At 69.2% G+C, this 55,255-nt stretch carries 55 protein-coding genes and 2 tRNA genes (2 of these 57 only partly in view); 35 read left to right on the plus strand and 22 right to left on the minus strand.

Features of this window, described 5'->3' with window-relative positions:
* Positions 1-189: the beginning of a M20 aminoacylase family protein gene (locus OTERR_RS00995; protein ID WP_149424582.1), read on the minus strand. It extends 993 nt beyond the left edge of the window; 189 of the gene's 1,182 nt are visible here — the first part of the coding sequence; its start codon is at positions 187-189; its stop codon lies beyond the left edge, outside the window.
* A gap of 115 nt (positions 190-304) precedes the next feature.
* On the opposite strand from OTERR_RS00995, the gene rapZ reads away from it, so the two are divergent.
* Genes rapZ through OTERR_RS01025 form a run of 6 tightly spaced genes read left to right on the plus strand, consistent with a single transcriptional unit; the run spans position 305 to position 4,808 of the window.
* On the plus strand, positions 305-1,231 hold the full coding sequence (gene rapZ, locus OTERR_RS01000) for an RNase adapter RapZ (RefSeq protein WP_149424583.1): 927 nt from the start codon (positions 305-307) through the stop codon (positions 1,229-1,231).
* A 12-nt stretch (positions 1,232-1,243) separates the two neighbouring features.
* Entirely contained in the window at positions 1,244-1,654 is a 411-nt protein-coding gene (locus tag OTERR_RS01005; RefSeq protein ID WP_246154243.1) for a NusG domain II-containing protein, read from the plus strand.
* A gap of 13 nt (positions 1,655-1,667) precedes the next feature.
* The gene (locus tag OTERR_RS01010) at positions 1,668-2,270 is read left to right on the plus strand and encodes a Gx transporter family protein (protein ID WP_054619707.1); all 603 of its coding nucleotides are present in this window, start codon (positions 1,668-1,670) and stop codon (positions 2,268-2,270) included.
* A complete protein-coding gene (locus OTERR_RS01015; RefSeq protein WP_054619706.1) occupies positions 2,267-2,881 on the plus strand; it encodes a flavin prenyltransferase UbiX in 615 nt (204 codons plus the stop codon). Before OTERR_RS01010 ends, OTERR_RS01015 begins: the two co-directional genes overlap by 4 nt.
* Positions 2,881-3,561, plus strand: a complete 681-nt coding sequence (locus OTERR_RS01020) for an LON peptidase substrate-binding domain-containing protein (RefSeq protein WP_149424584.1) — start codon at positions 2,881-2,883, stop codon at positions 3,559-3,561. The genes OTERR_RS01015 and OTERR_RS01020 overlap by 1 nt, the downstream gene beginning before the upstream one ends.
* Positions 3,558-4,808: an MFS transporter gene (locus tag OTERR_RS01025; protein WP_246154244.1), complete on the plus strand. Its 1,251-nt coding sequence runs from the start codon at positions 3,558-3,560 to the stop codon at positions 4,806-4,808. The genes OTERR_RS01020 and OTERR_RS01025 overlap by 4 nt, the downstream gene beginning before the upstream one ends.
* 219 nt (positions 4,809-5,027) lie before the next feature.
* On the opposite strand, the gene mutY is transcribed toward OTERR_RS01025, so the two are convergent.
* Positions 5,028-6,104, minus strand: a complete 1,077-nt coding sequence (gene mutY / locus OTERR_RS01030; protein WP_149424585.1) for an A/G-specific adenine glycosylase — start codon at positions 6,102-6,104, stop codon at positions 5,028-5,030.
* A 196-nt stretch (positions 6,105-6,300) separates the two neighbouring features.
* Between mutY and OTERR_RS01035 the strand changes: the two genes are divergently transcribed.
* The 3 genes from OTERR_RS01035 to OTERR_RS01045 are packed head-to-tail and all read left to right on the plus strand — an operon-like array spanning position 6,301 to position 9,874.
* Complete coding sequence (locus OTERR_RS01035) at positions 6,301-7,224, plus strand: AAA family ATPase (RefSeq protein ID WP_054619704.1); 924 nt, start codon at positions 6,301-6,303, stop codon at positions 7,222-7,224.
* Positions 7,221-8,498 (plus strand): DUF58 domain-containing protein, encoded by a 1,278-nt coding sequence (locus OTERR_RS01040; protein ID WP_149424586.1) that lies wholly within the window; start codon positions 7,221-7,223, stop codon positions 8,496-8,498. The genes OTERR_RS01035 and OTERR_RS01040 overlap by 4 nt, the downstream gene beginning before the upstream one ends.
* Positions 8,495-9,874: a DUF4129 domain-containing protein gene (locus OTERR_RS01045; RefSeq protein WP_149424587.1), complete on the plus strand. Its 1,380-nt coding sequence runs from the start codon at positions 8,495-8,497 to the stop codon at positions 9,872-9,874. The genes OTERR_RS01040 and OTERR_RS01045 overlap by 4 nt, the downstream gene beginning before the upstream one ends.
* A gap of 47 nt (positions 9,875-9,921) precedes the next feature.
* Here the strand turns inward: OTERR_RS01045 and purT are convergent, their stop codons facing one another.
* Positions 9,922-11,154: a formate-dependent phosphoribosylglycinamide formyltransferase gene (gene purT, locus OTERR_RS01050; protein WP_223115974.1), complete on the minus strand. Its 1,233-nt coding sequence runs from the start codon at positions 11,152-11,154 to the stop codon at positions 9,922-9,924.
* A 152-nt stretch (positions 11,155-11,306) separates the two neighbouring features.
* On the opposite strand from purT, the gene OTERR_RS01055 reads away from it, so the two are divergent.
* The 3 genes from OTERR_RS01055 to OTERR_RS01065 all read left to right on the plus strand — a co-directional run bounded on the left by OTERR_RS01055 (position 11,307) and on the right by OTERR_RS01065 (position 12,111).
* Complete coding sequence (locus OTERR_RS01055; protein ID WP_149424588.1) at positions 11,307-11,834, plus strand: flavin reductase family protein; 528 nt, start codon at positions 11,307-11,309, stop codon at positions 11,832-11,834.
* Between the two features lie 67 nt (positions 11,835-11,901).
* Positions 11,902-11,977: transfer RNA gene (locus tag OTERR_RS01060), tRNA-Lys, on the plus strand.
* 58 nt (positions 11,978-12,035) lie between these two features.
* Positions 12,036-12,111 (plus strand) — tRNA-Lys (locus OTERR_RS01065).
* Between the two features lie 136 nt (positions 12,112-12,247).
* Here the strand turns inward: OTERR_RS01065 and OTERR_RS01070 are convergent.
* From OTERR_RS01070 to OTERR_RS01095, 6 genes are all read right to left on the minus strand, one after another.
* Positions 12,248-13,906, minus strand: a complete 1,659-nt coding sequence (locus OTERR_RS01070) for an L-lactate permease (RefSeq protein ID WP_054619700.1) — start codon at positions 13,904-13,906, stop codon at positions 12,248-12,250.
* Between the two features lie 291 nt (positions 13,907-14,197).
* On the minus strand, positions 14,198-14,803 hold the full coding sequence (locus OTERR_RS01075; protein WP_149424589.1) for a PqiC family protein: 606 nt from the start codon (positions 14,801-14,803) through the stop codon (positions 14,198-14,200).
* The gene (locus OTERR_RS01080) at positions 14,800-15,798 is read right to left on the minus strand and encodes an MlaD family protein (RefSeq protein ID WP_149424590.1); all 999 of its coding nucleotides are present in this window, start codon (positions 15,796-15,798) and stop codon (positions 14,800-14,802) included. The genes OTERR_RS01075 and OTERR_RS01080 overlap by 4 nt, the downstream gene beginning before the upstream one ends.
* Positions 15,795-16,553, minus strand: coding sequence for an ABC transporter ATP-binding protein (locus tag OTERR_RS01085; protein ID WP_223115975.1), 759 nt, complete (start codon positions 16,551-16,553; stop codon positions 15,795-15,797). Before OTERR_RS01085 ends, OTERR_RS01080 begins: the two co-directional genes overlap by 4 nt.
* Before the next feature lie 10 nt (positions 16,554-16,563).
* Positions 16,564-17,703, minus strand: coding sequence for an ABC transporter permease (locus OTERR_RS01090; RefSeq protein WP_149424591.1), 1,140 nt, complete (start codon positions 17,701-17,703; stop codon positions 16,564-16,566).
* 318 nt (positions 17,704-18,021) lie between these two features.
* Positions 18,022-20,295 carry an NADP-dependent malic enzyme gene (locus OTERR_RS01095; protein WP_054619696.1) on the minus strand — a complete coding sequence of 758 codons (2,274 nt, stop codon included), beginning with the start codon at positions 20,293-20,295 and terminating at the stop codon, positions 18,022-18,024.
* 315 nt (positions 20,296-20,610) lie between these two features.
* On the opposite strand from OTERR_RS01095, the gene ccmA reads away from it, so the two are divergent.
* The 16 genes from ccmA (at position 20,611) to OTERR_RS01175 (ending at position 34,184) form a co-directional block, all read left to right on the plus strand.
* A complete protein-coding gene (gene ccmA, locus OTERR_RS01100) occupies positions 20,611-21,240 on the plus strand; it encodes a cytochrome c biogenesis heme-transporting ATPase CcmA (protein WP_149424592.1) in 630 nt (209 codons plus the stop codon).
* On the plus strand, positions 21,233-21,901 hold the full coding sequence (gene ccmB / locus OTERR_RS01105) for a heme exporter protein CcmB (RefSeq protein ID WP_149424593.1): 669 nt from the start codon (positions 21,233-21,235) through the stop codon (positions 21,899-21,901). The genes ccmA and ccmB overlap by 8 nt, the downstream gene beginning before the upstream one ends.
* Before the next feature lie 63 nt (positions 21,902-21,964).
* Complete coding sequence (locus OTERR_RS01110) at positions 21,965-22,705, plus strand: heme ABC transporter permease (protein ID WP_054619693.1); 741 nt, start codon at positions 21,965-21,967, stop codon at positions 22,703-22,705.
* Positions 22,706-22,731: 26 nt separating this feature from the next.
* On the plus strand, positions 22,732-22,932 hold the full coding sequence (gene ccmD, locus OTERR_RS01115) for a heme exporter protein CcmD (RefSeq protein ID WP_054619692.1): 201 nt from the start codon (positions 22,732-22,734) through the stop codon (positions 22,930-22,932).
* Positions 22,929-23,429, plus strand: coding sequence for a cytochrome c maturation protein CcmE (ccmE, locus tag OTERR_RS01120; protein WP_054619691.1), 501 nt, complete (start codon positions 22,929-22,931; stop codon positions 23,427-23,429). Before ccmD ends, ccmE begins: the two co-directional genes overlap by 4 nt.
* 86 nt (positions 23,430-23,515) lie before the next feature.
* On the plus strand, positions 23,516-25,510 hold the full coding sequence (locus OTERR_RS01125) for a heme lyase CcmF/NrfE family subunit (RefSeq protein WP_149424594.1): 1,995 nt from the start codon (positions 23,516-23,518) through the stop codon (positions 25,508-25,510).
* Between the two features lie 52 nt (positions 25,511-25,562).
* Complete coding sequence (locus OTERR_RS01130; protein WP_054619689.1) at positions 25,563-26,132, plus strand: DsbE family thiol:disulfide interchange protein; 570 nt, start codon at positions 25,563-25,565, stop codon at positions 26,130-26,132.
* Entirely contained in the window at positions 26,129-26,653 is a 525-nt protein-coding gene (locus tag OTERR_RS01135) for a cytochrome c-type biogenesis protein (RefSeq protein WP_246154246.1), read from the plus strand. Before OTERR_RS01130 ends, OTERR_RS01135 begins: the two co-directional genes overlap by 4 nt.
* The gene (ccmI, locus tag OTERR_RS01140) at positions 26,650-27,504 is read left to right on the plus strand and encodes a c-type cytochrome biogenesis protein CcmI (protein WP_149424595.1); all 855 of its coding nucleotides are present in this window, start codon (positions 26,650-26,652) and stop codon (positions 27,502-27,504) included. Before OTERR_RS01135 ends, ccmI begins: the two co-directional genes overlap by 4 nt.
* A gap of 218 nt (positions 27,505-27,722) precedes the next feature.
* Entirely contained in the window at positions 27,723-28,304 is a 582-nt protein-coding gene (gene napF / locus OTERR_RS01145) for a ferredoxin-type protein NapF (protein ID WP_149424596.1), read from the plus strand.
* Entirely contained in the window at positions 28,301-28,621 is a 321-nt protein-coding gene (locus OTERR_RS01150) for a chaperone NapD (RefSeq protein WP_054619686.1), read from the plus strand. Before napF ends, OTERR_RS01150 begins: the two co-directional genes overlap by 4 nt.
* Before the next feature lie 2 nt (positions 28,622-28,623).
* Entirely contained in the window at positions 28,624-31,188 is a 2,565-nt protein-coding gene (napA, locus tag OTERR_RS01155) for a nitrate reductase catalytic subunit NapA (protein WP_149424598.1), read from the plus strand.
* 35 nt (positions 31,189-31,223) lie between these two features.
* A complete protein-coding gene (gene napG / locus OTERR_RS01160; RefSeq protein ID WP_246154248.1) occupies positions 31,224-32,162 on the plus strand; it encodes a ferredoxin-type protein NapG in 939 nt (312 codons plus the stop codon).
* A 1-nt stretch (position 32,163) separates the two neighbouring features.
* Positions 32,164-33,039, plus strand: coding sequence for a quinol dehydrogenase ferredoxin subunit NapH (gene napH / locus OTERR_RS01165; protein WP_054619684.1), 876 nt, complete (start codon positions 32,164-32,166; stop codon positions 33,037-33,039).
* Positions 33,036-33,497 (plus strand): nitrate reductase cytochrome c-type subunit, encoded by a 462-nt coding sequence (locus OTERR_RS01170; protein ID WP_054619683.1) that lies wholly within the window; start codon positions 33,036-33,038, stop codon positions 33,495-33,497. The genes napH and OTERR_RS01170 overlap by 4 nt, the downstream gene beginning before the upstream one ends.
* A gap of 12 nt (positions 33,498-33,509) precedes the next feature.
* On the plus strand, positions 33,510-34,184 hold the full coding sequence (locus OTERR_RS01175; RefSeq protein ID WP_054619682.1) for a NapC/NirT family cytochrome c: 675 nt from the start codon (positions 33,510-33,512) through the stop codon (positions 34,182-34,184).
* A gap of 407 nt (positions 34,185-34,591) precedes the next feature.
* Here OTERR_RS01175 and OTERR_RS01180 read toward each other — a convergent pair whose 3' ends face one another.
* From OTERR_RS01180 to OTERR_RS01245, 13 genes are all read right to left on the minus strand, one after another.
* The gene (locus OTERR_RS01180; protein WP_187775277.1) at positions 34,592-35,557 is read right to left on the minus strand and encodes a lysylphosphatidylglycerol synthase transmembrane domain-containing protein; all 966 of its coding nucleotides are present in this window, start codon (positions 35,555-35,557) and stop codon (positions 34,592-34,594) included.
* A gap of 43 nt (positions 35,558-35,600) precedes the next feature.
* Positions 35,601-36,590, minus strand: coding sequence for a glycosyltransferase family 2 protein (locus OTERR_RS01185; RefSeq protein ID WP_223115976.1), 990 nt, complete (start codon positions 36,588-36,590; stop codon positions 35,601-35,603).
* A gap of 4 nt (positions 36,591-36,594) precedes the next feature.
* On the minus strand, positions 36,595-37,227 hold the full coding sequence (locus OTERR_RS01190) for a hypothetical protein (protein ID WP_149424600.1): 633 nt from the start codon (positions 37,225-37,227) through the stop codon (positions 36,595-36,597).
* The gene (locus OTERR_RS01195; protein ID WP_149424601.1) at positions 37,224-38,405 is read right to left on the minus strand and encodes a sialidase family protein; all 1,182 of its coding nucleotides are present in this window, start codon (positions 38,403-38,405) and stop codon (positions 37,224-37,226) included. The genes OTERR_RS01190 and OTERR_RS01195 overlap by 4 nt, the downstream gene beginning before the upstream one ends.
* Positions 38,402-40,099: a phospholipid carrier-dependent glycosyltransferase gene (locus OTERR_RS01200; RefSeq protein WP_187775278.1), complete on the minus strand. Its 1,698-nt coding sequence runs from the start codon at positions 40,097-40,099 to the stop codon at positions 38,402-38,404. Before OTERR_RS01200 ends, OTERR_RS01195 begins: the two co-directional genes overlap by 4 nt.
* Before the next feature lie 308 nt (positions 40,100-40,407).
* Positions 40,408-41,421, minus strand: coding sequence for a TatD family hydrolase (locus OTERR_RS01205; protein WP_246154251.1), 1,014 nt, complete (start codon positions 41,419-41,421; stop codon positions 40,408-40,410).
* Positions 41,422-41,658: 237 nt separating this feature from the next.
* Positions 41,659-42,468, minus strand: a complete 810-nt coding sequence (locus OTERR_RS01215; RefSeq protein ID WP_054619676.1) for an enoyl-CoA hydratase/isomerase family protein — start codon at positions 42,466-42,468, stop codon at positions 41,659-41,661.
* An 80-nt stretch (positions 42,469-42,548) separates the two neighbouring features.
* Positions 42,549-43,826: a D-amino acid dehydrogenase gene (locus tag OTERR_RS01220; RefSeq protein WP_149424603.1), complete on the minus strand. Its 1,278-nt coding sequence runs from the start codon at positions 43,824-43,826 to the stop codon at positions 42,549-42,551.
* Positions 43,827-43,919: 93 nt separating this feature from the next.
* The gene (locus OTERR_RS01225) at positions 43,920-46,253 is read right to left on the minus strand and encodes a RelA/SpoT family protein (protein ID WP_149424604.1); all 2,334 of its coding nucleotides are present in this window, start codon (positions 46,251-46,253) and stop codon (positions 43,920-43,922) included.
* 41 nt (positions 46,254-46,294) lie between these two features.
* The gene (rpoZ, locus tag OTERR_RS01230; RefSeq protein ID WP_054619674.1) at positions 46,295-46,501 is read right to left on the minus strand and encodes a DNA-directed RNA polymerase subunit omega; all 207 of its coding nucleotides are present in this window, start codon (positions 46,499-46,501) and stop codon (positions 46,295-46,297) included.
* 68 nt (positions 46,502-46,569) lie between these two features.
* Positions 46,570-47,202: a guanylate kinase gene (gene gmk, locus OTERR_RS01235; protein WP_054619673.1), complete on the minus strand. Its 633-nt coding sequence runs from the start codon at positions 47,200-47,202 to the stop codon at positions 46,570-46,572.
* A 38-nt stretch (positions 47,203-47,240) separates the two neighbouring features.
* A complete protein-coding gene (locus tag OTERR_RS01240; RefSeq protein ID WP_246154253.1) occupies positions 47,241-47,801 on the minus strand; it encodes a DsrE family protein in 561 nt (186 codons plus the stop codon).
* Between the two features lie 43 nt (positions 47,802-47,844).
* A complete protein-coding gene (locus tag OTERR_RS01245) occupies positions 47,845-48,717 on the minus strand; it encodes a YicC/YloC family endoribonuclease (protein WP_054619671.1) in 873 nt (290 codons plus the stop codon).
* Between the two features lie 341 nt (positions 48,718-49,058).
* On the opposite strand from OTERR_RS01245, the gene OTERR_RS01250 reads away from it, so the two are divergent.
* From OTERR_RS01250 to OTERR_RS01280, 7 genes are all read left to right on the plus strand, one after another.
* On the plus strand, positions 49,059-50,012 hold the full coding sequence (locus tag OTERR_RS01250; protein WP_054619670.1) for a serine/threonine protein kinase: 954 nt from the start codon (positions 49,059-49,061) through the stop codon (positions 50,010-50,012).
* Positions 50,009-50,935 carry a PP2C family protein-serine/threonine phosphatase gene (locus tag OTERR_RS01255; protein WP_054619669.1) on the plus strand — a complete coding sequence of 309 codons (927 nt, stop codon included), beginning with the start codon at positions 50,009-50,011 and terminating at the stop codon, positions 50,933-50,935. Before OTERR_RS01250 ends, OTERR_RS01255 begins: the two co-directional genes overlap by 4 nt.
* A 69-nt stretch (positions 50,936-51,004) precedes the next feature.
* Entirely contained in the window at positions 51,005-51,736 is a 732-nt protein-coding gene (gene rph, locus OTERR_RS01260) for a ribonuclease PH (RefSeq protein ID WP_149424605.1), read from the plus strand.
* Positions 51,737-51,746: 10 nt separating this feature from the next.
* Positions 51,747-52,349 (plus strand): RdgB/HAM1 family non-canonical purine NTP pyrophosphatase, encoded by a 603-nt coding sequence (gene rdgB / locus OTERR_RS01265; RefSeq protein WP_149424606.1) that lies wholly within the window; start codon positions 51,747-51,749, stop codon positions 52,347-52,349.
* Positions 52,350-52,421: 72 nt separating this feature from the next.
* Positions 52,422-53,690, plus strand: a complete 1,269-nt coding sequence (gene hemW / locus OTERR_RS01270) for a radical SAM family heme chaperone HemW (RefSeq protein WP_149424607.1) — start codon at positions 52,422-52,424, stop codon at positions 53,688-53,690.
* A gap of 114 nt (positions 53,691-53,804) precedes the next feature.
* On the plus strand, positions 53,805-55,037 hold the full coding sequence (locus tag OTERR_RS01275) for a hypothetical protein (RefSeq protein WP_223115977.1): 1,233 nt from the start codon (positions 53,805-53,807) through the stop codon (positions 55,035-55,037).
* Positions 55,038-55,191: 154 nt separating this feature from the next.
* Positions 55,192-55,255: the beginning of a putative Na+/H+ antiporter gene (locus OTERR_RS01280; protein ID WP_149424608.1), read on the plus strand. Its footprint extends 1,211 nt past the window's final position; only the first 64 of its 1,275 coding nucleotides appear in the window; it begins with the start codon at positions 55,192-55,194; its stop codon lies beyond the right edge, outside the window.

Genomic DNA, 55,255 nt, shown 5'->3' on the forward strand with positions numbered 1-55,255 from the left:
GCCGGCGCGGATGGCCGCCACCACGCCGGTCTTGGCCAGGCCACGGTGCACTTCCAGGCCGTAGCGGGTCAGTTCGGCGGCGACCCGGTCGCTGGTGCGCTGCTCGGCGAAGGCCAGTTCGGGGTGGGCGTGGATGTCGCGGCGGAAGGCGGCGAGTTCGGCCAGGAAGGGGAGATCCAGGGGACGCATGGGGATACCTCGTGATGCAGTGGGATGCGACGGACGATGACATCCGGGCAAGCCGGTCAACGTCCCATTATGCCGTGTCTTTCGATAGCCCGGCGCATCCGGTAAAGTGGCCGCCATGCATCTCGTCCTGATCAGCGGCCTGTCCGGCTCGGGCAAGTCCATCGCCTTGAACGTCCTCGAAGACGCCGGTTACTTCTGCGTCGACAATCTGCCCACCTCGTTGCTCCCCGCCCTGGTCGACCAGCTCGAGGAAAGCGGCTATCAACGGGTGGCCGCCGCCGTGGATGTGCGGGCCGGCGCCGGCCTGGCCGCCCTGCCGGGCATCCTGGCGGCGCTGCGGCCGCGCCTGGACCTGCGCTTCCTGTTCCTCAACGCCAAGGATGAGACCCTGGTCAAGCGCTTCTCCGAGACGCGCCGCCGCCACCCCCTGGCCCGGGACGGCCGGGCATTGCTCGAAGCCATCCGCGAGGAGCGGGAGCGCCTCGCCGACATCGGCGACCTGGGTCACCACATCGACACCTCGGAACTGAAGCCGGCGGTGCTGCGCGAGTGGGTCCGCCAGTTTGTCGCCACCGATCCGGACGCCGGCCTGACCCTGCTCTTCCAGTCCTTCGGCTTCAAGCACGGCGTGCCCCAGGACGCCGACCTGGTGTTCGACGTGCGCTGCCTGCCCAATCCCTACTACGACCCGGCGCTGCGTCCCCTCACCGGCCAGGACCAGCCGGTCATCGACTTTCTCGCCGCGGTGCCCGACGTGGCCGCCATGGCCGAGGACATCCGCGCCTTCGTCACCCGCTGGCTGCCTGCCTACATCCGGGACAACCGGGCCTACCTGACGGTGGCCATCGGCTGCACCGGCGGGCAGCACCGTTCGGTCTATCTCACCGAGTGGCTGGCCGCCCGCTTTCGTGCGGCCGGGGCGGCTGCTGCACCCGGCGCTGCCACGGCGGATCCGGCCAACCCGGCCACGCCGGCCCTGCCCCGGGTGTTGGTGCGCCACCGCGAGCTGAGCGGCAACCCGGCGCCGGGCAGCGCCCGCTGAACGGGTGCCGACGTGGCGCGGTCTGTTTTGCTTGCCTCGGCGGCAGCCTACCCCTGGCTCCGGTTGGTGCGCCCGGGCGACTGGCTGGTGCTGCTGCTGGCGACGGTACTGACCGCCGCCAGCTTTCCCCTGCTCTGGCAAAAGGGCGCGGCGGAGCGGGCGGTGGTGCGCCAGGACGGCCAGGTGGTGGCCGAGCTGGCCCTGACCGCACCGCGTACCCTGGCGGTGAGCGGTCCCCTCGGCACCACCGTGATCGCCGTGGAGCGGGGCCGTGCCCGGGTCGCCTCCGACCCGGGGCCGCGCCAGTTGTGCGTACGCCAGGGCTGGCTGGCACGCCCCGGTGAAATGGCCCTGTGCGCACCCAACCGGGTTAGCCTGACCATCGCCGGCGGCCGTGGCGCCTACGATACCCTGGCCTACTGAAGCCCGCCCCGCGATGACCCCTCCGGCCCCCTCCTCCACTCCTGGCGCCGCGGCCCTGGCCGACACCGTGGCCATTCCCCTCACCGCCGAGGACTATCGCATCGCCCGGCTGGCGGCGGCGGCCATCGGTCTGGCCCTGGTGGATGCGGTCATTCCCTCGCCCCTGCCCGGGGTCAAGCCCGGTCTGGCCAACATCGTCACCCTGGTGGTGCTGCTGCGCTACGGCTGGGGCGCGGCCGCCTGGGTGAGCGGGCTGCGGGTGGTGGCCGGCAGCCTGCTGCTTGGCCAGTTCCTCGCCCCGGGGTTCTTTCTCGCCGCCGCCGGCGCCCTGGCCAGCCTGCTCGCCCTGTGGCCGGCGGCGCACCTGCCGCGGCGCTGGTTCGGCCCGGTGACGGCCTCGGTGCTGGCCGCCCTGGCCCACATCGGCGGCCAGCTGCTGCTTGCCCGGCTGTGGCTGATTCCCCATGAAGGGCTGTGGGTGCTGCTGCCGGTGTTTGCGGCGGCGGCCCTGTTCTTCGGTACGATCAACGGCCTGATCGCCGCCCGATTGCTGGCCGAGGCCGACGCCAGCCCCGCGACGCCTCCCGCCGCCCCGCCTTCTCCGGAAAAATCATGACTTCCGCCAAGACCGTCTGCCTGGCCTTCACCGGCGCCTCGGGCCTGCCCTACGGGGTGCGCCTGCTCGAATGCCTGCTCGCCGCCGGCTGCCGCGTGCAGCTGCTCTACTCGTCGGTGGCCCCGGTGGTGGCCCGCCAGGAAATGGACCTGGAATTGCCGGCGCGGCCCAAGGAGGCCGCGGATTTCTTCCGCCAGCGCTTCGCCGCCCTGCCCGGCACCCTGGAGGTGTACGGCCGGGAAGAGTGGTTCGCCCCGGTGGCTTCCGGCTCCAACCCGCCGGACGCCATGGTGGTGTGCCCGTGCACCATGGGCACCCTGGCCTCGATTGCCGCCGGCCTGGCCGACAACCTGATCGCGCGGGCCGCCGACGTGGCCCTGAAGGAGCGCCGGCCCCTGATCCTGGTGCCCCGGGAGACCCCGTTCTCGACCCTGCACCTGGAGAACATGCTGCGCCTGTCCCGGGCCGGTGCGGTGATCCTGCCGCCCAACCCGGGCTTCTACCACCATCCCCAGACGGTGCAGGACGTAGTGGATTTCGTCGTCGCCCGCATCCTCGACCACCTGGCGGTGCCCCACAGCCTGATGCGCCGCTGGGGCGAGGAGGCGTGATGGGCGTGGGCGACTGGCACAGCTGGCTCAAGCGCCGCCTGGGCGACGATGAGGCAACCCCGGCCACTCCGGCGGAGCCCGAAATCCTGGACATCCCCCTCTTTCCCCTCGGCACCGTGCTGTTTCCCGGCGGCGTGCTCGGGTTGAAGATCTTCGAGGCCCGCTACCTGGACATGGCCGCGGCCTGCCTGCGCGAGCAGACCCCCTTCGGCGTCTGCCTGATCGCCGAGGGCCAGGAAACCAACGCCGGCACCACCTCGCCGGCGGTGCCCCACCCGATCGGCACCCTGGCCCATCTGAGTCGCTGCGACATGGATCAGCCGGGCATCCTGCTCGCCTCGGCCCGGGGCGGGCGGCGCTTTCGCATCGTCGAGCGGCGCATCGAGGCCAACGGCCTGCAGCGGGCCCGGGTCGAGTTGCTGGCGGAGCCGGAGACCCGGGCCATCCCCGCCGCCTTGGCCGGCCTGGAGCCCCTGGCGCGACGCATCGTCGCCGACCTGGGCAGCGAGAAGATGCCGCCGCCCCACGATTTTGCCGACGCCCTGTGGCTCGGCTACCGCCTCGCCGAGGTGATGCCGGTGCAGGTGCTGGCCAAGCAGAAGCTGCTGGAGCTGGACGACCCGGTGTCGCGCCTGGAAATCCTCCACACCTACCTGGCCCAGCGCGGCCTGGTGACGTGATCGGCGGGCTGCGGAGGCTGGCCTCCGCCCGCGCCATCCGCCTTGTCGCCGCCTTCTGCCTGGCCGAGGTGCTGACCATGTCCGGCTTCGCCCTGGTGCCGGTGCTGCTGCCCCGCTTCACCGCCGACTGGGGGCTGTCGGCCACCGAGGGCGGCTGGCTGGGCGGCGTGTTCTTCCTCGGCTACGTGGCCGCCGTGCCGCTGTTGGTGGCCGCCACCGACAAGCGCGACGCCCGCCGCGTCTATCTCGGCGCCACCCTAATCAGCGGCTTCGCCCTGCTCGCCTTTGCCGCCTTCGCCCGCAGCTTTTCCCTGGCCCTGCTCTGCTGGATGGGCGCCGGCCTGGGCCTGGCCGGCACCTACATGCCCGGCCTGCGCGCCCTCACCGACCGGCTCGACCCGGACCACCAGTCCCGCGGCACCGCCTTCTATACCGCCACCTTCGGTGTCGGCGCCGGCCTCTCCTACCTGCTCGCCGAAGGTGCTCAGCGTCTGCTGCCCTGGCCCTGGCTGTTCGCCGCTGCCGGCTGCGCCGTGCTGGCGGCCGGCGCCCTGGTGGCCTGGGGCGTCGAACCACGGCCGCCGCAAGCCGCGGCGGGGTCGGCGGCCGCCCCGACGGACGACGGCTGGCGCGGCGTGCTGCGCGACCGGCGCATCCTGGCCTACTGCGGCGGCTACCTGGGGCATAACTGGGAGCTGTTCGGCTTTCGCGCCTGGCTGGTCAGCTACCTGGGCTGGCTGCACGCCGCCGAGCCCTCGGTCCTTACCGCCATGCCCGGCGTGGCGGCGGCGGTGGCCACTTTCTGCGCCGTGCCGGCGAGCATCCTCGGCAACGAGGGGGCGCACCGCTGGGGGCGGCAACGCTGGCTGGCCCGGGTGATGCCCCTGTCGGCCCTGGTGGCCCTGCTGGTGGCCGGCTGCGGCGGTCTGGGACTGGTCGGTGGCGCCGGCCTGGGCGGCACCCTGACCGTGGTGGTGCTGGTGCTCTACGCCGCCACCATGAGCCTGGATTCGGCGGCCCTGACCGCCGGGCTGATCACCGGCACCGACCCGGGGCGGCGCGGCAAGGCGTTGGCCCTCTACTCCTGCCTCGGCTTTCTCGGCGCCTTCATCGGCCCGGTGGCCTTCGGCATGGCCCTCGACGCTTTCGGTCGGGACCACCCGGCGGGCTGGGCCGGGGGCTTCGCCACCCTGGCCCTGGCGGTGATGCTCGGCTGGGCGGCCCTGGTGCGCCGGCCCCTGGCCTGACGCCGGGTGTCCGGGAGTCTGGGTAGCCAGTAATTCGCCGACCGGGGTGCGACGCGCCCTACGGCGGGGCGGCGCCACAGCCACTGCCCTAAACCCTAGGCAGGACGGGCATCTCCACGATGGCATCGCCAAACACAAGGACTGGCGCGGATCTCCAGGTGGCATGCCTGAAGATCGAGCATTGGCGCGCCTTTCCGGGCGGGTGGTCCAGGCGAAGGCTTAGGCGGCCAGCCCCGGTGGCAGGCCGTCCAGGTCGCGCAGCAGCTTGCGCAGGGGCGCCGGCAGGGCGGCCGAGGCGGTGTCGCGCCAGTCGATCCAGCTTGCCGCAGAGTCTCCTGAGTCCGCCGCCAGCCGGCCGCTGCGGCTGACCCGGCAGAGCAGTGGGGTGATGTGCAGGCGGAAGTGGCTGAAGGTGTGGGGGAAGGGGGCCAGGGTCTGCTGCTTTTCCAGGCGGCAGCCGTAGCGGGCCAGGGTCTCGTCCAGCCGGGCGGCGTCGTCGATTTCCGGCAGGGCCAAGAGGCCGCCCCAGATGCCCGTGGGGGGGCGCCGTTCCACCAGCAACTGCGGCCCATCGCTGATCACCAGGCAGATGGTGTGGCGCTCGGGCAGCGCCTTGCTTGGCTTGGCCTCGGGCAGCTCGTCCTGGCGCCCCTCGCGCCGGGCGACGCAGATGTCGTGCATCGGGCACAGGGCGCAGGTGGGGCGGCGGCGGGCGCACAGGGAGGCGCCCAGGTCCATGATGCCCTGGGTGTAGGCCTCGATTTCGCCGGATTCATTGCAGGCCGGCAGCAGGGAATCGGCCAGCTGCCACAATCCCTTTTCCACCTTGGGCGCGCCGGGAAAACCGGCCACGCCGAAGCAGCGGGTCAGCACCCGCTTGACGTTGCCGTCGAGGATGGCGCCCCGGTGGCCGTAGGCGAAGGCGGCGATGGCTGCCGCCGTGGAACGGCCGATGCCGGGCAGTTCGGCGATCTGGGCCGGGTCCCGGGGAAAGGCGCCGCCGTGGTCGCGCACCACCGCCACGGCGCAGGCGTGCAGGTTGCGCGCCCGGGCGTAGTAGCCGAGGCCGGCCCACAATTCCAGCACCCGCTCCAGAGGCGCCGCCGCCAGGTCGGCGATGATCGGAAAGGCTTCCAGGAAGCGCCCGTAGTAGGGGATGACGGTGGCCACCTGGGTCTGCTGCAGCATGATCTCGGACAGCCAGATGCGGTAGGCGTCCCGGGTGTTCTGCCAGGGCAGGTCGTGGCGGCCGTGGCGCCGCTGCCAGGCGATCAGGCGGTCGGAAAAATCGGACATGGAGGAGGGGGACGGCGGGGCAAACGGGGGAACGGCAGGGGAGGGCCGGGAAAACGAATCGCAGGCGGGATTCTAGCGGGACTGACCGTGCGCCGCTGGCCGGGGATTTGCCCGGGTTATGCGTTATCGCTAAACTCGCCGGCCGTTGATGCCTTTGGCATTGTTGCCGGGCCTGCCCGTCCTCTGTTCCCCTGCCATGACTACCCTCCAAACCCTGATCGACAACGTCGAGACGGTCATCGTCGGCAAGCGCCCGGTGATCGAACTGGCGGTGATTACCCTGCTCTGCCGCGGCCACCTGCTGATCGAGGACGTGCCCGGCACCGGCAAGACCATGCTCGCCCGGGCCCTGGCCAAGTCGGTGTCCCTCGACAGCAAGCGCCTGCAATGCACCCCGGACCTGCTGCCCTCCGACGTCACCGGGGTGCCGGTGTTCAACCAGAAGACCGCCGAGTTCGAGTTCCGCCCCGGGCCGGTGTTCACCAACATCCTGCTCGCCGACGAGATCAACCGGGCCACCCCCCGGGCCCAGTCGGCCCTGCTCGAATGCATGGCCGAGTTCCGCGTCAGCGTCGATGTGCACACCTACGACCTGCCGCCGATCTTCATGGTCATGGCCACCCAGAACCCGATCGAGATGGCCGGCACCTACGTCCTGCCCGAAGCCCAGCTCGACCGCTTCTTCATGCGCCTCAAGGTCGGCTACCCCTCGGTGGCCGAGGAAACCCGCATCCTCTTCGGCCAGGCCAGCGGCCATCCCATCGACACCCTGGCGGCGGTGGTGGACGCCGACGCCATCCAGGCGGCCCGGCAAGCGGTGCAGGCAGTGCACCTGGAAGCCTCGGTGGGGGAATACATCGCCCGCCTCACCGCCGCCACCCGCCAGGACGGCGACCTGCGCCTCGGCGCCAGCCCCCGGGGCACCCTGGCCCTGGCCGCCGCGGCCCGGGGCCTGGCCCTGCTGCGCGGCCAGCCCTACGTCACCCCCGACCTGGTCAAGACCATGGCTGCGCCGGTGCTCGAACACCGCCTGATCGTGCGCCCCCAGGCCGCCGCCCAGGGCATCACCGCTGGCGCCGTGCTCGCCGCCCTGCTCGACACCGTGCCCACGCCGGTATGAGCCGGACGGCCACGGCGCGGGACTGGCTGCAGCGCCACCAGCGCGCCCTGGTGCTGGCGCTGGTGACGCTGATGGCCTACGTGGCGGCCATGAACCGGGGCAACGCCCTGGCCTGGGGCGTGGCCGCTCTGCTGCTGTCCACGCTGATCACCGGCTTTGTCTGGCCCTACTGGCTGGTCCGCCGCCTCAGCGTGGTGCGCACCGGCCCGGAGCGGGCCAGCGAGGGGGAAACCCTGCTGTGGCGGATGCAGGTGCGCAACCGGGGCTGGCTGCCGCGCTTCATGGTCGAGTTGACCGACCGCCTGCCCTTCGTCGGCGCCGCCGGCGGCAACCCTGCCCCCGGACCGGTGGTGCTCGGCCAGCTGGCCTACCTGCCCGCCGGTGCCACCCGCCAGCTGGTGGTGCAGCTGTCCTGCGAAAAGCGCGGCTACTACCGGCTCGGTCCGGCCGGCCTGGCCGCCAGCTTTCCCCTCGGCCTGGCCGAGGCGCGCCATGAGGGCAGCGACGGCATCCAGACCCTGCTGGTCTATCCCCAGGTCTTTCCCATCGTCACCCTGCCGCTGCGCGGCTCCCCCAGCCTGATCAACCGCGGCGGACTGCCCTTGCCGGACGGCACGGGCAGCGCCGACTTCGCCGGGCTGCGCGAATACCGGCGCGGCGACAATCCGCGCCACGTGCATTGGCCCACCAGTGCCCGCCTCAACGAGCTGATGATCCGCGAGTACGAACCCCTGGCCTCTGCCGCCCTGTGCCTGGCCCTGGACCTGTCGCCCGGGGCCAACGTCGGCCTGGGGCGGGAGGCGAGCGGCGAGTACGCGATCCGCATCGCTGCCTCCATCGCTCGCTACGCCTGCGAACAGGCCATGCCGATCCGCCTGGAGGCCGCCGGAGTCGATGCGGCGGTCCTGAGCATTCCCGCCGGCAACGGTGAGCTGCATTATCGGGAGTTGCTCGAATTCCTGGCGGTGGCCGAGCTGGCCTCGCCCTGCCCCTACGCCCGGGTGCTCGAACGGGTCGCCCAGCAGTGCCAGCCCGGCGAAACCGTGGTGGCCTTGCTCGCGCCGCCCCCGGCCGAGGCGGCGGACGTGCTGCGCACCCTGGCGCTGGTGCGCAGCCAGGGCGCCCACCTGCTGGCGGTGTTGCTGGAACGGCAGTCCTTCGCCGCCGGGGCCGAGCCGCTGTCCGAGGTGCTGACGGCCGGCCTCCTCGACTTGGGCGCCCAGGTGCTGACGGTGCGTCAAGGCGACGACCTGGTCCAGGTGTTCAACCCATGAATCGACCCCAACCCCTGACCTACCTGCCCGCCTACCTGGGGCTGTTCGCCGCCCTTGTGCTGGCCGTGGCCAGCAACGCCTTTCTCGACCTCCACTACGGCACCTTCGCCTTCGAGACCGGCTTCTGGGCGATCCTGTTTGCCGTCACCCTCGGGGTGGGCTACCTGCAGCGGGGCGAAACCCAGGATTGGGGGCGGGCCTGGCAAAAGAGCGTGGCGGTGCTCACCGTGCTGCTTTTCGTCGTCGTCTTCATGCGCGTCTGGGGCATGCCCAGGGCGGCGGTGGGGCTCCTCGCCGGGCTGCAGGCGGCCAACAACTGCGTCGCCACCACCCGTCGCCAGCTGTACCTGGGCCTGCTCGGCGCCACCGCCCTGGTGGTCTTTGCTGCGGCCCACTACCGGGCCGACTGGACGCTGCTGTTTTACATCCTGCCTTTCGTCGTGGCGGTGGTGCTGACCCTGGTGGCGGAACAGGTGAACCGCCGCAGCGAGGAGCTGCAGCGCCAATCCCTAGCCGGGCGCACCCTGGGCGGACAAGGCGTGGCCATCGTCGCCGCGTCGGCCCTGATCCTGGCGCTGGCCGGTGGGCTGTACCTGGTAACGCCCCAGGTCAGCCCCTTCGCCCTGTCCTGGCGCCACGGCCTGCCTGCGCCGGTGGGCGAGCTGGGGGGGGCGACGGGGATCGGCGGCCAGGGCGGTAACGCGGATGGTACCGGGGGCGGTGGCGGTGGCAGCGCCGGTTCGGCCTCGGCTGGCCAGGAGGAGGGCAGCGGCGCCGGCCGGGGCTGGCCGAGCCCGGGAGAGATGCGCGCCGCCGCCAACCGGCCCGGCATGCCCGAGTGGCAGGCCGGCGCCATGCGCGCCCTGGCCGACCTGAGCGAATCGCTGCAACAGACCCTGCAACCGGTGGCGCAGAGCGTCGCCGACTGGTGGGCGGCCCTCAAGGAGTGGTTGAAGCAGCACCGGGCCCAGATCGTCGCCATCCTGATCCTGGCGGCGCTGCTGGCCATGCTGGTGGCGGCCTGGTGGCTGTGGCGCGAAACCCGGCCGTTGCTGTGGCTGCGCACCCGGTTCGACTACCTGCGCTATGTGCTCCTGGGCCGGCCGGCAACCGGGCGGCGCGGGGTGGTTCAGCTCTACCGGGCCGTCGAGCGTCTGTTCGCTGCCCGGGGCGAGCCCCGGGCGGCGGGGGCGGCACCCCGCGAGTACGGCCGCTGGCTGGCGGCCCATTACCCCGATCTGCGCACCGACCTGGAGGCGCTGATGCGGGCCTTTGAGCGGGTACGCTACGGTGAGGCCGAGGTAGGGCCCGAGGATCTGGCGGCCATGCGACTGCTCTACCGGCGCCTGTTCCAGGGCGCCGCCCAGTACGGCTGAGCGGCCGAGCGGCTGAACGAACCCCGGGCCGGGATCAGATCAGGCCATTAACCCTTGACGGGCTTGACCCGGCTGGCGGCCAGCTTGGCCCGTTCACGGGCCTGGTCGATGTCGCTGCCAGTGGCCACGGCCACGCCCATGCGGCGCTTCTTGAAGCTTTCCGGCTTGCCGAACAGGCGTAGGTCCGAGTCCGGCACTTGCAGGGCGTCGGCGACGCCCTCGAAGGCGATGCCTTTTTCCTCCATGCCGCCGTAGATCACCGCCGAGGCGCCGGGGGCGCGCAGGCTGGTATCCACCGGCAGGCCGAGGATGGCTCGGGCGTGCAGTTCGAATTCAGACAGGCGCTGGCTGGCCAGGGTGACCAGGCCGGTGTCGTGGGGGCGCGGACTGACTTCGGAGAACCACACTTCGTCGCCGTGGATGAACAGCTCGACGCCGAAGATGCCGCGGCCGCCCAGGTTGCTGGTGACCTTCTCGGCGATCTCCCGGGCCTTCTGCCGGGCCGCCGGGCTCATTGGCTGGGGTTGCCAGGATTCGACGTAGTCGCCGTCCACCTGAATGTGACCGATCGGCTCACAGAAATAGGTTTCCACCTTGCCCGAGGCGCCCACGGCGCGCACGGTCAGCTGGGTAATCTCGTAGTCGAACTTGATGAAGCCTTCGACGATGATGCGCGCCTGCTGCACCCGGCCGCCGGCCTGGGCGTAGTCCCAGGCCTGGGCCACATCGTCCGGGCCCTTCACCAGGGACTGGCCCTTGCCTGAGGAGGACATCACCGGCTTGATCACGCAGGGGTAGCCGATGCCCGGCTGGCCGTCCGTGCCGTCGATGGCCGCCTGCAGCTCGGCCAGGGAGTCGGCGAAACGGTAGGGCGAGGTGGGCAGGCCCAGTTCCTCGGCGGCCAGGCGGCGGATGCCTTCCCGGTTCATGGTCAGTTTGGCGGCCCGGGCGGTGGGAATTACCTCGGCCAGGCCTTGGGCCTCGATCTCCACCAGGGTGTCGGTGGCGATGGCTTCGATCTCGGGCACCACCAGGTGGGGCTTTTCCAGCTCGATCAGGCGGCGCAGGGCGGCGCCGTCGGTCATGGAAATGACGTGGGAACGGTGCGCCACCTGCATGCCCGGGGCGTTGTCGTAACGGTCCACGGCGATCACCTCGGTACCCAGCCGTTGCAGGGCGATGATCACCTCCTTGCCCAACTCGCCGGCGCCGAGCAGCATGACGCGCAGCGCGCTGGGGGAAAGAGGGGTGCCGGGGCGCAGGGAGGAGGGGGCGGGCATGGCGGGATCTCCGTCGATAAATGGGCGGCGCCGATGGTAGCACGGCCTTTTTGTTGCTTTTCTTCCGCCGTGGCCGGGTCGATTTACCGGATGAGCGGCGGTTGGCATGGCCGTCTGTTGTAAAATCGTCCCCTTTTGCCTACCGCCGCCCCATGACCACCCGTTCCGCCCCCGCATCCCTGGCCGAGGCCGCCCCGTTCGACTCACGGGAGCTTCGGGACACCCTGGGGCGTTTCGCCACCGGCGTCACCGTGGTGACCGCCCTGGCGCCCAACGGCATGGCGATCGGCCTGACGGTGAGCTCATTCAACTCGGTCTCCCTCGAACCGCCCCTGATCCTGTGGAGCCTGTCGGCCGATTCCCCCAACCGGGAAGCCTTCGAGGCCGCCCACTACTACGCGGTCAACGTGCTGGCGGCGGACCAGGCGGATGTGTCCAACCAGTTCGCGGCGCGCCTGGCCGACAAGTTCGAGGGGGTGGACTGGCGTCCCGGCGTCGGCGGCGCGCCCCTGCTGTCGGGCTGCTGCGCCTGGTTCGAGGTGAAGAACACCCAGCGCGTGGCCGGTGGCGACCATCTGATCTTCATCGGCGAAGTGGTCGGCATCGACCGGGACCCGTCCCGGGCCCCCCTGCTGTTCCACGACGGCCGCTACCGCCTGCTCGGCGACGCGCCCTTATAGGACAAAGCGGCGCGAAAAGGCATTGACAGATCGTTTTCGCTTTTTTTATAATCTTGCGCTCACTTGGGGGTCGGTAGCTCAGTCGGTAGAGCAGCGGACTTTTAATCCGTTGGTCGAGAGTTCGAATCTCTCCCGACCCACCAATCACCGCCTGAAAACGGCGGTAGCGTTGGCGGTTAGGCCCCAAACGCAGCAAAAACTGGGTCGTTAGCTCAGCTGGTAGAGCAGCGGACTCTTAATCCGTAGGTCGAAAGTTCGAATCTTTCACGGCCCACCAGTTTTCAGAAAACCCCAGCCTTCGGGCTGGGGTTTTTGCTTTTCCGGCCACCGATTCATGCACTTTCGCCGCATGGCCGCCCGCCCAATGAAAAACCCCGCCGAAGCGGGGTTTTTTTGTGGGTGAAGCGCTGCGGTTAGTGGATCACCATCTGGGTGAAAGGCGGTACGTAGGCCTGCAGGGTGACCAGGATGCCGACCAGGCAGGCCAGGGCGATGGAGTGGAAGAACACGTAGCGCAGGATGTCGCCCTCGTGGTGGAACCAGCGGGTCGCCGTGGAGGCCACCACGATCGACTGGGCGTCGATCATCTTGCCCATCACCCCGCCCGAGCTGTTGGCGGCGCCCATCAGGTTGGGCGAGACGCCGATCTGGTCCGCCGCCACCTTCTGCATGCCGCCGAACAGCACGTTGGAGGCGGTGTCCGAGCCGGTCAGCGCCACCCCCAGCCAGCCCATCAGGGTGCCGAAGAAGGGGTAGAGCACGCCGGTCTGGGCGAAGGCCAGGCCCAGGGTGGTATCCAGCCCGGAGTAGCGGGTCAGGGTGCCCAGGGCCAGCATCAGCACGATGGTCAGCAGCGAGTATTTCACCAACCACAGGGTGCGGCCGTAGTTGGCGATCAGCTGGAACGGGTTGTACTTCATCACCAGCCCACCGACGATGGCGGCGACGAAGATGCCGGTGCCGGTGGCCGAGAGCAGGTTGAAGACATACACCGCCCCCTCCTTGGTGGCCTTCGGCACCACCGGCGGCATCTTTTCGATCAGCTGGTGCAGCCCGTCAATAGGGAACTTGGGCGCGAACAGGCCGTTGAAGAAATCCTTCACCGGCGGCAGGCCCCAGATGAAGACGAACACGGTGAGGATCACCCAGGGGGTCCAGGCGCGCACCACGTCGGCGGTGGGATGCTTGGTCGGCTTCGCGGCCTCTTGGCCCGGGTCGCTGTCCTCGTGGCCCTTGAGCGAAGTCTTGGTCCAGATCTCCTTGGGCTGCCAGACCTTGAGGAAGAGCACCAGGCAGGTCATCGACACCAGGGCGGCGATCACGTCCACCAGCTCGGGGCCGAAGAAATTGGACACCAGGTACTGGGGAATGGCAAAGCTCACCCCGGTGACCAGGATCGCCGGCCAGATGCCCATCATGCCGCGCCGCCCGGCGAAGGCCCAGATCAGCCAGAACGGCACCATCAGGGAGAAGAACGGCAGCTGGCGGCCGACCATGGCCGAGATGGCCATCACGTCGTAGTTGTGCACCTTGGCCAGGGTGATGATCGGCGTGCCCAGGGCACCGTAGGCCACCGGCGCGGTGTTGGCGATCAGGGACAGGCCCGAGGCGGCCAGGGGCGAGAAACCCAGGCCGATGAGGATCGCCGCGGTCACCGCCACCGGCGTGCCGAAGCCGGCCGCGCCCTCGAAGAAGGCGCCGAAGGCGAAGGCGATCAGCAGCAGTTGCAGGCGCCGGTCCTCGGTGATGCCGGCGATCGAATCCTGCAGGATCTTGAACGAGCCGTTCTGCTCGGTCAGCTGGTGCAGGAAGATGATGTTGAGGACGATCCAGCCGATCGGCAGCAGACCGGTCAGGCCGCCGAGCAGGGCAGCTTTGCCGGCCATCTCCGAGGGCATGCCGAAGGCGACGATGGCGATGATCAGCGCGCTGACCAGGCCGGCGCCAGCGGCGACGTGGGCTTTCAGGTGCAGGAAGCCGAGGCCGACCAGCATCACCACCACCGGGATGGCGGCGAGCAGGGTCGAGATCAGCATGCTGCCGAAGGGGTCGTAGACTTGTTGCCAGACCATTGGGGTACTCCTCTCCTTGGTGTCATTCCCCTGTTTTGGTCACGGCCCGTTGCGTCGGGGATCGCTGAAACTGGTGGGCCGCGGATGAGGGCGGGCGGGATGCCCTACCGGTAAAGTTGTATGACAACTTCGCCGGATGTAACGAGTATAGCTATTTGCGTAACGAAGTGTACTAAGCGTAATTCTGTCCGCCCGGCGGCAGCGTCGCGGCCGTAAACGGCAACGCCCGCCGGCCTCCGGGAGGAGGGCGGCGGGCGCGGCAGAACGGAAAACGAGGCGAGAAGGGGCGGCTTAGGGGCGGAGCGGTGGGGCGACGATGGCGGCTGCCAGTTGGGCCAGGGTCGCCGCCAGGGCGGCGACGGCGCCGTCCCGGTCGCCGTTGCCGGCCGGGACACTGAAGCGGCCGTGTTGCCAGGGGTGGGTGCCGAGCTGCCAGCGGGCCTCCAGGGTGGCCGTGCCATCCGGGGCGTTGTCGAAGCGCAGCACTTCGACGCGCAGCGCCGAGGCATCGGCCGGGGCGCTGCCGTTGCCCAATCCGCTGCGATAAACCCGGGCGTCGCCGAGCTGGGCGACCAGGGCCTGGCCCAGGGCCCGGGTCACGCCGTCGTCGAGGGCCTCGGCCCAGCGCGTGGTATCCAGGTAGTGGATTTCGCTATCGCCGCGGCGGATGGCCATGGCCGGGCGCGTCAGGTAATCGGGCAGGCGCACCGGCAGCAGCTTGATGGCGGGGAAGCCGGCCGGGACGGGCAATGGGGCGGCGGCCGGCGGAGCGGGCAGGACGTAGAAGCGCGAGGCGGGGGTCGTGCCGCAGCCGGCCGCCAGCAAGGCGGCCGATAAAGCGGCCAACAGGCCGAGCGTTGCCGGCAGGGCACGCAGAAGGGGGCGGCGATGGGTCATGGGGTCTCTCCGGTGGCGGCCTTGCCCTTGAGCAGGGACTCGGGATGGCGATCCAGGGTGTCGGCCAGGTTCTGCACGTTGCGGGCCATGGCGCGCAGTTCGCGCAGGGTGCGCTGCAACTGCTCCAGAGTGGCCGAGTCGTCCCCGGTCAGGGCGTTCACATTGTGGGCCGCGGCGCTCAGGTCCTTCAGGGTGCGGCGCAGTTCCTGCACCGTCTCAGAATCGGGGCTGATCAGGGTGTTGACGCTGTCCAGGGAAGTGGCGGCCTTGTTGGCCGCCTTTTCCAGGGCCGCCAGGGTCGTCTCGCTGCGCTTGAGCAGCCCCGGGGCGTCGCTGCGCAGTTGCTGGCTGAGGGATTCCAGGTTGTCGGCGGTGCGCGCCAGCCCCTCGATGCTGTGGCGCAGTTCCTTGGAATTGAGGATCTGGCTGAGGGACTTCATGCCCTGGGTGAATTCGCCGATCACCTGATCCAGGGGCTGGCGGCTGAGCTCATCGGAGATTGCCTGGAGGGGCGAGGGTAGGGTTGGGATCTCGAAGATCTCCGGATGCAGTCCCAGGACCCGTCCTTCCTTGCCCGGGTTGAAGTCGAGCTGGACCATCAGCTGGCCGGTGAGCAGGCTCTGCAGTTCGAGCTTGGCGCGCAGGCCCTGGGAAATCAGGCTGCTGTAGTCCACGTCGAGCTTGTCGTGTTCGCTCTTGTAGAACGGGTTGATGGTCTGGTCGGCGGTGAATTCGACGATCACCGGGATCACCAGGGCTTTCTGTTTCGGGTCGTGCTCGATGCCCACCTGGCGCACTGTGCCCACCCGCACGCCGCGGAACACCACCGGGGCGCCGACCTGCAGGCCATAGACCGAACCATCGAAATACATGATCGCCTTTTCCGTCTTGCGAAAGGCGTTGCCGCTGCCCAGCACGAGAATGGCGGCGACCAGCACGGCCAGGGCGCCGGCAACGAAAATACCGATCAGGGTGGGGTTGGCGCGTTTGCTCATGGGGCTTCCCGGTTCATGAAGGCGCGGACCGTCGGGTTGTCGGACCGGGCGAGGTCCCGGGGATTGCCTTGGGCGATCAGGGTCCGGGTCTGGTTGTCGAGGAAGAGGGCGTCGTCGGCGATGGCGAAGACGCTGGGCAGTTCGTGGGTGACGATCACCACCGTGGTGCCCAGGCTGTCGCGCAGTTCCAGGATCAGGTCGTCGAGGCGGCGCGAGCTGATCGGGTCGAGGCCGGCGGAGGGTTCGTCGATGAACAGGATTTCCGGGTCCAGGGCCATGGCCCGGGCCAGGGCGGCGCGCTTGACCATGCCGCCGGAGATTTCCGAGGGGTAGTAATCCTCGAAGCCTTCCAGTCCGGTCAGGGCCAGCTTGAAGCGGGCCACCGCCCGGGCGTCGGCCGGGGTCAGATCGGTGTATTCGCCCAAGGGCAGCAGCACATTCTCGATCAGGGTCAGGGAGCTCCACAGGGCGCCCAGCTGGAACATCACGCCGAAGCGGCGGCGCAGGGCTTCCCGCTCTGCGTCCGGGGCCGCCCAGAAGTCCCGGCCCTGCAGGAACACCCGGCCCTTGGCCGGCGCCTCCAGGCCGATCAGGTGGCGCATCAGGGTGCTCTTGCCGCAGCCGCTGCCGCCCATGATGGCGCAGATGGCGCCCTGGGCGATGGCGAAGTTGAGGTCGCGCTGGATGACGCGTTCGCCGTAGGCCATGGTCAGGTCGCGCACCTGGATCGGCGGCTGGGGCGTGGCGGTGCTCACGTCGGCCACCTCACACCCCCAGCTTCTGGAAGACGATGGTGGTCAGGGAGGCGGCCACCACGATGAACAGGATGCTGGTGACCACCGCCGAGGTGGTGGCCTCGCCCACTGCCTGGGCGCTGCGTCCGCACTGCAGGCCGCGCACGCAGCCGGCCAGGGCGACCAGGGAGCCGTACAGGGTGCCCTTGAACAGGCCGACCAGGATATGGGTCAGGGACAGGGCGGAGAGGGTCTGGTGGTAGTACTCGAAGGCGCTGATGTCGAACACGGTGAACGCCACCAGGGCGCCGCCCAGCACGCCCACCAGGCCGGCGTAGAGGGTCAGCAGCGGCATCATTGCGATCAGGGCGAGCAACCGCGGCAGCACCAGGAACTCCACCGGCGGGATGCCCCAGGTGCGGAAGGCGTCGATCTCCTGGTTGACCTGCATGGTGCCAAGCTGGGCGGCGAAGGCCGCACCGCTGCGCCCGGCCACGACGATGCCGGTCATCAGGGCGCCGATCTCGCGCACCATGCCGATCGCCACCAGGTCGGCGATGTAGATCTGGGCGCCGAACATGGCCAGCTGCTGGGCGCCCATGTAGGCCAGGATCAGGCCCACCAGCAGGCTGATCAGGGAGACGATGGGAAAGGCCTGGGGCCCGACCTCCTGCACCACCCACCAGAAGTCGCTGCGGCGCATGCGCGCCCGGCCGCGGCAGAAGGCGCCCAGGGCGAGCATGATTTCGCCCAGGTAGCGCAGGAACTCGTGGCCGTCGTTGAGCCGTGCCAGGGTGGCCAGACCGAGGCGGCGAAAGAAATTGTCCGGCGGGGCGGTGTGCTGTTCCGGCGGCACGCTGGCGCCGGCCAGGGCGATCAGTTTGGCCACCCCGGCGGGCAGCTCGCCCAAGACCAGGGTGATGCCCTGGGGCGCCAGGGCTTCCGCCAGTTCGCGCAGCAGGGCGGGCAGGGTGCCGTCCCAGGGCCCCAGGCCGCTACCGTCCACCGTCAGGGTGCCGCCGCTTGGCAGGGCGGCGCTGGCGGCGGCGGTGATGGCCTCCCGCGCCGGCCGCGGATCGTCACGGCGCCAGGCGCCGCGCAGGGCGAGGCAGGCGCCGCCGGTCTGGGGCGCGAGGGCGAAATCGGGAGGGGTGGAGGGGGGGGAAGTCACGAAGGCGGCAGCGGCTGGGGCAAGCACGATTATGGGCAATGCCAGGATGATAACCAAGCCCGTCGCGCTGTGTAGCGGCCTCGGGGAAAAAGGCGCAGCGCGACGGCTGCCCGCTGGAACCCCGCGCAGGACGCGGGATTCCAGAGCATGTGGCTGAAACGCCGCGTCTGGCCTTGTGTTCCAGGCAGTGGAGCTGGAGATCGTTTATTGGCGCGGGGTTTGGTCAGGCCATAAAAAAACCGGCGGCCCCGAAGGGCCGCCGGTCGTGTTGCTGCGTTCAGGCCGGCGGTGCCGGTCTGATGCCGTTCCTGCGCGCGTTTAGCGCCGGCCGGCGTCCACCACCGCCAAGGCGGTCATGTTCACCAGGCGCCGCACGGTGGCGGTGGCGGTGAGCACGTGCACCGGGCGGGCGGCACCGAGCAGGATGGGGCCGATGGTGACGCCTTCGCCGCCGGTCATCTTCAACAGGTTGTAGGAGATGTTGGCCGCGTCCAGGTTGGGCATTACCAGCACGTTGGCCTCGCCCTTGAGGGGCGATTCCGGGTCGGACTGGTGGCGGATTTCCTCGGACAGGGCGGAGTCGCCGTGCATTTCACCGTCGACTTCCAGTTCCGGCGCCTTGGCGCGCACCAGCTCCAGGGCGGTGGCCATCTTGCGTGCCGAGGCGGACGAGGACGAGCCGTAGTTGGAGTGGGAGAGCAGGGCGACCTTGGGGGTCAGGCCGAAGCTCTTCACCGATTCGGCCGCCATCAGGGCGATGTCGGCGATCTGCTCGGCGTCCGGGGTCTCGTTGACGTGAGTGTCGCACAGGAACAGGGAGCGGCCCGGCAGCAGCAGGTGGTTCATGGCGGCCAGGGTGTTGTGCCCCGGGGCCTTGCCGATCACTTCGTCCACCTGGCGCAGGTGGTGGGCGAAGCGGCCGGACACGCCGCAGATCAGGCCGTCGGCGTAGCCGAGCTTGACCAGCATGGCGGCGATGATGGTGTTGTCCGAGCGCAGGCGCATCTTGGCGATGTCGATGGTCACGCCGTGGCGCTTCATCAGCTGGTGGTAGGCGCTCCAGCACTCCTTGTAGCGGTCGTCGTAGTTCGGGTTGACCACCTCGAAGTGCTCGCCGGCCTTGAGCTTGGAACCGATCTTGGCCAGGCGGGCTTCGATCACTTCCGGACGGCCCACCAGGATCGGCTTGGCCAGGCGCTCTTCCAGCACCACCTGGACGGCGCGCAGCACGCGCTCGTCCTCGCCCTCGGCGTAGACGATGCGTTGCACCGGACCCTGCTTGGCGGCCAGGAACACGGCACGCATGCCGACACCGGTGTGGGTGTTGAATTCCTTGAGCTTGTCGCGATAGGCGGCCATGTCGGTGATCGGCCGGGTGGCGACGCCGGAGTCCATCGCGGCCTGGGCCACGGCCGGGGCGATGATCGAGATCAGGCGCGGGTCGAAGGGCTTGGGAATCAGGTATTCCGGGCCGAAGGACAGATCCTGGCCGGGGTAGGCCATGGCCACTTCATCGCTCACTTCTTCCTGGGCCAGGGCGGCGATGGCCTTGACGCAGGCCAGCTTCATTTCCTCGGTGATGCGCTTGGCACCGACGTCCAGGGCGCCGCGGAAGATGAAGGGGAAGCACAGGACGTTGTTGACCTGGTTGGCGTAGTCGGAGCGGCCGGTGGCGATGATCGCGTCGGGGCGCACTTCCTTGGCCAGTTCCGGCATGATTTCCGGGGTCGGGTTGGCCAGGGCGAAGACCAGGGGATCCTTGGCCATCTGCTTGACCATCTCGGGCTTCAGCACACCGGCGGCGGACAGGCCGAGGAAGATGTCGGCGCCGACGATGGCGTCGGCCAGGGTGCGGGCGGCGGTTTCCTGGGCGTAGCGGGCCTTGGTTGCCTCCATGTTGGCTTCGCGGCCGACGTAGATGACGCCCTTGGAGTCGCAGACGGTGATGTTCTCGCGCTTGATGCCCAGTTCGCACCACAGGTTGAGGCAGGAGATGGCGGCGGCGCCGGCGCCGGAACAGACCACCTTGACGTTGCCCACGTCCTTGCCGATGACCTTCAGGCCGTTGAGCATGGCGGCGGCGGAGATGATGGCGGTGCCGTGCTGGTCGTCGTGGAAGACGGGGATGGACATGCGCTCCTTGAGCTTCTCTTCGATGTAGAAGCACTCGGGGGCCTTGATGTCCTCCAGGTTGATGCCGCCCAGGGTCGGTTCCAGGGCGGCGATCATGTCGATCAGCTTGTCCGGGTCGTTCTCGGAGATTTCGATGTCGAAGACGTCGATGCCGGCGAACTTCTTAAACAGGCAGCCTTTGCCTTCCATCACCGGCTTGGCGGCGAGGGGGCCGATGTTGCCCAGGCCGAGCACGGCGGTGCCGTTGGTGACCACGCCGACCAGGTTGCCCCGGGAGGTCATTTCATCGACGGCGCCCGGGTTGGCGACGATCTCCTCGCAGGCGTAGGCCACGCCGGGGGAGTAGGCCAGGGCCAGGTCGCGCTGGTTGGTCAGGCCCTTGGTCGGGCGGACGGCGATCTTGCCCGGGGTCGGCAGGCGGTGATATTCGAGGGCGGCCTCGCGCAGGTCCCGCTCCATTTGTCCCGTTTTTTCCATCATGTCTCCTCGTTGGGGCCCCCTTCCGGCACGCTGCCGTTATGGCGGGGGAAAGAAGAAAAAGGGCTCGATTATCCTCTTCCCCTTCCTGGCTGCAAAGTCCGGGCCCCGTCGGGGGCCGCCGGCATGGCCTGTGGCGGGCAATTCTGCATATTTTGATTATCGTCATGCTGCGGCTACACTTCGCCGTTCAAAATCCGCCTATCACCCCTGCGCCAGTGGGGAAATGCCGCGACAGCGCGCCTGCCCACTCCGCCGACCCCATTCGTCCTGCCTCCGCTTTTGCCTGTTCACTCCATGCTCGAAGCCACCAACCTTGAATGCGTCCGCGGCGACCGCCGCCTGTTCGCCGGGGTCGGCTTTCGGCTCGATGCCGGGGAGTTGCTGCACGTCTCGGGGCACAACGGGGCGGGCAAGACCACCCTGCTGCGCACCCTGGTCGGCCTGACCCATGCCGTGGCGGGCGAAATCCGCTGGCAAGGCCAGCCGGTGGGCAAGCTCGGCGAGGATTACCGGGCCCAGCTGTGCTACCTGGGGCACGGCAACGGCATCAAGGAAGAGCTGACGCCCCTCGAAAACCTGTCCTTGTCCGCCCGGGTGGCCGCACTGGCCCACGACGAGGAGCGGGACTTCCAGGCCCTGGCCGAGGTCGGCCTGGCCAGTCGCGCCGATCTGCCCTGCCGGGTTCTCTCCCAAGGCCAGAAGCGCCGTGTCGCCCTGGCCCGGCTGATCCGCGATCAACGGCCGCTGTGGGTGCTCGACGAACCCTTCGTCGCCCTCGATGTGAAGGCCGTGTCCTGGCTGGCCGGGCGCATCGGCGCCCATGTGGCCGGTGGCGGGCTGGCGGTGATGACCACCCACCAACCGGTCAGCGTGCCCGGCGCCACGGTGCGCGAATTGTGGCTGGGGGAGCGCGGCGATGTTTGAGGTGGTGCTGGCGGTGGTGCGCCGCGACCTCAAGCTGGCCTGGCGTCGCCAGGCCGACATCGGCGCCGCCCTGTTCTTCTTCGTCATCGTCGCCAGCCTCTTCCCCCTGGGGGTCGGGCCGGAACCGGACCTGCTGCGTAAGCTTTCCCCCGGCGTGCTGTGGGTCGGCGCCCTGCTGTCCACCCTGCTCACCCTGCCGCGCCTGTTCGCCGACGACTTCCGCGACGGCAGCCTGGAGCAGCTGATGCTCGCCCCCCAGCCCCTCGGGCTGGTGGTGCTCGGCAAGGTGATCGCCCACTGGCTGGTGGCCGGCCTGCCCCTGGCCCTGGTGGCTCCGGTGCTCGGCTTGCAGTTCGACCTGCCCGGCGACGCCCTGGCGGTGCTCACCCTGTCGATCGCCCTCGGCACCCCAGCCCTGTCCGGCATCGGCGCCATCGGCGCCGCCCTGACCCTGGGGTTGCGCGGTGGTGCCGTGCTGCTGTCGCTTTTAATCCTGCCCCTCTACGTGCCGGTGCTGATCTTCGGCGCCGGGGCGGTGGATGCCACCCTTACCGGCCTGGGTCCCGAGGCCCATCTGTCGCTGCTGGCGGCGCTGACCGTGGCCGGCCTGTGTTTCGCTCCCTTCGCCGCGGCGGCGGGGCTGCGGATCGCGGTAGACTGACGGGCCGCCCCATGTCCGCGCCGCTGGCCAACCTTCTTTTTTGGATTTTGTAACGGGCTGCCCATGAGCAACCTCAACCTCTTTCACTACGCCTCCCCGGCCACCTTCTACCCCCTGGCGGGGCGCCTGCAGCCCGTGTTCATCGCCCTGGCCGTGCTGTTCGCGGCCGCCGGGCTGTGGCTTGGCCTGTTTGTCGCCCCCACCGACTTCCAGCAGGGCGAGGGCTACCGCATCATTTTCGTGCACGTGCCGGCCTCGTGGATGAGTATGTTCATCTACTGTGTGATGGCCTTCTGGGGGGCCATGAACCTGGTCTTCAACACCCGCCTGTCGGGCATGCTGGCCCAGGCCCTGGCGCCCACCGGCGCCCTGTTCGCCTTCCTGTCATTGTGGACCGGCGCCCTGTGGGGCAAGCCGATGTGGGGCACCTGGTGGGTGTGGGATGCCCGCCTCACCTCGGAGCTGATCCTGTTCTTCCTCTACGTCGGCTACATGGCCCTGGTCGCCTCCATCGACGACCCGCGCCGCGCCGACAAGGCCGGTGCGGTGCTGCTGCTGGTGGGCGTGGTGAACATCCCGATCATCTATTTCTCGGTGCAGTGGTGGAACACCCTGCACCAGGGGGCCTCGGTGTCCCTGACCAAGGCGCCGTCGATGGCCCGTACCATGCTCTGGGGCATGCTGATGATGGCCCTGTCGTTCTGGATGTACACCATCGCTGTGGCCTTCGCCCGGGTACGAGCGATCATCCTGGAGCGGGAACGCCATACCGACTGGGTCAAGAGCCTGCTCCGCCAGGCTTGATGGACAAGGATTAAAGGATCTCGCGCATGCACTGGAACAGCGCCAGCGAATTTTTTGCCATGGGCGGTTACGCCTTTTACGTCTGGGGTTCCCTCGGGGTGACCGCCCTGGCCCTGTTGTTGGAACCGATCCTGGTCGCCCGCCGTCGACACAATGTGGTGACCCGTCTGCAGCGCGAGTTGCGCGCCGAAGAATTGGAAGCCACCGCCGCAAGGAAGTCCGCATGAAGTCCCGTCACAAACGTCTCGCCCTGATCGTCGGCGGTCTGGCCGCCCTCGGCGTCGCCGCCACCCTGGTGCTCAACGCCTTCAACAGCAACCTGGTGTTCTTCTTCTCGCCCACCGACGTGGCCGCCGGCAAGGCGCCGGTAGGCAAGACCTTCCGCATTGGTGGCATGGTCGAGCAGGGCTCGGTGCAGCGCGAAGCCGACGGCGTCACCGTGCGCTTTATCGTCACCGATACCGAGAAGACCCTGCCGGTGGCCTACAAGGGCATCCTTCCCGACCTGTTCCAGGAGGGCAAGGGCGTGGTCGCCCAGGGCAAGCTCGAAGGCGACCGCTTCGTCGCCTCCGAAGTGCTGGCCAAGCACGACGAAAACTACATGCCGCCGGAAGCCGCCAAGGCGGTGTCCGACGCCCACGCCCGGGCCGCCGCCAACAAGGGCGCCGACTCCGGCGCGGCGCCGTTACCGACTGGTACGCCGGCGACGGCCGCGGCCAAGTAATCTCCTGCCGTCTTCGCCTTTCGTTCCGCCGCCTTTGCCCTGTTGCTGCCGGTAACGCCGGCAGCGGTTCTTTCGGACTGCGCCCCATGATTCCCGAAATCGGCCACTTCGCCCTCATCCTCGCCGCCCTGGTGGCCTTCATCCAAGGGGTGCTGCCCCTGGTCGGCGCCCAGCGCGGCAATCTGTCGTGGATTGCCCTGGCCCGGCCGGCGGCCCAGACCCAGGCTCTGCTGCTGATCGTCGCCTTCGGCTGCCTGACCGCCGCTTTCCTGCAGAACGATTTCTCGGTGCTCTACGTCGCCCAGCACGGCAACTCCCTGCTGCCGGCCCAGTACAAGGTGGCGGCGGTGTGGGGCGGCCACGAAGGCTCCCTGCTGCTGTGGGTGCTGCTGCTCTCCCTGTGGGCCCTGGCGGTCTCGGTGTTCTCCCGCCAGCTGCCGGACGCCATGGTCGCCCGGGTGCTGGCGGTGCTCGGTCTGGTGGCCCTGGGCCTGTTGCTGTTCATCCTGTTTACCTCCAATCCCTTCGAGCGCCTGCTACCCGGCGCCGAGGAAGGCCGCGACTTGAACCCGCTGCTGCAGGACCCGGGCCTGGTCTTCCACCCGCCCATGTTGTACATGGGCTACGTCGGCTTCTCGGTGGCCTTCGCCTTCGCCATCGCCGCCCTCATCTCCGGCCAACTCGACGCCGCCTGGGCGCGCTGGTCGCGGCCGTGGACCACCGCAGCGTGGATCTTCCTCACCCTGGGCATCGCCCTGGGCTCCTGGTGGGCTTATTACGAGCTGGGCTGGGGCGGCTGGTGGTTCTGGGATCCGGTGGAAAACGCCTCCTTCATGCCCTGGCTGGTCGGCACCGCCCTGATCCACTCCCTGGCGGTGACCGAGAAGCGCGGCAGCTTCAAGAACTGGACGGTGATCCTGGCCATCGCCGCCTTCTCCCTGTCCCTGCTCGGCACTTTCCTGGTCCGCTCCGGGGTGCTGACCTCGGTGCATGCCTTCGCCACCGATCCCAAGCGCGGCATCTTCATCCTCTTCCTGCTCGCGCTGGTGGTGGGCACCTCCCTGGCCCTGTTCGCCTGGCGGGCACCCAAGGTCGGCCTGGGCGGCCGCTTCGCCCTGGTCTCCCGGGAATCCCTGCTGCTCACCAACAACGTGCTGCTGGTGGTGGCCTGCGCCACCGTGCTGCTCGGCACCCTCTACCCCCTGGCCATCGACGCTCTGGGCGCCGGCAAGTTGTCGGTGGGTCCCCCGTACTTCAACGCCGTGTTCGTGCCCCTGATGGTGCCGGTGGTGTTCCTGATGGGAGTCGCGCCCTTCGCCCGCTGGAAGCAGGCCGGCCTCAAGGAACTGGCCCGTCTGCTGCGCTGGGCCTTTGCCGCGGCGGTGGTGGCCGGGGTGGCGCTGCCCTTCCTCTACGGCAAGTTCACTCCCTTGATCGGCCTGGGCCTGCTGCTGGCGGTGTGGGTGGTGATCACCGCACTCATGAACATTGTCGAGCGGGTTCAGGCGACCCGGGCCGGCCAACCCTTCGTTGCGGCCCTGCGTAAGCAGCCCCGCGCGTTCATGGGCATGCATCTGGCCCATATCGGCGTGGCGGCGTTCATCGTCGGCGTGACCATGGTCAAGGGCTTCGAGACCGAGCGCGACGTGAAGATGGAACCGGGCGACACGGTGTCCGTGGGCGGCTATGACTTCCGCTTCATCGGCGTGCGTGAGGAAAAGGGGCCCAACTACGTGGCCCTGGCCGGCGATGTGGAACTGTCCCGGGACGGCAAGGTGCTGCGCCACCTCAACCCGCAGAAGCGTAACTACTTCTCTTCGGCCATGCCCATGACCGAGGCCGCCATCGACACCGGCTTCACCCGGGACGTGTACGTCTCCCTGGGCGAGCCCATCGACAAGAACCAGCCCGAGGGCGCCTGGGCGGTGCGGGTCTATCACAAGCCCTTCGTGGACTGGATCTGGTGGGGCTGCCTGATGATGGCCGCCGGCGGCCTGCTGGCAGCGTCCGACCGCCGCTACCGGGTGCGCGCCAAGCGCGGTGCCGAGCATGCGGACGGCACCGTGGCCCAGCACGCCTGAGCCAGTCGACGGGTTACCGTTTTCCTACGTTGCGACCATCTTTCACGTCACCATGAACAAATTTCTCTGGCCCCTCGTCGGTTTTCTCGTCCTGATCGGCTTCCTCGCCGCCGGGCTGGTGATCAAGGGCAACCGGGGCGAGGGCGGCGGGCAGGAAATCCTGCCCTCCCAGTTCCTCAACAAGCCCGCCCCGGCCTTCGTCCTGCCCCTGCTGCACGAACCGGGCAAGACCTTCACCCCGGCCGACATGAAGGGCAAGGTCTGGCTGGCCAACTTCTGGGGTAGCTGGTGCCCGGCCTGCAAGGACGAGCATCCGGTGCTGGTGGAATTCGCCAAGCAGGGCGTGGTGCCCATCGTCGGCGTCGATTTCACCCTGGAGAAGGGCGCCGAGGAGACCGAACGCGAGCGCGCCAAAATCTGGCTGGAAAAACTCGGCAATCCATACGCGGTGACGGTGTTCGACGGCCGCGGCAAGGTCTCGATCGACTACGGCGTGTATGGCGCACCGGAGACCTTCCTGATCGACAAGGAAGGGGTGATCCGCCTCAAGCACGTCGGCCCGGTGACGCCGGAAGTGATCGCCACCAAGCTGATGCCGGCCATTCGGGAGCTGTCCAAGTGATCCCGCGAAACCTGCGCCTGACCGCCCTGCTGCGCGCCGGCTGCCTGGCTGCCGCCCTGCTTGCTCCTTTGGCCGGTCAGGCCAAGGAGGCCGCCCCCCTGGCCGACGATCCGGTGGTGGAGCAGCGCATGATCGCCATTTCCGAGGATCTGCGCTGCCTGGTCTGCCAGAACGAATCCCTGGCTGGCTCCCACGCCGAACTGGCCGAAGCCCTGCGCGACGAGATCCGCGTGCAGATCCGCGCCGGCAAGTCGGACAAGGAGATTTCCGACTACCTGGTGGAGCGCTACGGCGACTTCGTCCTCTACCGGCCGCCCCTCAAGGCCGCCACCCTGCTGCTCTGGTTCGGTCCGGTGGCCCTCGCCCTGGTGGGCCTGGGCGCCCTGGTGCGCATCCTGCGTCGGCGCAGCCGTGAAGTGCCCGCCGCTACCCTGTCCGCCGCCGAGGCCGACCAGGCCGATGCCCTGCTCGCCAGCCTCGAGCGCCAACCGCAAGATTCTTCCGACAAGCGTTCCTCATGACTGTTTTTGCCATTGTCGTGGCGCTGCTGATCGCCGCCGTCTGCGCCCGCCTTCTGCCCCCTCTGCTCAAGCCCGCCACGGTTTCCGGGGCCGACCGGCAGGCCGCCAACCTGGCGATTTTCCGCGACCAGTTGGCGGAATTGAGCCGCGACCGGGATGCCGGCCTGCTCACCGCCGCCGACTTTGCCAGCGCCGAGGCCGAATTGAAAAAGCGCCTGCTCGATGACGTCGTGGCTGCGGATGGTGCGGCCACCCAGCGCGCCACCCCGGGCGCCCGGCGCACCGCCATCGCCTTGCTGTTGCTGGTACCGCTCCTCGGCGGGCTCGGCTACGCCCTGCTCGGCAATCCCCAGGCCCTCGACCCGGTAGCCCGGGAAGGTCGCCCCCAGGTGACTGCCGAACAGATCGAGGGGATGGTCAAGTCCCTTTCGGAAAAGCTCAAGGCCAACCCCGAGAACGCGGAAGGCTGGGTCATGCTGGCCCGTTCCTACAAGGTGCTGGGCCGTTACGAAGAAGCCGCCGGTGCCTTTGCCGAGGCGGCTAAACGGGTCGGCGACAACCCCGAACTGCTGGCCGACTGGGCCGAGGCCCTGGCGTTTGCCCAGAAGGGTTTCGCCGGCGAGCCGGCGAAGATCCTGGAGCGGGCCCTCAAGGCCGACCCCAAGTCGCCCAAGGTGCTGCTGCTGGCCGGTGCCGCCGCGGCATCCCAGGGGCAATTCGCCCGGGCTGCGGACTTGTGGAGTCAGGCCCTGCCCGCCACCGAACCTGGTTCCGAGGAAGAGGCGACGATCAAGGCGGCCATCGAGAAGGCCCGCGCCCAGGCTGGAGCCAAGGGCGCTGCCAAGCCCTGATCCGACGGCGTTTTCCCGTTTCATCCCAACCGGCGCCAAGGCGCCGGTTTTTTTTGCCCTGGCGTTATTGGCGTAACCCTGTCACGTTGGCGAAAAGCCAGGTAGATTGGCCTCCTTGGCGTTATGGGTATTTTTTGCCTGGAATCAAATTCCACACTGGCAACATTGACTATAGTGGCCTTCATGGATGGATCGCGGTCCGTCCCAGGATATGACTCATGACTCAACTCTCTCGACGCCACCTGTTGTTCGGCCGCTTCCGGCAAGCGGCGCAGGGTGGCGGGCCGTCGCCGTTGCGGCCGCCGTGGAGTCTGGCCTGGTCCGGTGATGACCGCGCCTTTACCCGCGCCTGTTCCCGTTGCGACGAGTGTCTCAAGGTCTGCCCCCCCGCCGTGCTGCGCCGTGGCGACGGCGGTTATCCGGAGATCGATTTTTCCCAGGCCGGCTGCAGCCTCTGCCGCGAATGTGCCAAGGTCTGTCCGTCCGGCGCCTTTGTCGCTGCAGCGGCCACAGGCGGCGATGCCCAGCCCTGGGATCTGCGCGTCGACTTCGGCAGCGCCTGCCTGCCGCGCAGCGGTGTCGAATGCCGCAGTTGCGGCGAGCACTGCGAGGCCGGGGCGATCCGCTTCCGCTTGCGCGCCGGTGGTCCTCCCCTGCCTGAGCTGGATGGGGATGCCTGCACCGGCTGCGGCGAATGCGTGGCGGTCTGCCCCGTGGGTGCGTTGGCGCCCCGGCGGCTTTCCTCTTTTTCAACGGCGGCGCCTGCCGCCGCCGGTTTGTCCCTGACGGAGGCTCCATGAACCTTGCCAGCCTGGTCGTCCGCGCCCAGCCCGCCAAAATGGCGGTGTTGCGCGACGCCCTCCTCGCCATTCCCGGCACCGAGATCCACGCCGAGACCGAGGACGGGCGAATGATCGTCACCCTGGAAGATACGCCGGAGCAGCCCGTTTCCGCGGCCCTGACCCGGGTCCAGCAGCTTGAGCCGGTGATCTGCGTCACCCTAGCCTACGAGCACACCGAAATCGAGGCGGCGTCTGCGGACGCCTCCCCCCTCTCCGCCGCCGCTCCTGCCAGCGGTGCCACCCCCGAATCCGCCCGCAAAATCCAGGAGGCTTGACCATGAGCATCAATCGCCGCGATTTCCTGAAAACCCAGGCAGTAGCCGCCGCTGCCGCCAGCGCCGGCATTGCCATGCCCGCCCTGGCCGCCAAGAAGGCGCCCGCCGACGGCGCTGTCGCCGCCACGTCCACCGATGTGCGCTGGGACAAGGCCGCCTGCCGTTTCTGCGGTACCGGCTGTTCGGTGCTGGTGGGCACCCAGAACGGCCGCGTGGTGGCCACCCAGGGCGACCCGGATGCGCCGGTGAACCGGGGCCTGAACTGCATCAAGGGCTATTTCCTGTCCAAGATCATGTACGGCGAGGATCGCCTGACCAAGCCGCTGCTGCGCAAGAAGAACGGCAAGTACGACAAGAACGGTGAATTCACCCCGGTGTCCTGGGACGAGGCCTTCGACGTGATGGCGGCCAAGTGGAAGGAAGCCCTCAAGACCAAGGGCCCCACCTCCATCGCCATGTTCGGTTCCGGCCAGTGGACCATCTGGGAAGGCTACGCCGCCGCCAAGCTGTACAAGGCCGGCTTCCGCTCCAACAACCTGGACCCCAACGCTCGCCACTGCATGGCCTCGGCCGTCACCGGCTTCATGCGCACCTTCGGCATGGACGAGCCGATGGGCTGCTACGACGATATCGAAGCCACCGACACCTTCGTGCTGTGGGGCTCGAACATGGCCGAGATGCACCCGATCCTGTGGTCGCGCATCACCGACCGGCGTCTGTCCAATCCCAACGTCAAGGTGGCCGTGCTGTCCACCTTCGAGCATCGCTCCTTCGAGCTGGCCGACATCCCCATGGTCTTCAATCCGCAGACCGACCTGGCCATCCTCAACTACATCTGCAACCACATCATCCAGTCGGGCAAGGTGAACCAGGAGTTCATCAAGGCCCACGTCAACTTCAAGAAGGGCGAGACCGACATCGGTTTCGGCCTGCGCCCCAATCACCCGCTCGAAGCCAAGGCCACCAGCAACGGCTACCCCGGCGCCGACGGCAAGCCCAAGGGCGACACCGGCAAGGCCGAGCCGATCAGCTTCGACGAGTTCAAGAAGTTCGTTTCCGAGTACACCCTGGAGAAGACCGCCAAGCTTTCCGGCGTCCCGGCCGAGCGTCTCAAGGCCATGGCCGAGTTGTACGCCGATCCGAAGCGCAAGGTGATCTCGTTCTGGACCATGGGCTTCAACCAGCACACCCGGGGCACCTGGGTGAACAACATGATCTACAACGTGCACCTGCTCACCGGCAAGATCAGCGAGCCGGGCAACAGCCCGTTCTCCCTGACCGGTCAGCCGTCGGCCTGCGGCACCGCTCGGGAAGTGGGCACCTTTGCCCACCGCCTGCCCGCCGACATGGTGGTGACCAACCCGGAACACCGCAAGCACGCCGAGGAGATCTGGCAGCTGCCCGAAGGCACCATCCCCGACAAGATCGGCCTGCACGCCGTGGCCATGGCCCGGGCGCTCAAGGACGGCAAGATCGCCTGCTACTGGCAGCAGTGCAACAACAACATGCAGGCCGGCCCGAACATCAATCAGGAGCTGTACCCGGGCTGGCGCAATCCGGCGGCCTTCATCGTCGTCTCCGACCCGTACCCCACCGTCTCGGCCATGGCCGCCGACCTGATTCTGCCCACCGCCATGTGGGTGGAAAAGGAAGGTGCCTTCGGCAACGCCGAGCGCCGCACCCAGTTCTGGCGCCAGCAGGTCAAGGCACCGGGCGAGGCCCGCTCCGACCTGTGGCAGATGATGGAATTCTCCAAGCGCTTCAAGATGGAAGAGGTGTGGCCTGCCGAGCTGCTGGCCAAGAAGCCCGAGTACAAGGGCAAGACCCTGTTCGACGTGCTGTACAAGAACGGCGTGGTGAACAAATTCCCGACCGCGGACATCATCAAGGTCAACGGCCACGCCATCAAGGACTACACCAGCAACGACGAGTCCCAGGCCTTCGGCTTCTACGTGCAGAAGGGCCTGTTCGAGGAATACGCCAAGTTCGGTCGCGGCCACGGTCACGATCTGGCCGACTTCGACATGTACCACAAGGCCCGCGGCCTGCGCTGGCCGGTGGTGGATGGCCAGGAAACCAAGTGGCGTTACCGGGAAGGCTTCGACCCCTACGTGAAGAAGGGCGAGGGGGTGAAGTTCTACGGCCACAAGGACGGCAAGGCGGTGATCTTCGCCCTGCCGTACCAGGAACCGCCCGAGATGCCGGACAAGGAATTCGACCTGTGGCTGTGCACCGGCCGCGTGCTGGAGCACTGGCACACCGGCACCATGACCCGGCGCGTGCCCGAACTGCACCGTTCGGTGCCCGAGGCGCAGATCTTCATGCACCCGGACGACGCCAAGAAGCGCGGCCTGCAACGCGGCATGGTGGTCAAGATCGCCTCGCGGCGCGGCGAGATCCAGGCGCGCATCGAGACCCGGGGTCGCAACAAGCCGCCGGTGGGCCTGGTGTTCGTGCCGTTCTTCGACGAATCCAAGCTGATCAACAAGCTCACCCTGGACGCCACCTGCCCGATCTCGAAAGAGACCGACTTCAAGAAGTGCGCCGTCAAGGTGACCCGCGCCTAAGCGTTGCCTCACGAGCGCCCTAGCCCCGTACCGTCATGGCCGACCGCCCCGACATGCCCGCCACTCCGGACCTGCCCCGCGCCCCGCGCGGGGGGGCGGCCGGGACTGCCCCTGCGCCGGCGACGCCGGAACAGGGCGGTCCGGCCTCCGGTGCCCGCCGCCGGTTTCTCAACGGCATCGCGGGGGCGGCGGGGAGCGCCTGCCTGATGGGTCTGGGCGTCGGGCTCTATTCACGCCAGGCGCGGGCCTTGCCGGCCCTGGCCCTGCGCCCGCCCGGGGCGCTGGCCGAGGCCGACTTCCTGGCCGCCTGCGTGCGCTGCGGGTTGTGCGTGCGTGACTGCCCCTACGACACCCTCAAGCTCGCCCCCCTGGGCGATGCCGCCGGGGTCGGGGCCGCGGGCACGCCTTACTTCAGCGCCCGCCAGGTGCCCTGCGAGATGTGCGAGGACATCCCCTGCGTCAAAGCCTGCCCCACCGGGGCCCTCGATCACGGGTTGACCGACATCAACCAGGCGCGCATGGGGCTGGCGGCCCTGGTGGACCACGAAAGCTGTCTCAACTTCCTCGGGCTGCGCTGCGACGTCTGCTACCGGGTGTGCCCGGTGATCGACCAGGCCATCACCCTGGAGAAGATGCACAACCCGCGCTCCGACCGCCACGCCATGCTCCTGCCCACGGTGCATTCGGACCACTGCACCGGCTGCGGCAAGTGCGAGAAGTCCTGCGTGCTGCCGGAAGCGGCGATCAAGGTGTTCCCCCTGGCCCTGGCCAAGGGCAAGTTGCCGGAGCACTACCGCAAGGGCTGGGAGGAGAAGGAAAAGGCCGGCGGTTCCCTGATCGGCGACCAGTTGCAGCTGCCCGCCCGGGGCGTCGACACGCCACCCGCCTCGCCGATCGGTGGCGCCGGCCTGCCGTCCGCCCCGTCCCACCCCGTCGTGCCGTCCGCCCCGCCGGGGCTGGGCGGGGAGCGCTGACATGGCCGTCTCGACTTCCGCTGCCAAGCGCCTCAGCCGGCCCGGCCAGGAGGCCGTGCGCACCCGGGGCTGGCTGGCCGCCCACAAGTGGCTGCTGCTGCGTCGGGCTTCGCAACTGACCATCCTCGCCCTGTTCCTGGCCGGGCCCTGGTTCGGCGTCTGGCTGGTCAAGGGCAACCTCACCTCCAGCCTGACCCTGGGGGTGCTGCCCCTGACCGATCCCTACGCCCTGCTGCAATCCCTGGCGGCCGGCCACTGGCCTTACAAGACCGCCCTGATCGGTGCGGCCATCGTGCTCGCCTTCTATCTGCTGCTCGGCGGCCGGGTGTTCTGCAGCTGGGTCTGCCCGGTAAACCTGATTACCGATGCCGCTGCCTGGTCGCGCCGCCGCCTCGGCCTCAAGACCGGCAAGACCCCGGCGGAGGCCACCCGGCGCTGGCTGCTCGGCGCCACCCTGGTGGTGTCGGCGGCCACCGGGAGCATCGCCTGGGAGTGGGTCAATCCGGTCTCCTTCTTCCACCGCAGCCTGTTCTTCGGCTGGGGGCTGGGCTGGCTGGCCCTGGCGGCGGTGTTCGTCTACGACCTGACCGTGGCGCGCGGCTGGTGCGGCCACCTGTGCCCGATGGGCGCCTTCTACTCCCTGCTCGGCAAGACCGCCCTGGCCCGGGTCACCGCGCCGCAGCGGGCCCGCTGCAACGATTGCATGGACTGCTTTGCCGTCTGCCCCGAACCCCAGGTGATCCGCCCCGCCCTCAAGGGCAGCGGCTCGCCGGTGATCCTTTCCTCCGACTGCACCACCTGCGGCCGCTGCGTGGACGTCTGCGGCCAGGATGTCTTCCGTTTTTCACATAGATTCGATCAAAGGAGCGCGTCATGAAACTCTCCCTGCCCGTGCTGACCGCGGCCGTCACCCTCGCCAGCCTGCTCGCGGTTCCCTCCTTCCACGCCGCGGCGGCCGAGCCCAAGCCGGTGGTGGAATCCCTGCGCCACGCCGACATCAAGGCGGACGTGAACGAGGGGGATATCTACAAGTACGAGAAGGACCGGGAGCCGATTCCCCGTGAATACGTGCAGCAGCCGCCCCTGATTCCGCACACCATCGCCAACTACAACATCACCAAAGAATTCAACAAGTGCATGGACTGCCACTCCTGGACGCGTTACAAGGAGACCGGCGCCACCAAGGTGTCCCTGACCCATTTCAAGGACCGGGACGGCAAGGAGCTCTCCAACATCAGCCCGCGCCGCTACTTCTGCACCCAGTGCCACGTGCCCCAGACCAACGCCCGGCCGCTGGTGGGCAACACCTTCAAGCGCGCCCAAGGACTCAACTAAAAGGAGCTGGCCATGACATCGGCTGACAACAAGCAAGAAAAGAAAAGCCTCTACAAGCGCCTGATGGCCATCGGTCCGGTGACCGTGGTCGGCCTGTTCGTTGCGGGCATCCTGTTCTGGGGCGGCTTCAACACCGCCATGGAATGGACCAACCGGGAAGAGTTCTGCATCTCCTGCCACGAGATGAAGGACAACGTGTACCAGGAGTACCGCAACACCATCCACTTCACCAACCGTTCCGGCGTGCGCGCCACCTGCCCGGACTGCCACGTGCCCAAGGAGTGGGTGCCCAAGATCATCCGCAAGATCCAGGCGTCTAACGAGGTGCTGCACAAGATCCTCGGCTCCATCGACACCCCGGAGAAGTTCAACGCCAAGCGCCTCGAACTGGCCGAGCACGAATGGGCGCGGATGAAGCGCACCGATTCTCGCGAGTGCCGCAACTGCCACAACTTCGAGTACTTCGACTACTCGGAGCAGGGCCGCCGCTCGGCGCGCATGCACCAGGAAGGCCTCAACGGCGGCAAGACTTGCATCGACTGCCACAAGGGCATCGCCCACCGCCTGCCCGCCGTCGAGCAGAGCATCGGCGCGGAAAAGAACGGCGCGGCGCCGGAAGTGTTCCACCCGCCGGTGGAAAAGTCCGCCGCCGAACCGGCCAAGGCCGACGAGGCTGCGCAGAAGTAAGACGTCAACACAGGCTCGGCCCGGACGACCGTGGCGGCACTGCCGCCCGGTTGCCCTCCGGCCCTGCGGCTGCCGTAAAAACCGCCCCGGATACTGGATGCCGGGGCGGTTTTTTTATGGGGTGCGGCGGCCGGGGCCCGGGTTGTTGGACGCGTGGTCGGCAGGAGGCGCAGTGTGGCGCGCCAGGGGGCGCTAATGCCGGGTGAGGCCGTGGGGCTCCCGTGACGGGGGACGGCCGGCACGGGGGCAGTCACCGGGGGTGGGGGCAGGTGTGCCGGGATTGGCCGGATCAGCCCGGGGCCTAATTTGGCATCGGGCCGAAACCAAGGCAGGACGCCATTCTCCAGCATGCCTGTCTGGAACGCCGCGTCCTGCCTTGCTTTCCAGTGAGACAGCCTGGAACGCGGCTACTGGCGCGGGGTTTCGCCCTGCCCGCTATTGGGCAGGTAGCTGAGCGCCACGCCCAGGCCGGCTTGCACCGTGGCGTAGATGCCGTAGAGCAGGGAGGCGGTTACCGCCAGCTCGGTGCTGGCGCCGAACAGGCCCAGGCACACCGCGGCGCCGGCTTCCCGGGTGCCCCAGCCGCCGAAGCTGACCGGCAGGGCGGCCATGATGAAGATCGGCGCGGCGGCCACGGCGTAGGTCCACACCGGCAGCTCCAGCCCGGTGGCGCGGCCGGCCAGGGCCAGGGCGCCGATGGAGAGCACCTGCACCAGGGCCGACATGCCCAGTTGCCAGACGAACTGGCGGCCGGCCGCGGGCAGGCCGAGCAGGCGCTCCGCCTGGGTGCGCCAGCGCGCCGGCAGACGCGGCAGCAGGCCGTGGCGGGCACCCCAGAAGAACAGCAGGGGCAGCAGGAACAGGCCCAGGGTGGCGGCCAGGGTCAGGCCGGCGGTGGCCAGCACCGGCAGGGCCGGGCCCTGCCAGAAGGGCGGCAGGCCCAGGGCGAGCAGCACCGCGCCGGCCACCGCGCCGGACATCAGGCACAGCACCCACAGGCCGGAAAAGCGGTCGAGCACCACCGACAGGCCCGACTCCAGTACCGGGTTGCCCCCGCGCACCAGCAGGCCGGCGCGCAGCATGTCGCCGGACAGGGTGGCGCCGGGCAGCAGGGTGTTGGCGGTCATGCCCTGGAAATAGACGCGCACCATGGCCATCAGCGGCGAGCGCAGCCCCAGCCAGCGCGACAGCTCGTGCCAGCGCCAGGCCGATACCACGTTGGAGGCGATCGACACCAGCAGGCCGACGGCGACCCAGGCCAGGTCGAGGCGGCGGAAGGTGGCGGCGACCCGGGCCGGGTCCACCACCCACACCACGGCGGCGAGCAGCAGGGGGGCCGCCGCCAGCTTGACGGCGGTCTTGGCGGAAATCACGGCAGCGGTGCGCTCAGGGCGGCCAGGCGGTTCGGGCTCAAGCTCAGACGTCGCCTTCCGGCGCCTCGCGCAGCCGGTACTGATCCCGGCCTTCCGGCTCGTGATAGACCCGGATCAGCACTTCGCCAAGCACCCCCAGGCCGATCAGGTTGACCCCCATCAGGGACAGCATCACCCCGGCCAGCAGCAGGGGCCGGCCGCCGATGTCGTGGCCGAACAGTTTGACGCCGAGCAGCCAGGCCAGCGCCGCCAGGCCCGGTACCAGCAGCCACAGGCCGACGCCGCCGAAGGCGTGCAGCGGGCGGTGCAGGTAGCGCATCATGAAGCGCATCAGCAAGAGGTCGAGGATCACCCGGAAGGTGCGGTCGATGCCGTACTTGGAGACGCCCCGGGTGCGGGCGTGATGACGCACCGGCACCTCGGTGATGCGGGCGCCGGCCTCGGCGGCCAGGATCGGGATGAAGCGGTGCAGTTCGCCGTAGAGGCGGATGCGGCGGATGATCTCGCCGCGGTACACCTTCAGGGCGCAGCCGTAGTCGTGCAGGGTCACGCCGGTGACCTTGGAGATCAGCCGGTTGGCGATCATCGACGGCAGCTTGCGCGACACCGCCTTGTCCTGCCGGTCCTTGCGCCAGCCCGAGATCATGTCCACCGACGCATCGTTGTCGAGGCGGTCGAGCAGGGCGGGAATGTCCGCCGGGTCGTTCTGCAGGTCGCCGTCCAGGGTCGCCACGTACTTGCCGGTGGCGGCGTCGAAGCCGGCCTGCAGGGCGGCGGTCTGGCCGTAGTTGCGCATCAGGTAGCGCGGCTTGAGCCAGGGCGTCTTGGCCGCCAGGTCGCGCAGCACCCAGGCCGAGCGGTCCCGGGAGCCGTCGTCCACGCAGATCAGCTCGAAGCTGCGCCCGGTGGGCAGCAGGGCCTCGCCGACCTTGGCCACCAGGTCGGGCAGGTTCTCCTGCTCGTTGTAGATGGGGATGACGATGGAGACGTTGGGCGGGGTGGGGCGGGTCGGGGTGTCGGTCATGGTGGTCATCGGGTTACTCGGGTTGTTCCGCATGCGCGGCGGCAGCCGGCGCCAGGGCCGGGGCGCGCTGCCGTTGCGGAACGAGCAGAAGAATCAGGGCGTAGAGGAAAAGCACGGGATCGAGCAGGTAGTCCCACAGGTTGCTGGAATCGGCCAGGCCCAGGGCGTAGGCGCCCAGGTCCACCGCCAGCAGCAGGGTCAGCAGCGGTGCGTGCCAGCACAGGGCCAGCCCGGCCAGGCCGAGCACGCCGAGCAGTGGCAGGGGCTGAAAGCCGCTCCGGTACAGGTCGAAGGGACCGGCGCCCAGGGCGGTGGGAAAGAGCAGCACCCCGGCCGCGACGATGGCCGCGGCCAGGCCACGGCGCTGGCCGGCGGGTAGCCAGTCGCGGCCGGCCAGGGCGAGCAGGGCCAGTTGCAGGGTGGTGAAGGACAGGTCGTTCCACAGCCCGCGCAGCACCATGGCCAGGGAGCAGCCGGCCACAGGTACCAGGGCCAGGGCGGCGATGGCCAGGGGCAGCAGGTGCGGCCAAGCAGGAGGCGTGCCCACGGCCGGGGCGGGGCCCCAGCGCCGCAGCGCGGCTGCCGCGACGGCACCGACGGCGGCGGCCTGGGTGAGCAGGCCCAGGGCGGTGCTCAGGGCGATCATGGCCGGGACTCCTGCAGGGCGTTGGCGGCAAACACGTGATGGCGCAGGGTTTCGCGCTTCCAGGTATAGACCACGTGGATGCGTCCGGCGCTGTCCTGGGCCAGGGCCGGGTAGGAGAACTCGTCGTCGCCGTCGTCGCTGGCATCGAGCACCTGGACCTCGCGCCAGTTGGCGCCCTGGTCCGGCGACAGCCACAGCGACAGGCGGTTGCGGTTGCCGGGCACCGGGTTGCAGGCCAGCAGCAGGCTGCCGTTGGTCAGGCGCAGCAGGGCCACGGCGGCGTTGGGGTTGGCGATCGGCAGCGGGGCGCCGGCCTGCCAGTGGGCGCCGCCGTCCGGGGAGGTGGCGCTCAGCACATGGCCCGGGCCCGGGCCGGCGTCGCGCAGCAGGGCGAGCAGCGCGCCGTTGCCGAGGGGCGCCACCGCCGGTTGCAGGGCGCGGCGCGGTTGAGGCAGGCGGACCTTGTCCACCACCCGGCCCTGGTCGTCCAGGCGCAGCCACTCGCCGTGCTTGGCGATGAACTCGTGATACACCGGCAGGGCCACGCCGCCGCCATGATCCGGCCACAGGGGCGGGTTACGCACCAGGGTACTGATGTTGAGGAAGGGCGAGGTTACCAGCCGCTGGGCACCGCTCCAGGTCAGCCCGCCATCCTCGGACACCTGGTGGTTGAGGGCGGAGCCGGCCCAGCCGCCGAAGGCGACGCTGACAAACCACAGGTGCAGGCGGCCGTCGCTGTCCTGGCCGAGCACCGGGTTGCCGAGCTTGCGTACGTAGCGGCCAGTGGCGGCCTGCACCCCTTCCCGGGTGGCGACGGCCACCGGCGCAGACCACACGCCGCCGCGCCCCACGGCATGCCAGCGGGACAGGTAAATGCTCACGTCCGGCGCTCCTTCCCGGCTGCCGGCGAACCAGGCGGCGGCCACGTCGCCGTCGGCCAGGGCGACCAGGCTGGCGCCGTGGGCGGTGGGGGCGACCCGGGGCAGGAAGTCATCGGCCAGGGGCGCGACCGGCACGTGGTGCAGGGCGGGGGGCTTGGGCGCCAGGGCGGCCACGGCGGTAGAGGTGGTGACGAAATCGCTGACCACAGGGCGGGGCGCGCGCCAGGCCGCGGCACCGACGGCGGCAAGCAGGGCCAGGGCGGCGGCGATGCGGCGGATACGCGGCGCGGCGCTCACGGCCGGCCCTCTCTGCCTGTGGGCGCCTGCACTTCCAAGTAGCGCACGGTGGATTCCAGGGGCGCCAGGGAACGGCTGCGGATCGCGTCCAGCCATTGCGCCTTGCCGGCGCCGTCCCGGGTGAAGCGGATGCCCGACCCCCGGGAGGCGAGCACCGGGTAATCGCCCAGGGTGCGCAGGTCGGCGCCCAGGGCGCGAGCTTGTTCGCGCAGGCGGGCTTCGTCCTCGGCGCGGACGAAGATCAGTAGCCGGGGCGGGGCCAGGTCGCGGGCGTCCAGCGTACTGGTGTGGCGCAACGGGTGGCCGAGCAGGATCGGCAGCATGGCCGGCTGGGGGCCGTCGAACATCAGCACCGGCCGGTCGGCGGCCAGGGCGCGCACTGCGTCGGGCACGGCGTTGATGCCGAGGCGGGGGAAGAGCAGGCCGAAGAAGGCCAGCCACACCAGCGCCATGGCCGCCGCCATGGCGCGGGGATCGGCCCGCCAGGCGGCCCACAGCAGCAGCGCCAGGGGCGGCAGCAGCCAGCCCCAGCCGCCCAGGTGGAACCAGAAGGCGAAAGCGGCGAACACCCCGGCCATCAGCAGCACCAGCCCGGCGCCCAGGCGCAGCGCCCAGGCGGGGAAGCGCTCGCCCCGGGCCAGGGCGAAGCCGAGGATCAGGGCAAAGGGCACCAGGGAACCGACCAGGTAGCGGTCGAAGGTGTGGATGAAGCAGAACGGCAGCACGGTGAAGCCCGCCCACACCAGCAGCATGCGGGCCGGGCCGGGCTCGCGGCGCAGCCGCCAGACCAGGGCCAGCAGCACGAAGCTCCAGGGCAGGACGATCTGCAGGGCGCCGAGCAGGGTTTCCGGCGACGGAGTGAACAGCTGGCGGGCTTCCAGTTCTTCCTGCAGTTCGGCGGCGGCGGCCTCCGGGTAGCGCAGCCGCACGTAGATGAACCAGGGCAGGGCCAGGGCCAGGAACAGGCCCAGGGCGCCGGCGAGGGAGAACTTGCGCCGCCACAGGTCGGCCCAGGCCCACTGGCCCGAGAGCAGCAGGCCGAGCACGCCGGCGCCGCACACCACGGCAACGATCGGCCCCTTGAGCAGGAAGCCGGCGGCGAGCAGCACGGCGGCCAGCACCAGATCGCCGGCACGGCGCTCGTCCTTCCAGCGCACCAGGCCGAGGAAGGCCAGGGTGGACAGGGCGGCGGTGGGCACGTCGAGCATGAAGCGGCGCGACTCGCTGGCCAACCCCATCACCGTGAACAGCAGCACCGCGGCCCACAGGCCGGCCCCGGCGGAGCCGGTGAGGCGGCGCCCCAGGGCGGCGGTGGCGACCACCAGCAGGGCGGCGAACAGCACGGTGATGCCCCGGGCGGCGGGCAGGGAGGGGCCGAACACTTCGAAACTGGCACGGCCCAGCCAGTACAGCATGGGGGGCTTCTTGAGGCGCGGCTGGTCGTTGAGCACCGGCACCACCCAGGCGTCCTTCTCCATCATCTCCATGGGGGTGCGCAGGCCCAGGAAGTATTCGTCCTTGCCGGTCAGGCCGGTGGGCTCCTGGATGCCGATGCCGAACACCACCAGGGCGGCGAGGAACAGGCCGAGCAGGGCCAGGGGCCAGCGCCGGGGAGGGGGGGAGAGGAAGGGCATGGGCGGGAAGAGGTCGGAGGCGGGGCCGGGGAAGCCGTCGCCCCGGGACGGGACGGTCATGGGGGGCGGTGGAGCGCCCGGCCGGCAGTGGCGCGAATTATAGCAAGGGGCGCCGACCTGCCCCGGTTTCCCGGGCGGTTTCGCGGCGATAGTCGATTGGACGGTTGTCGGATGTCTGGCAGGAGGGGCGCCTGGAGACTGTCCCGCCGGTATTTCGGTCCTACGGCCCGACGGCCGCGTGGCTGGGCCTGCGCTCGGGCAACCAAGGCGTTGGGCCGGGGCAAGGCCTCGACCATCACGTTCATCCGGGCCCATACGGCCCCGCTCGCCCCGCGCTGCGCGGGGGCTCCCGCCCTGGCGGCGGGCTGTCAGGGCGTGGCGTAGGCGGCCAGTCCGGGCAGGGCGGCCCGGGCGTTGCCGCTGGTCAGGGCCGCCACCTCGTCCGGGTCGAGGCCGCGCAGCTCGCCGAGTACCGCGGCGATGGCCGCCAGATGGGCCGGTTCGTTGCGCTGGCGGGGGGCGAAGGCGGGGGGGATGTCCGGGGCGTCGGTCTCCAGCACCAAGGCGTCGCCCGGTAGGGTGGCGGCGAGGCGGCGGATGCGCTGGGAGCCGTCGTAGGTCAGGGTGCCGCCAAAGCCCAGGCGCAACCCCAGGTCGAGGAAGGCGTGGGCCTGCTGCTCGCTGCCGTTGAAGGCGTGGGCGATGCCGCCGGGGCTGCCGCCCTTGCCGAACACCTGGCGTAGGTACTTGAGCACCGTGTCCTGGGCGCGGCGGATGTGCAGGATCACCGGCAGGCCGAAATCCCGGGCCAGCTTGAGCTGGGCGAGGAAGAGGGCTTCCTGGCGGGCGCGCAGGTCGGGTGCCTGCAGTGCCGGGACGAAGCCGTCCAAGCCGATCTCGCCCACGGCTACCGGCGGGTAGGGGCCGGCCAGGGCGGCTTCCAGCCGGGTGGCCAGGGTCGCCAGGTCGGCGTCGCTGGCCCCGGGCACGTAGAGGGGATGGATGCCGTAGGCCGGGGCGACGCACAGGCCGCCCAGGGGCGGCGGGGTATCCGGAGGGGGGGCGAATGCAGCAGGGGTGTCAGAGGACGGAGCACGGGGGCCGGCCGGCCCTGCGGGGAGCGGGGGGGAGGGGGGGGCGGTGCTGGGTGCGGCGGCTTCGGGCCGGGCGCCATCCTCCGGGACGGGGTATGGGGTGCTTCGGGTTCCCGGAAGAGGAGGAACTCCACGGGCCGCCAGGGCTTCCACTGCGGCGAAGTTGGCCACTTCCACCGCCGGCACCACCGCCAGGCGCACCCCGGCAGCTACCGCCCGGGCGGCCACGGCGTCCCGGTCCGGGTCGAACTCGGCGGCGTCCAGGTGACAGTGGGTGTCGATGAGCATGGTGAAAGTCCGCGTCCCTATTGGGTTTCCGCGAGGTCGCCTTGGAGATCCGCGTGGTTATTGGCGTTGCTGGCAGGGGGTCTGGAGAGGCGCGCCCAGCCTAGGGTTTGTGGCGATGGTGCGCGGAGGCGGGGCCGGCACAGGGGTGTCGGCCCCGGGGCGTCTGCTGCCGCGCCATGGAGCGGGAAGCGCGGGCAAGGGGGCACGGACCTGGGGCCGCGGGTGCGGCCACCGGCCTCAACCCCTGCCGAAGCGGGCCGGGCGCTTTTCCAGAAAGGCCGCCAGACCCTCGGCGAAATCCGGAGTGGTGGCGCACTGGGCGAAGCTGGCCTGCTCCCGGGCGAGCTGCTCGGGCAGGCCGGTGGTGAGCGAGCGCTGCAGCAGGGCCCGAGTGTTGGCCAAAGCCTGGCGCGGACCGTCGGCGAGGCGCTTGGCCAGGGCCAGGGCTTCGTCGTGCACGGCGTCCTTGGCCACCACCCGGTTCACCAGGCCCCAGTCGAGGGCCTGGGCGGCGCCGAAGCGGTCGCCGAGCAGGGCGATTTCGGCGGCGCGCTTGGCTCCCACGAGGCGTGGCAGGGACCAGGTGGCGCCGCCGTCCGGGGAGATGCCGATGTGCCGGTAGGCCAGGGTGAAATAGGCGTCCTCGGCGGCCACCGCCAGGTCGCAGGCCATCATCAGCGACAGACCGAAGCCGGCGGCGGCGCCGCGCACCGCGGCCACCACGGGCTTGCCGCCTTCCTTGAGCAGCAGGGTGGTGGCGTGCACCTTGGCGATCAGATCCTCGAACAGGATGCGCAGATCGGCCTCGTTCAGGTGCAGCTGCTGGTGGAACCACTTCAGATCGCCGCCGGCCATGAAGTGGTCGCCGGCGCCGGTGATGACGATGGCTCCGACGTCCGGGTCGTCCAGGGCCGCCTGGGCGGCACGGCGCAGGTCGTCGATCATGGCCACGTTGAGGGCGTTCAGTGCTGCCGGACGGTTGAGGGTGAGCACGGCCACGCCGTCGGCGTGGCGGCTCAGTACAGCGGGTTCGCGGGTGTCGCTCATGGGGGTGGTGTCTCCGTTGTTGGAATTATCGGGTGGGGCGCACGTCGGCCCCGGTTCGGTGCGCTTGGGTTCGGGGGGGGTTAGGGGCGGGGCCGGCCGAGGAAGGGGAAGACCGGTTCCGGCGTCTTGCCCGAGACCAGGTCGGCCAGGGCGGCGGCGGAACCGCAGGACATGGTCCAGCCGAGGGTGCCGTGGCCGGTGTTGAGCCACAGGTTGGGCAGCGTGCTGCGGCCGATGATCGGCACGTTGGACGGGGTGGCCGGGCGCAGGCCGGTCCAGTACTGGGGCGGGCCGTCCAGTTCGAGGTGGGGGAAGAACTCCTTGGTGCGGCTGAGCAGGGCCTCGCAGCGCACTGGGTTGAGTTCCAGCCCGTAGCCGCCGAATTCGGCGGTACCGGCGACGCGCAGCCGGTTGCCGAGGCGGGAGAAGACCAGTTTGCGCTCGTCGTCGGTGAGGCTGACGGTGGGGGCGTGGGCTTCGCTGCCGGCCTTGATCGGCAGGGTGGCCGAATAGCCCTTGGCCGGGTAGATGGGCAGGTGCAGGCCGAGGGGGCGGGCCATCAGGGGGCTGTAGCTGCCCAGGGAGAGCACGTAGGCGTCGGCGGTAAGCAGTTCCGGGGCGCCGTCCGGGCCGCGCACCACCACGCCGGCCACTTGGCCGCCGGCGGTGGGGATTTGCTCGATGGTGGTGCCGTAGCGGAACTGCACGCCCCGGGCGGCGGCCCGGGCGGCCAGGGCCTGGGTGAATTTGTGGGCGTCGCCGGATTCGTCGGAGGGGGTCCAGTCGCCGCCCACCAGCCTGTGCCGCACGTCGGCCAGGGCGGGTTCGATGGCGATGCACTGATCCACCGAGACGGGTTGGCGGTCCAGGCCCAGGTCGCGCATCGCCGCCGAGGCCTTGATCGCGGCATCGAACTCGCGGGGGTCGGTGAAGATGTGCAGGATGCCCCGCTCCAAGTGGTCGTACTGGAAGTCGGGACCCAACTCGGCGCGCAGGGCTTGCAGGGTGCGGCGGCTGTAGAGGGCGAGGTGGACGATGTCCACCATGTTGCGCCGGGTGCGCCCCGGGGTGCATTCGCGCAGGAAGCGCAGGCTCCAGTCGATCAGCTGCCGGTCGGCGCGCAGGTGGAAGAGTAGGGGGGAGTCTTCCCGACCCATCCAGGCCAGGGCCTTCAGCGGCGTGTGCGGGTTGGCCCAGGGTTCGGCGTGGCAGACCGAGATCTGGCCGCCGTTGGCGAAGGATGTCTCCAGCCCGGCGCCGGGCTGGCGATCGATGACCGTGACCTGATGACCGGCGGCCGCGAGAAACCAGGCGCTGGTGGTACCCACGACGCCGGCGCCGAGGACGATGACCTGCATGGAAACCTCCTTACGAACACGCCGTAGCGCAAGGGGGAATCTTAACGGGAAGTGGGCCGGCCGGGGCGACCGGTGTGGCGCGCCCGGTCGTGTTCAGTGCTTGACGTAGGGCGAGAAGGGGGCGGTGGTGTGGGGGTCGTCCCCGTCCCGTTCGCGGATGATGCGGATCACTTCGGGGATGTGGCGCAGGCCGCGCATCACTGCCGCCAGATGCACCCGGTGGGAAACCAGAATGGTGAAGTGGATCGAGGTGTACAACCCGCCGCCGCTTTCTTCCATGCTGACGTTTTCGATGTTCGAGCCGGCTTCGGCGATCTCGGTGGCGATCTTGGCCAGCACGCCGCGCTGGTGCTGGGCCTCGACCCGGATCGGCACGGCGAACAGCTTGCCCGGCTGGGCGGCCCATTCGACGTCGATCCATTTCTGCGGTTCGAGGCGGCGCGACTTGCGGATGACCGGGCAGTCGTGGGTGTGGATTTCCAGCCCCTGGCCCTTGCGGATCGAGCCGACGATGGGGTCGCCCGGGATGGGGCGGCAGCAGGTGGCGAAGGTCACCGCCATGCCTTCGGTGCCGTGGATGACGATCGGTCCGGGGCGCAGGGTGTCGCCGCCGGCGGCGTTCTCTTCCCGGGACATCAGGCGGCGTGCCACCACCGAGGCCAGGCGCTTGCCCAGGCCGATGTCGGCGTAGATGTCCTTGATCGGCTTGTTGCCCGATTCGCGCATCAACTCGTCCCAGGCCGCGGCGGGTACGTCGGCGGGCTCGATGCCGAGGGATTTGAGCTCCTGGTTGAGCAGGCGCTCGCCCAGGGCGGCGGATTCCTCGTTCTGCTGGGTCTTGAGGAAGTGGCGGATCTTGCTGCGCGCCCGCCCGGTTTTGACGTAGGACAGCCAGGCCGGGTTGGGGTTGGCGTGGGCGGCGGTGACGATTTCCAGCTGGTCGCCGTTCTGCAGCTCGGTGCGCAGGGGGGCCAGCTCGTAGTTGATCTTGGCTGCGACGCAGCGGTTGCCGATGTCGGTGTGCACCGCGTAGGCGAAGTCCACCGCGGTGGCGCCCTTGGGCAGGGTGAGGATCTTGCCCTTGGGGGTGAACACGTACACCTCGTCGGGGAACAGGTCGATCTTGACGTGCTCGTAGAACTCGGCCGAATCGCCGGCGGTGTTCTGCAATTCAAGCAGGGACTGCAGCCACTTGTGCGTCTGGTTTTGCAGTTCGGCGCTGCTGCCGTCGGCTTCTTCCTTGTACAGCCAGTGGGAGGCGACGCCTTCCTGGGCCAGGTGGTGCATTTCCTCGGTGCGGATCTGCACCTCGATGGGGGTGCCGTAAGGACCGATCAGGGTGGTGTGCAGCGATTGGTAGCCGTTGGCCTTGGGGATGGCGATGTAGTCCTTGAACTTGCCCGGCAGGGGCTTGTACAGGCTGTGCAGGGCGCCCAGGGCCAGGTAGCAGGTGGATACGTCGGCAACCACGACGCGGAACCCGTAGATGTCGAGCACCTGGGAGAACGTCAGGCGCTTCTCGACCATCTTCTTGTAGATCGAGTACAGGCTCTTTTCGCGGCCGAACACCTGGGCCTCGATGTGGCGATCCTTCATGCGTTCCTGGATACCGTCGAGGATGCGGGTGAGCAGTTCGCGCCGGTTGCCACGGGCCGCCTTGACCGCCTTCTTCAGCACGTTGAACCGCATCGGATGCAGGTTCATGAAGGACAGGTCCTGCAACTCCCGGTAGACCTTGTTCAGCCCCAGCCGGTTGGCGATCGGGGCATAGATTTCCAGGGTCTCGTTGGCGATGCGGCGGCGCTTGTCCGGGCGCATGCTGCCGAGGGTCTGCATGTTGTGCAGGCGGTCGGTGAGCTTGATCAGGATGACCCGGATGTCCCGGGCCATGGCCAGCAGCATCTTGCGGAAGTTTTCCGCCTGGGCTTCCTGATAGGAGGAGAACTCGATCTTGTCGAGCTTGGACAGGCCGTCCACCAGATCCGCCACCGGCTTGCCGAAGCGCTCGGTCAGCTCGGCCTTGGAGGCGCCGGTGTCCTCCAGCACGTCGTGGAGCAGGGCCGCCATGATGGCGGTGGCGTCGAGCCGCCATTCGGCTACGGCCCCGGCCACGGCCAGGGGGTGGGTGATGTAGGGCTCGCCGGAAATGCGGCGTTGGCTGCGGTGGGCCGCCTCGGCGTAGGCGAAGGCGTCTTCGACCCGGGCGATGTCCTCGGCCTTCAGGTAGTCGAGGCTGTCGATGAAGACCTGGTAGGCCGGATCGTCGAGGGGAAACGGGGGGTAGGTCTTTTCCGCCGGCGGCGTGCTGACCGGCGCTCCCAGGGGGCGATGCGGGGCGCCGCCGACCGGGGCCTCCGCCGGCCCCGGCGGGGCGGCGGGAACGGATGCGGGGGATGCAGGGGGCGAGGGGATGGTGGGGGTGTCCATGATCCGGCCTCTCGCCCTGGGCATCCGGGGGCTACTTGGAGTTAGGCCTGGCCGCGGTTGAGGACTTCGGCGCCGACCTTGCCTTCGGCGATTTCACGCAGGGCGATGACCGTCGGCTTGTCCTTGTCTTCGTCCACCATGGGGGTGGCACCGTTGGCGACCTGGCGGGCGCGGTAGGTGGCGGCCAGGGTCATCTGGAAACGGTTGGGGATGCGCGCGAGGCAGTCGTCGACGGTGATGCGGGCCATGAGGATTTCCTGAGAAATTGGGAAAAAAGAAGGTAAAAGCGGCGAAAAGTCGAAAAAATCGAGTTTGCTCAACTTTCCAGCAGGCTGGCGAACAGGTCGCCGTGGCGGGCGACCTGGCGGCCGTTGGTCAGCCGGGCAGCGCGAACCACCGCGGCCAGGTCGGCAAAAGCCACCTGCAACTCATTGTTAATAATAACATAGTCAAACTCTCCTACATGGCGCATCTCGTCCCGGGCAGCGGCCAGGCGGCGAGCGATCACTTCGCTCGAATCCGTGCCCCGGCCGGTCAGCCGCCGCGCCAACTCGGCCGTGGACGGTGGCAGGATGAAGATGCCGACGCAGCCCGGAAAGAGGCGGCGCACCTGCTGGGCGCCCTGCCAGTCGATTTCCAGCAACACGTCGCGCCCCGCAGCGATTTCCTGCTCGATCCACACGCGCGACGTGCCGTAGTAGTTGCCGTGCACCTCGGCCCATTCGAGAAACTCCTTGCGTTCGATCATGGCCTGGAAGGTCGGCACGTCGACGAAGTGGTAGGCCTTGCCGTTCTCCTCGCCCGGCCGGGGTGCCCGGGTGGTGTAAGAGATCGACAGGTGGATGCCGGGATCGTTCTCCAGCAGCAGGCGGGTCAGGGTGGTCTTGCCGGCCCCGGAAGGGGCGGCGACGACGAACAGGGTGCCGGGGGTCGAGGCGGAGCCGTTCATGGCTGCAGGGTTCTCCAGAGAAGAGGTGGCCGGGAGGATCAATCGAGGATTTCCGGGTGTTTTTCCAGGAATTCCTTGCGCGTGCTGCGCTTGATCACGTCGCCGGAAATGTAGGTGTAGCCGGCCTGTTGCCACTTGGCCAGATCGGTCATGGCGGCGGGCACTACGGTGGCCAGGTCGTAGAAGTCGCCCGGCTTGTAGCCCCGGGCGGCGGCGGCATTGCGGCAGATGCGGAGGGTCACGCCCTGGTCGGTCAGTTCCTTGAGCTTGTCGTAGATGTCCGGGTAGGCCGCCCGGTTGAGGCGCGACAGCATGTGTAGCTCGTTGCCGTGGGCGACGATCACCAGGTGCGACTTCTTCAGGTCGCCGAATTCCTTCAGGCCGCGCAGATGGTTGTGCAGGTAGCCGAGCCCCTGCAGCAGGTCTTCCGGCTTTTCATAGTTGAAGTGATACACCGCCTTCTGCGCCCCCAGGGGGCTGCCGTCGAAGCGGGAAGCGTCGTCGGGGCCGGCCAGGGCGGCAGGGGTGGCGGTCCAGGCCAGGGCGGCAAGCAGGGGCAGGATCAGGCGCTGCAGGACGGCAAGCAGGGGGTGGGGCATGGAAGACTCCTCCTAGTTGGGGTGGGGACCGGTCTGGGCCGGTTTATTCGAGGTTCTGGACCTGCTCGCGGATCTGTTCGATGAGCAGTTTCAGTTCCATGCTGGTGCTGGTCACCACTGGGGTGGCGGCCTTGGAGCCCAGGGTGTTGGCTTCCCGGTTGAGTTCCTGCATCAGGAAGTCGAGACGTTTGCCGCTGGCGCCGCCGGCCTTGAGGATGCGATCCACTTCGTCGGCGTGGGTGCGCAGGCGCGAGAGCTCTTCGGCCACGTCCACCTTGGTGGCGTAGAGGACGATTTCCTGGCGGATGCGGTCGTCGTCCACCCGGCCCTCGTCGCCCAGGGCGTCGACCAGGCGCTGGCGCAGCTTTTCCTCCAAGGCGGCCTGGGCGGCGGGCATTTCCGGTTCGACCAGGGCGACGATCTCGCGAATGCGGGCGGTGCGCTCGCGGATCATGGCGGCGAGTTTTTCGCCCTCACGGCGGCGGCTGGCGGTGAAGTCGTCCAGGGCCTCGTCGATCAGGGCGCTGACGGCGGCGGCCAGGGCCTCGCCGTCCAGGCTCTCCTCGGCGAACACCCCGGGCCAGCGCAGGATCTCGCCGGTGGTCAGGGGCGGGGCGTCGGGGGAGTGAGACTGGACCAGGCTCTGCCAGCGCACCAGGCGGGCGATCGCCTCGCTATTGGGCTCCTGGGCGGAAACCGTGGCGGCGGGGACGAAGTACAGCCGGCATTCGAGCTTGCCGCGGCTGGCCCGGGCGGCGATGCGCTCGCGCAGCAGGGGCTCGAAGCCGCGCATGTCGTCGCCGAGGCGGAAGAACAGGTCGAGGAAGCGGCTGTTGACGCTTTTCAGCTCCAGGTGCAGCGCACCCCGGCCGATGTCACGAATGCGGGCGCTGTAGCCCGTCATGCTGGCGATCATGGAATTGACTCAAAAAAAGGAAAAAGGGCCGGGAATGCTGGCGAATGCGGCAAAAACCATGGGGTGATGCGAACCGGGGAGGCCGTCGGGCAGGCTCATGCGGCCGGAGCAGCCGGAGATGCCTTTACACGCCCCGTTTACCCCCGGAGAATGCCAGATGGTAGGCGCCTCCTGCTACCGCTGGCGCGGGCCGGTTTCCCAAGCGATTGGGGCCGCGCTTTCATGCGGCGGATGCGGCCCGCCAAGAATCCAGCACAAAAAAGACCGGATACCCGAAAATGCCAGCGGGAATGCCGAATCCCCCGATTTTCCCCACTTTTTCCATCATAGCCCCTTCCTGAATGGCCCAACAAGCCAACGTCGCCCTTACCCCCGGCTTTACGTTCGAGGGTTACCGCATCGAGCGGCAGCTGTCTGTGGGCGGCTTTTCCATCGTCTATCTGGCGACGGACGAGGAGGGGCGCCAGGTGGCGATCAAGGAATACCTGCCGGCCAGCCTGGCCCTGCGCGGCGAGGGGGATACCCGGCCCAACGTCACCAGCGAGCACCTGCCGGCCTTCCGTTACGGCATGAAGTGCTTCTTCGAGGAAGGCCGGGCTCTGGCCAAGCTGTCCCACCCGAACGTGGTGCGGGTGCTCAACTTCTTCCGCGCCAACGACACGGTGTACATGGTGATGGCCTACGAGGAGGGGCGCACCCTCCAGGAAGTGATCCACAAGCACAAGGGCAAGCTCAGCGAGAAGTTCATCCGCGGGGTGTTCGTGCGTCTGTTGAACGGCCTGCGCGAGGTGCATACCCACAAGCTGCTGCACCTGGACCTGAAACCGTCCAACGTCTACCTGCGTACCGACAACACCCCGGTGTTGATCGACTTCGGTGCGGCGCGCCAGACCCTGGCCAGCGACACGCCGATGCTCAAGCCCATGTACACCCCGGGCTTCGCCTCGCCGGAGCATTACCAGAACCGGGAACTGCTCGGTCCCTGGAGCGACATCTACTCGGTAGGCGCCTCGATGTACGCCTGCCTGGCCGGCAACGCCCCCCAGGCCGCCGACGAGCGGCTGAAGAAGGACTACCTGGTACCGGCCATGGCCCGTTTCGAAGGCCAGTTTTCCGACCAGTTGCTGGAAACCATCGACTGGTGCCTGTGCCTCAACCACCTTTACCGGCCGCAAAGCTGCTTCGCCCTGCAAAAGGCCCTGACCGAAGCGCCCGACCCGGCCCAGCTCACGACCAAGCGCTCCTCCTGGCTGTCCCAGCTGATGGACCGCTTCCGCAAGAACACGCCACGATGAAATTCACCATCTACCAGGAAAGTCGGCCCGGTAAACGGCCCAATAACGAGGACCGGATCGCCTATAGCTATTCCCGCGACGCCCTGCTGATGGTCGTCGCCGACGGCATGGGCGGCCACCACCATGGCGAGGTCGCCGCCCAGCTGGCGGTGCAGTACCTGATGGACGTGTTCCAGCGCGAGGCCAAGCCCGCGATCGCCGATCCCTTCCTGTTTCTGCAGCGCGGTTTCAACAACGCCCACGAGGCGATCATCGATTACTCGGTGGCCCACGCCCTGTCCGATTCGCCGCGCACCACCTGCGTCGCCTGCATCATTCAGGACAACATCGCCTACTGGGCCCACGCCGGCGATTCGCGCCTCTACCACCTGCGTCGCGGCCGGGTGGCGTCGGTGACCCGGGACCATTCCCGGGTGCAGCAGCTGCTCGACGACGGGCTGATCAACGCCGCCCAGGCGGCCACCCACCCGGACCGCAACAAGATCTACACCTGCCTGGGGGGCTTCGATGCCCCGGAGATCGAGTTCTCGCGCAAGACCCCCATGGAGGCCGGCGACCTGTTGGTGCTGTGCACCGATGGGGTGTGGGGGGGCATTTCCGGCGAGACCATGGCCGCTCTGCTCGGCGACGCCAACCTGATGCAGGCCGTGCCGGTCCTGCTCAACATGGCCGAACAGCGCGGTGGCCCCCACTGCGACAACCTGTCCCTGGTCGCCGTGCGCTGGGAGGACAGCTACAGCGAGGACCCGTCCAGTTCGGTGCAGACCCAGGCCATGGCCCGGGATGAGGTCAATACCCAGATGGGCCAGGTCGGCCCCCTTGGGCGCAGCCAGCAGGCCGCCAAGGCCGATCTTTCCGACGACGAGATCGAGCGGGCCATCGCCGAGATCCGCGCCGCCATCGACAAGTACTCCAAGCCGTAAAATCGCATCTTCATCGGGGCGCGCCGTTTCCACCGGCGCGCCCCGCTCCGCTTTGCCGAAAGGAATTCCATGCGTCCCAGCCAGCGTCAGCCCGACCAACTCCGCCCCGTGCGCCTCACCCGCGCCTTCACCCGCCACGCCGAAGGTTCGGTGCTGATCGAGATGGGCGACACCCGGGTGCTGTGCACCGCCAGCGTCGAGGAGAACGTGCCGCCCTTCCTGCGCGGCAAGGGCCAGGGCTGGGTCACCGCCGAGTACGGCATGCTGCCCCGCTCCACCCACACCCGTTCCCCCCGGGAGGCGGCCAAGGGCAAGCAGACCGGCCGCACCCAGGAAATCCAGCGCCTGATCGGCCGCTCCCTGCGCGCCGTTACCGACCTGGCCGCCCTGGGCGAGCGCCAGATCACCCTCGACTGCGACGTGCTGCAAGCCGACGGCGGCACCCGCTGCGCCGCCATCACCGGCGCCTGGGTGGCGCTCTGGGAAGCCTGCGAAAAGTTGAAGCAGGCCGGCAAGATCGCCACCAACCCGGTCAAGGACCACGTCGCCGCCATCTCGGTGGGCATCGTCGCCGGCACCCCGGTGCTCGACCTGGACTATCCGGAAGATTCGGCCTGCGACACCGACATGAACGTGATCATGACCGGCGGCAAGGGCCTGGTCGAAGTCCAGGGCACCGCCGAGGGCGAGCCCTTCACCCGGGCCGAGATGAACACCCTGCTCGATCTGGCCGAAGCCGGCATCGCCGCCCTGGTGGCGGTGCAGCGGGAAACGATCGCCAGCGTCGGCACCGACAAGTAAGGGGACCGACATGCGCCTGGTGCTCGCTTCCAACAATGCCAAGAAGATGAAGGAAATGTCGGCCCTGCTGACGCCCCTGGGCATCGAGCTGGTGGCCCAGGGCGCCCTGGGCGTGCCCGAGGCCGAGGAGCCCTTCGACACCTTCGTCGAGAACGCCCTGGCCAAGGCCCGCCACGCCGCCCGGCTGACCGGCCTGCCGGCCATCGCCGACGATTCCGGCCTGTGCGTCGCCGCCCTGGGCGGCGCCCCCGGCGTCCAGTCGGCCCGCTACGCCCAGCTGCGCGCCGGCGGCGAAAAGTCGGACGCCCGCAACAACGCCCAACTGCTCGCCGACCTGGCCGGGCAAAGCGACCGGCGCGGCCACTACGTCAGCGTGCTGGTGCTGGTGCGCCACGATGCCGACCCCCAGCCCCTCATCGCCGAGGGCGAGTGGCACGGCGAACTGCTCGACGCGCCCCGCGGCGAGGGCGGCTTCGGCTACGATCCCTATTTCTTCATCCCCGAACTGGGCAAGAGCGTCGCCGAACTGGATGCCGAGACCAAGAACCGCCTGTCCCACCGCGGCCAGGCCATGGCGCTGCTGCTCGACAAGCTCAAGCGCCAGCCGTTGTAAGAACCGGGGCATGGCCTGGAGGGCCGCGCCAATAGGCGTTCTCCAGGCAGCCCCTCTGTAGATCGAGTAGTCATGCCGCTTCCCAAGGTCATTCCCCTGAGCGCCAGCAATGGCGCGGCTTCCCGGGGAGGTGCCACTTCAGCTTCCGGCCCTGCCGCCTCCGGCTTGGTCGCCCCGCCGCCCCTGTCGCTGTACATCCACGTGCCCTGGTGCGTGCGCAAGTGCCCCTACTGCGACTTCAACTCCCACGAGCCCCGGGGCGGCGTCGGCGCGATTCCCGAAGACGCCTATGTGGATGCCCTGATCGCCGACCTGGAAGCGGCCCTGCCCCTGGTGTGGGGGCGGCCGATGGGCACCATCTTCATCGGCGGCGGCACCCCCAGCCTGCTCTCCGGTGCCGCCCTGGAGCGCCTGCTCGGCGCGGTGCGGGCGCGCCTGCCGCTGACCCCGGGGGCCGAGATCACCCTGGAGGCCAACCCGGGCACCGCCGAGGCCGGCAAGTTCGCCGCCTTCGCGGATGCCGGGGTGACGCGGCTGTCCCTGGGCATCCAGAGCTTCAACCCGCGCCACCTCAAGGCCTTGGGGCGCATCCACGACGACAACGAGGCCCGGGCCGCCATCGAACTGGCCGCCCGCCACTTCGAGCGCTTCAACCTGGACCTGATGTACGGCCTGCCCGGCCAGTCCCTGGACGAGGCCCGGGCCGACCTGGAAACGGCCCTGTCCTTCGCCCCGCCCCACCTGTCGGCCTACCACCTGACCCTGGAGCCGAACACCGCCTTCGGCCACACCCCGCCGCCGGACCTGCCCGACGACGAGGTGGCCGCCGACATGCAGGAGGCCGTCGAGGCCCGCCTGGCCGCCGCGGGCTTCGAGCATTACGAGACTTCAGCCTTCGCCAAACCCGGCTACCGCTGCCAGCACAACCTCAACTACTGGACTTTCGGCGACTACCTGGGCATCGGTGCCGGCGCCCACGGCAAGCTCTCCAGCCACGAGGGCATCCGCCGCCAGATGCGCTGGAAGAGCCCCCGGGATTACCTGGCCAAGGCGCCGCTCGGCGAGGCGGTGCAGAGCGGCGAGTGGGTGGCGGCGGAAGAACTGCCCTTCGAGTTCCTGATGAACGCCCTGCGCCTCAACGACGGCTTCGACGCCCGCCTGTTCCAGGAGCGCACCGGCCTGCCGCTGCTGACCATCGCCCGCCAGCTAGAGGCGGCCCAGGCCGACGGCCTGTTGCTGCGCGACTTCCGCCCGGCCGGCGAGGGCCAGGTGGAATGGATCGCCCCGACCCCCCGGGGGCGGCGCTTCCTCAACACCCTGCTGCAGCGCTTTTTGCCCTGAGGGGGCGACGCGGCCCCGCCGCCGTTTGCCCCGCTGGGCGTCCGGCAGCGCCGGGGTGTTGCGAGACCAGCCGCGGTGGTAGGGTGGCGCCATTCCATAGTCATCGAGTGCGCCATGGTCCCGACCGATCGCGATACCGCTGCCGTCGCCCTTAGCGCGGCCACTGCCGACAATGCTGACAATGCCGCCGACGTGGGGACTCCGCCCCCTGCTCGGGACGCCATTCCCACCATCCCGGCGGCCGACCTGACGCCGCTCCTCGATGCCGCTGCCGCTGCCGGCCTGCTTGCCCGCCAGCAGGTGGGCCCCCTGGCCGCATTCCTTGCCCCCCGGCTGTCTTCTGCCAGTCCCTCCAGCCCCGCTGGGAACGGCGAGTCCGCGGGTGCGCGCTTCAAGGCCGCCCACATCCTCTACTACCTGGGGGGCATGCTCGCCATCGGCGCCGCCAGCCTGTTCCTCACCGTCGGCTTCGCCCAGCTGGGCGGGGCGGGCATGGCCCTGATTGCGGCGCTATATGCGGTGGCCGCCTACCGGGTGGCGACCCACTTCCTCGGCCGGGGGTTGCGCGTACCGGCGGGCATCCTGGCCACCCTGGTGGTGGTGCTGGTGCCCCTGGCCACCTACGGCCTGCTGCTCGCCCTGGGCTTCGATTTCCTCGGTCGCAGCTATCCCCAGTACCACGCGCGCATCGACCCGGTCTGGCTGGTCCTGGAGGTGGTCACCCTGGCCGTCGGCGCCGGCCTGCTGCAACGGCTGCGCCTGCCCTTCATGGTGATGCCGGTGGCGGTGACCCTCTGGTACATGAGCATGGACCTGGCGGCCCTGCTGCTCGCCAGCCCGAATCTGGCCGGACTGGCCTGGGCCGACAGCTGGCGCTTTCGCGAGCAGTTCTCGCTGGTCTTTGGCCTGCTCACCCTGGGGCTGGCCTTCTGGGTGGATCTGCGCAGCCGCTTTTCCCGGCCCGGCGAGGACTTCGCCTTCTGGCTGCACCTGGCCGGGCTGCTGGCCTTCTGGGGCGGGCTGTCCAGCCTGGACAGCGGCAGCGAGTGGGGGCGCTTTGCCTACGCCATGATCAACCTGGGCCTGATCATCGTCGGCACGCTGCTGGTGCGCCGCGCCTACGTCGTGTTCGGCGGCCTGGGCCTGGCTTTCTACCTTGGCTACCTGGCCCACCGGGTATTCCGCGACAGTCTGCTTTTCCCCTTCGCCCTGACCCTGCTCGGCCTGGGCATCATCGCCCTGGGGTTGGTCTGGCAGCGCCACCAGGACGCCTGGCGCGACCGCCTGCTGGCGGCCCTGCCCGGCCCCCTGGCCGAACTGCTGCGCCGCCGCCAGGCGGAGGGCTGACCGGGGGCTCCCCGCCGGAGCAGTGGGCGGCATCCGGCCGGAAGGCCCGTACTGTCTCGTTTCGAGGCTCCCCGGGAACAGCCCGTTACAGCGCTCCGGCGAGAATGGCGGCATAGTTGCAGGCCATTCTTCCGCAGCCGTCGCTGGAGCCGCCATGTCCGGATCCCCCACCACCCTGCAGATCATCGCCACGGTCCTGTTCGTTCTGGCCCTGGTGC

It is taken from the genome of Oryzomicrobium terrae (assembly GCF_008274805.1).
Taxonomy (GTDB): Bacteria; Pseudomonadota; Gammaproteobacteria; order Burkholderiales; family Rhodocyclaceae; genus Oryzomicrobium; species Oryzomicrobium terrae.

Bases quoted from the DNA above. Each gene is read 5' to 3' on its own strand.
- OTERR_RS01035 (WP_054619704.1), top strand. From the start codon at position 6,301: ATGACTACCCTCCAAACCCTGATCGACAACGTCGAGACGGTCATCGTC.
- mutY (WP_149424585.1), bottom strand. From the start codon at position 6,104: ATGTCCGATTTTTCCGACCGCCTGATCGCCTGGCAGCGGCGCCACGGC.
- OTERR_RS01055 (WP_149424588.1), top strand. From the start codon at position 11,307: ATGACCACCCGTTCCGCCCCCGCATCCCTGGCCGAGGCCGCCCCGTTC.
- OTERR_RS01075 (WP_149424589.1), bottom strand. From the start codon at position 14,803: ATGACCCATCGCCGCCCCCTTCTGCGTGCCCTGCCGGCAACGCTCGGC.
- OTERR_RS01110 (WP_054619693.1), top strand. From the start codon at position 21,965: ATGAGCAACCTCAACCTCTTTCACTACGCCTCCCCGGCCACCTTCTAC.
- OTERR_RS01175 (WP_054619682.1), top strand. From the start codon at position 33,510: ATGACATCGGCTGACAACAAGCAAGAAAAGAAAAGCCTCTACAAGCGC.
- OTERR_RS01095 (WP_054619696.1), bottom strand. From the start codon at position 20,295: ATGGAGCGGGACCTGCGCGAGGCCGCCCTCGAATATCACCGCCTGCCG.
- OTERR_RS01040 (WP_149424586.1), top strand. From the start codon at position 7,221: ATGAGCCGGACGGCCACGGCGCGGGACTGGCTGCAGCGCCACCAGCGC.
- OTERR_RS01225 (WP_149424604.1), bottom strand. From the start codon at position 46,253: ATGGACACCCCCACCATCCCCTCGCCCCCTGCATCCCCCGCATCCGTT.
- OTERR_RS01220 (WP_149424603.1), bottom strand. From the start codon at position 43,826: ATGCAGGTCATCGTCCTCGGCGCCGGCGTCGTGGGTACCACCAGCGCC.
- OTERR_RS01190 (WP_149424600.1), bottom strand. From the start codon at position 37,227: ATGATCGCCCTGAGCACCGCCCTGGGCCTGCTCACCCAGGCCGCCGCC.
- rpoZ (WP_054619674.1), bottom strand. From the start codon at position 46,501: ATGGCCCGCATCACCGTCGACGACTGCCTCGCGCGCATCCCCAACCGT.
- OTERR_RS01130 (WP_054619689.1), top strand. From the start codon at position 25,563: ATGAACAAATTTCTCTGGCCCCTCGTCGGTTTTCTCGTCCTGATCGGC.
- OTERR_RS01015 (WP_054619706.1), top strand. From the start codon at position 2,267: ATGACTTCCGCCAAGACCGTCTGCCTGGCCTTCACCGGCGCCTCGGGC.
- OTERR_RS01150 (WP_054619686.1), top strand. From the start codon at position 28,301: ATGAACCTTGCCAGCCTGGTCGTCCGCGCCCAGCCCGCCAAAATGGCG.
- OTERR_RS01020 (WP_149424584.1), top strand. From the start codon at position 2,881: ATGGGCGTGGGCGACTGGCACAGCTGGCTCAAGCGCCGCCTGGGCGAC.
- OTERR_RS01170 (WP_054619683.1), top strand. From the start codon at position 33,036: ATGAAACTCTCCCTGCCCGTGCTGACCGCGGCCGTCACCCTCGCCAGC.
- purT (WP_223115974.1), bottom strand. From the start codon at position 11,154: ATGCCCGCCCCCTCCTCCCTGCGCCCCGGCACCCCTCTTTCCCCCAGC.
- OTERR_RS01255 (WP_054619669.1), top strand. From the start codon at position 50,009: ATGAAATTCACCATCTACCAGGAAAGTCGGCCCGGTAAACGGCCCAAT.
- gmk (WP_054619673.1), bottom strand. From the start codon at position 47,202: ATGAACGGCTCCGCCTCGACCCCCGGCACCCTGTTCGTCGTCGCCGCC.
- OTERR_RS01080 (WP_149424590.1), bottom strand. From the start codon at position 15,798: ATGAGCAAACGCGCCAACCCCACCCTGATCGGTATTTTCGTTGCCGGC.
- rdgB (WP_149424606.1), top strand. From the start codon at position 51,747: ATGCGCCTGGTGCTCGCTTCCAACAATGCCAAGAAGATGAAGGAAATG.
- OTERR_RS01185 (WP_223115976.1), bottom strand. From the start codon at position 36,590: ATGACCACCATGACCGACACCCCGACCCGCCCCACCCCGCCCAACGTC.
- OTERR_RS01205 (WP_246154251.1), bottom strand. From the start codon at position 41,421: ATGCTCATCGACACCCACTGTCACCTGGACGCCGCCGAGTTCGACCCG.
- rapZ (WP_149424583.1), top strand. From the start codon at position 305: ATGCATCTCGTCCTGATCAGCGGCCTGTCCGGCTCGGGCAAGTCCATC.
- napF (WP_149424596.1), top strand. From the start codon at position 27,723: ATGACTCAACTCTCTCGACGCCACCTGTTGTTCGGCCGCTTCCGGCAA.
- napA (WP_149424598.1), top strand. From the start codon at position 28,624: ATGAGCATCAATCGCCGCGATTTCCTGAAAACCCAGGCAGTAGCCGCC.
- napH (WP_054619684.1), top strand. From the start codon at position 32,164: ATGGCCGTCTCGACTTCCGCTGCCAAGCGCCTCAGCCGGCCCGGCCAG.
- OTERR_RS01200 (WP_187775278.1), bottom strand. From the start codon at position 40,099: ATGACCGTCCCGTCCCGGGGCGACGGCTTCCCCGGCCCCGCCTCCGAC.
- napG (WP_246154248.1), top strand. From the start codon at position 31,224: ATGGCCGACCGCCCCGACATGCCCGCCACTCCGGACCTGCCCCGCGCC.
- OTERR_RS01070 (WP_054619700.1), bottom strand. From the start codon at position 13,906: ATGGTCTGGCAACAAGTCTACGACCCCTTCGGCAGCATGCTGATCTCG.
- hemW (WP_149424607.1), top strand. From the start codon at position 52,422: ATGCCGCTTCCCAAGGTCATTCCCCTGAGCGCCAGCAATGGCGCGGCT.
- OTERR_RS01215 (WP_054619676.1), bottom strand. From the start codon at position 42,468: ATGAGCGACACCCGCGAACCCGCTGTACTGAGCCGCCACGCCGACGGC.
- OTERR_RS01010 (WP_054619707.1), top strand. From the start codon at position 1,668: ATGACCCCTCCGGCCCCCTCCTCCACTCCTGGCGCCGCGGCCCTGGCC.
- OTERR_RS01250 (WP_054619670.1), top strand. From the start codon at position 49,059: ATGGCCCAACAAGCCAACGTCGCCCTTACCCCCGGCTTTACGTTCGAG.
- OTERR_RS01045 (WP_149424587.1), top strand. From the start codon at position 8,495: ATGAATCGACCCCAACCCCTGACCTACCTGCCCGCCTACCTGGGGCTG.
- OTERR_RS01240 (WP_246154253.1), bottom strand. From the start codon at position 47,801: ATGCCCCACCCCCTGCTTGCCGTCCTGCAGCGCCTGATCCTGCCCCTG.
- OTERR_RS01275 (WP_223115977.1), top strand. From the start codon at position 53,805: ATGGTCCCGACCGATCGCGATACCGCTGCCGTCGCCCTTAGCGCGGCC.
- ccmE (WP_054619691.1), top strand. From the start codon at position 22,929: ATGAAGTCCCGTCACAAACGTCTCGCCCTGATCGTCGGCGGTCTGGCC.
- OTERR_RS01245 (WP_054619671.1), bottom strand. From the start codon at position 48,717: ATGATCGCCAGCATGACGGGCTACAGCGCCCGCATTCGTGACATCGGC.
- ccmD (WP_054619692.1), top strand. From the start codon at position 22,732: ATGCACTGGAACAGCGCCAGCGAATTTTTTGCCATGGGCGGTTACGCC.
- ccmA (WP_149424592.1), top strand. From the start codon at position 20,611: ATGCTCGAAGCCACCAACCTTGAATGCGTCCGCGGCGACCGCCGCCTG.
- OTERR_RS01125 (WP_149424594.1), top strand. From the start codon at position 23,516: ATGATTCCCGAAATCGGCCACTTCGCCCTCATCCTCGCCGCCCTGGTG.
- ccmB (WP_149424593.1), top strand. From the start codon at position 21,233: ATGTTTGAGGTGGTGCTGGCGGTGGTGCGCCGCGACCTCAAGCTGGCC.
- ccmI (WP_149424595.1), top strand. From the start codon at position 26,650: ATGACTGTTTTTGCCATTGTCGTGGCGCTGCTGATCGCCGCCGTCTGC.
- rph (WP_149424605.1), top strand. From the start codon at position 51,005: ATGCGTCCCAGCCAGCGTCAGCCCGACCAACTCCGCCCCGTGCGCCTC.